The sequence below is a fragment of the Winogradskyella sp. PE311 genome, from assembly GCF_046545555.1.
Lineage (GTDB): Bacteria > Bacteroidota > Bacteroidia > Flavobacteriales > Flavobacteriaceae > Winogradskyella.
Window position 1 is genome coordinate 1,725,367 of sequence record NZ_JBHZTH010000001.1, and the last position, 57,671, is coordinate 1,783,037.

55 protein-coding genes (2 of these 55 only partly in view) are annotated in these 57,671 nt (G+C 31.9%); 38 read left to right on the top strand and 17 right to left on the bottom strand.

Features of this window, described 5'->3' with window-relative positions:
* The 5 genes from ACFWU4_RS07340 to ACFWU4_RS07360 form a co-directional block, all read left to right on the top strand.
* On the top strand, positions 1 to 684 hold the 3' portion of the coding sequence (locus ACFWU4_RS07340; RefSeq protein ID WP_411126337.1) for an NAD(P)H-dependent flavin oxidoreductase. It extends 258 nt beyond the left edge of the window; only the last 684 of its 942 coding nucleotides appear in the window; the start codon falls outside the window, past its left edge; its stop codon occupies positions 682 to 684.
* 234 nt (positions 685 to 918) lie between these two features.
* Positions 919 to 3,579 carry a glycoside hydrolase family 3 C-terminal domain-containing protein gene (locus ACFWU4_RS07345; protein WP_411126339.1) on the top strand — a complete coding sequence of 887 codons (2,661 nt, stop codon included), beginning with the start codon at positions 919 to 921 and terminating at the stop codon, positions 3,577 to 3,579.
* A gap of 167 nt (positions 3,580 to 3,746) precedes the next feature.
* Positions 3,747 to 5,129 (top strand): MATE family efflux transporter, encoded by a 1,383-nt coding sequence (locus tag ACFWU4_RS07350; RefSeq protein WP_411126341.1) that lies wholly within the window; start codon positions 3,747 to 3,749, stop codon positions 5,127 to 5,129.
* Positions 5,130 to 5,131: 2 nt separating this feature from the next.
* Positions 5,132 to 5,359, top strand: coding sequence for a hypothetical protein (locus ACFWU4_RS07355; protein WP_411126343.1), 228 nt, complete (start codon positions 5,132 to 5,134; stop codon positions 5,357 to 5,359).
* Complete coding sequence (locus ACFWU4_RS07360; protein WP_411126345.1) at positions 5,359 to 5,931, top strand: phosphatase PAP2 family protein; 573 nt, start codon at positions 5,359 to 5,361, stop codon at positions 5,929 to 5,931. Before ACFWU4_RS07355 ends, ACFWU4_RS07360 begins: the two co-directional genes overlap by 1 nt.
* On the opposite strand, the gene ACFWU4_RS07365 is transcribed toward ACFWU4_RS07360, so the two are convergent.
* The 5 genes from ACFWU4_RS07365 to ACFWU4_RS07385 are packed head-to-tail and all read right to left on the bottom strand — an operon-like array spanning position 5,918 to position 10,559.
* Positions 5,918 to 7,528 (bottom strand): ArnT family glycosyltransferase, encoded by a 1,611-nt coding sequence (locus tag ACFWU4_RS07365; RefSeq protein ID WP_411126347.1) that lies wholly within the window; start codon positions 7,526 to 7,528, stop codon positions 5,918 to 5,920. The two genes, ACFWU4_RS07360 and ACFWU4_RS07365, sit on opposite strands and share 14 nt — an antisense overlap.
* Positions 7,521 to 8,144 (bottom strand): lipid-A-disaccharide synthase N-terminal domain-containing protein, encoded by a 624-nt coding sequence (locus ACFWU4_RS07370; protein WP_411126349.1) that lies wholly within the window; start codon positions 8,142 to 8,144, stop codon positions 7,521 to 7,523. Before ACFWU4_RS07370 ends, ACFWU4_RS07365 begins: the two co-directional genes overlap by 8 nt.
* A complete protein-coding gene (locus tag ACFWU4_RS07375; RefSeq protein ID WP_411126351.1) occupies positions 8,141 to 8,857 on the bottom strand; it encodes a glycosyltransferase family 2 protein in 717 nt (238 codons plus the stop codon). The genes ACFWU4_RS07370 and ACFWU4_RS07375 overlap by 4 nt, the downstream gene beginning before the upstream one ends.
* 41 nt (positions 8,858 to 8,898) lie before the next feature.
* Complete coding sequence (gene meaB / locus ACFWU4_RS07380; RefSeq protein WP_411126353.1) at positions 8,899 to 9,978, bottom strand: methylmalonyl Co-A mutase-associated GTPase MeaB; 1,080 nt, start codon at positions 9,976 to 9,978, stop codon at positions 8,899 to 8,901.
* A 14-nt stretch (positions 9,979 to 9,992) separates the two neighbouring features.
* On the bottom strand, positions 9,993 to 10,559 hold the full coding sequence (locus ACFWU4_RS07385) for a DUF2911 domain-containing protein (protein ID WP_411126355.1): 567 nt from the start codon (positions 10,557 to 10,559) through the stop codon (positions 9,993 to 9,995).
* 254 nt (positions 10,560 to 10,813) lie between these two features.
* On the opposite strand from ACFWU4_RS07385, the gene ACFWU4_RS07390 reads away from it, so the two are divergent.
* The 6 genes from ACFWU4_RS07390 (at position 10,814) to ACFWU4_RS07415 (ending at position 16,121) form a co-directional block, all read left to right on the top strand.
* Positions 10,814 to 11,311 (top strand): RNA polymerase sigma factor, encoded by a 498-nt coding sequence (locus ACFWU4_RS07390; RefSeq protein ID WP_411126357.1) that lies wholly within the window; start codon positions 10,814 to 10,816, stop codon positions 11,309 to 11,311.
* Positions 11,295 to 11,867 carry a hypothetical protein gene (locus ACFWU4_RS07395; protein ID WP_411126359.1) on the top strand — a complete coding sequence of 191 codons (573 nt, stop codon included), beginning with the start codon at positions 11,295 to 11,297 and terminating at the stop codon, positions 11,865 to 11,867. The genes ACFWU4_RS07390 and ACFWU4_RS07395 overlap by 17 nt, the downstream gene beginning before the upstream one ends.
* Positions 11,868 to 11,946: 79 nt before the next feature.
* Positions 11,947 to 13,569, top strand: coding sequence for a hypothetical protein (locus ACFWU4_RS07400; protein ID WP_411126361.1), 1,623 nt, complete (start codon positions 11,947 to 11,949; stop codon positions 13,567 to 13,569).
* A 207-nt stretch (positions 13,570 to 13,776) separates the two neighbouring features.
* Complete coding sequence (locus ACFWU4_RS07405; protein ID WP_411126363.1) at positions 13,777 to 14,412, top strand: peroxiredoxin-like family protein; 636 nt, start codon at positions 13,777 to 13,779, stop codon at positions 14,410 to 14,412.
* 32 nt (positions 14,413 to 14,444) lie between these two features.
* Positions 14,445 to 15,128, top strand: coding sequence for a peptidoglycan DD-metalloendopeptidase family protein (locus ACFWU4_RS07410; RefSeq protein ID WP_411126365.1), 684 nt, complete (start codon positions 14,445 to 14,447; stop codon positions 15,126 to 15,128).
* 36 nt (positions 15,129 to 15,164) lie between these two features.
* Positions 15,165 to 16,121 carry a lipid A deacylase LpxR family protein gene (locus ACFWU4_RS07415; protein ID WP_411126367.1) on the top strand — a complete coding sequence of 319 codons (957 nt, stop codon included), beginning with the start codon at positions 15,165 to 15,167 and terminating at the stop codon, positions 16,119 to 16,121.
* A 16-nt stretch (positions 16,122 to 16,137) separates the two neighbouring features.
* Here the strand turns inward: ACFWU4_RS07415 and ACFWU4_RS07420 are convergent, their stop codons facing one another.
* From ACFWU4_RS07420 to ACFWU4_RS07475, 12 genes are all read right to left on the bottom strand, one after another.
* The gene (locus tag ACFWU4_RS07420; protein WP_411126368.1) at positions 16,138 to 16,950 is read right to left on the bottom strand and encodes a toxin-antitoxin system YwqK family antitoxin; all 813 of its coding nucleotides are present in this window, start codon (positions 16,948 to 16,950) and stop codon (positions 16,138 to 16,140) included.
* Between the two features lie 174 nt (positions 16,951 to 17,124).
* Positions 17,125 to 17,625, bottom strand: coding sequence for a hypothetical protein (locus ACFWU4_RS07425; protein ID WP_411126370.1), 501 nt, complete (start codon positions 17,623 to 17,625; stop codon positions 17,125 to 17,127).
* Positions 17,626 to 17,799: 174 nt separating this feature from the next.
* Positions 17,800 to 18,387, bottom strand: a complete 588-nt coding sequence (locus tag ACFWU4_RS07430; RefSeq protein WP_411126372.1) for a hypothetical protein — start codon at positions 18,385 to 18,387, stop codon at positions 17,800 to 17,802.
* Positions 18,388 to 18,421: 34 nt separating this feature from the next.
* Positions 18,422 to 18,970: a hypothetical protein gene (locus tag ACFWU4_RS07435; protein WP_411126374.1), complete on the bottom strand. Its 549-nt coding sequence runs from the start codon at positions 18,968 to 18,970 to the stop codon at positions 18,422 to 18,424.
* 80 nt (positions 18,971 to 19,050) lie between these two features.
* Entirely contained in the window at positions 19,051 to 20,118 is a 1,068-nt protein-coding gene (locus ACFWU4_RS07440) for a serine hydrolase domain-containing protein (RefSeq protein WP_411126376.1), read from the bottom strand.
* A 155-nt stretch (positions 20,119 to 20,273) separates the two neighbouring features.
* The gene (locus tag ACFWU4_RS07445) at positions 20,274 to 20,954 is read right to left on the bottom strand and encodes a hypothetical protein (protein ID WP_411126378.1); all 681 of its coding nucleotides are present in this window, start codon (positions 20,952 to 20,954) and stop codon (positions 20,274 to 20,276) included.
* Between the two features lie 193 nt (positions 20,955 to 21,147).
* A complete protein-coding gene (gene secA / locus ACFWU4_RS07450) occupies positions 21,148 to 24,501 on the bottom strand; it encodes a preprotein translocase subunit SecA (RefSeq protein ID WP_411126380.1) in 3,354 nt (1,117 codons plus the stop codon).
* A 167-nt stretch (positions 24,502 to 24,668) separates the two neighbouring features.
* Positions 24,669 to 24,890: a DUF2795 domain-containing protein gene (locus ACFWU4_RS07455; RefSeq protein ID WP_008272287.1), complete on the bottom strand. Its 222-nt coding sequence runs from the start codon at positions 24,888 to 24,890 to the stop codon at positions 24,669 to 24,671.
* A 160-nt stretch (positions 24,891 to 25,050) separates the two neighbouring features.
* Positions 25,051 to 25,626, bottom strand: coding sequence for a cob(I)yrinic acid a,c-diamide adenosyltransferase (locus tag ACFWU4_RS07460; RefSeq protein ID WP_411126382.1), 576 nt, complete (start codon positions 25,624 to 25,626; stop codon positions 25,051 to 25,053).
* 176 nt (positions 25,627 to 25,802) lie between these two features.
* A complete protein-coding gene (locus tag ACFWU4_RS07465) occupies positions 25,803 to 26,495 on the bottom strand; it encodes an ABC transporter ATP-binding protein (RefSeq protein WP_411126384.1) in 693 nt (230 codons plus the stop codon).
* Between the two features lie 90 nt (positions 26,496 to 26,585).
* On the bottom strand, positions 26,586 to 27,356 hold the full coding sequence (locus ACFWU4_RS07470) for an O-methyltransferase (RefSeq protein ID WP_411126386.1): 771 nt from the start codon (positions 27,354 to 27,356) through the stop codon (positions 26,586 to 26,588).
* Position 27,357: 1 nt separating this feature from the next.
* On the bottom strand, positions 27,358 to 29,220 hold the full coding sequence (locus ACFWU4_RS07475; protein ID WP_411126388.1) for an ABC-F family ATP-binding cassette domain-containing protein: 1,863 nt from the start codon (positions 29,218 to 29,220) through the stop codon (positions 27,358 to 27,360).
* 120 nt (positions 29,221 to 29,340) lie between these two features.
* Here ACFWU4_RS07475 and ACFWU4_RS07480 point away from each other — a divergent pair, with 120 nt between their 5' ends.
* From ACFWU4_RS07480 to ACFWU4_RS07610, 27 genes are all read left to right on the top strand, one after another.
* The gene (locus tag ACFWU4_RS07480; protein WP_411126390.1) at positions 29,341 to 30,123 is read left to right on the top strand and encodes a polysaccharide biosynthesis/export family protein; all 783 of its coding nucleotides are present in this window, start codon (positions 29,341 to 29,343) and stop codon (positions 30,121 to 30,123) included.
* A 6-nt stretch (positions 30,124 to 30,129) separates the two neighbouring features.
* Positions 30,130 to 32,607: a polysaccharide biosynthesis tyrosine autokinase gene (locus ACFWU4_RS07485; protein WP_411126392.1), complete on the top strand. Its 2,478-nt coding sequence runs from the start codon at positions 30,130 to 30,132 to the stop codon at positions 32,605 to 32,607.
* 80 nt (positions 32,608 to 32,687) lie between these two features.
* Positions 32,688 to 33,215 (top strand): sugar transferase, encoded by a 528-nt coding sequence (locus ACFWU4_RS07490; protein ID WP_411126394.1) that lies wholly within the window; start codon positions 32,688 to 32,690, stop codon positions 33,213 to 33,215.
* Complete coding sequence (locus ACFWU4_RS07495) at positions 33,212 to 34,507, top strand: nucleotide sugar dehydrogenase (protein ID WP_411126396.1); 1,296 nt, start codon at positions 33,212 to 33,214, stop codon at positions 34,505 to 34,507. Before ACFWU4_RS07490 ends, ACFWU4_RS07495 begins: the two co-directional genes overlap by 4 nt.
* Positions 34,508 to 34,543: 36 nt before the next feature.
* On the top strand, positions 34,544 to 35,521 hold the full coding sequence (locus ACFWU4_RS07500; RefSeq protein WP_411126398.1) for an SDR family oxidoreductase: 978 nt from the start codon (positions 34,544 to 34,546) through the stop codon (positions 35,519 to 35,521).
* A gap of 177 nt (positions 35,522 to 35,698) precedes the next feature.
* Complete coding sequence (locus ACFWU4_RS07505; protein WP_411126400.1) at positions 35,699 to 36,571, top strand: ABC transporter permease; 873 nt, start codon at positions 35,699 to 35,701, stop codon at positions 36,569 to 36,571.
* Positions 36,571 to 37,884 carry an ABC transporter ATP-binding protein gene (locus ACFWU4_RS07510; protein ID WP_411126402.1) on the top strand — a complete coding sequence of 438 codons (1,314 nt, stop codon included), beginning with the start codon at positions 36,571 to 36,573 and terminating at the stop codon, positions 37,882 to 37,884. The genes ACFWU4_RS07505 and ACFWU4_RS07510 overlap by 1 nt, the downstream gene beginning before the upstream one ends.
* 32 nt (positions 37,885 to 37,916) lie before the next feature.
* A complete protein-coding gene (locus ACFWU4_RS07515; RefSeq protein ID WP_411126404.1) occupies positions 37,917 to 38,492 on the top strand; it encodes a CatB-related O-acetyltransferase in 576 nt (191 codons plus the stop codon).
* A 7-nt stretch (positions 38,493 to 38,499) separates the two neighbouring features.
* Positions 38,500 to 39,198, top strand: a complete 699-nt coding sequence (locus ACFWU4_RS07520; protein ID WP_411126406.1) for a class I SAM-dependent methyltransferase — start codon at positions 38,500 to 38,502, stop codon at positions 39,196 to 39,198.
* Positions 39,199 to 39,203: 5 nt separating this feature from the next.
* Positions 39,204 to 40,160, top strand: coding sequence for a glycosyltransferase family 2 protein (locus ACFWU4_RS07525; RefSeq protein ID WP_411126408.1), 957 nt, complete (start codon positions 39,204 to 39,206; stop codon positions 40,158 to 40,160).
* 6 nt (positions 40,161 to 40,166) lie between these two features.
* Positions 40,167 to 41,396, top strand: a complete 1,230-nt coding sequence (locus ACFWU4_RS07530) for a glycosyltransferase (RefSeq protein ID WP_411126410.1) — start codon at positions 40,167 to 40,169, stop codon at positions 41,394 to 41,396.
* Between the two features lie 5 nt (positions 41,397 to 41,401).
* Positions 41,402 to 42,424: a glycosyltransferase family 2 protein gene (locus tag ACFWU4_RS07535; RefSeq protein WP_411126412.1), complete on the top strand. Its 1,023-nt coding sequence runs from the start codon at positions 41,402 to 41,404 to the stop codon at positions 42,422 to 42,424.
* Positions 42,425 to 42,427: 3 nt separating this feature from the next.
* Positions 42,428 to 43,228, top strand: a complete 801-nt coding sequence (locus tag ACFWU4_RS07540) for a hypothetical protein (RefSeq protein WP_411126414.1) — start codon at positions 42,428 to 42,430, stop codon at positions 43,226 to 43,228.
* 26 nt (positions 43,229 to 43,254) lie between these two features.
* Positions 43,255 to 43,926, top strand: a complete 672-nt coding sequence (locus ACFWU4_RS07545) for a CatB-related O-acetyltransferase (RefSeq protein ID WP_411126416.1) — start codon at positions 43,255 to 43,257, stop codon at positions 43,924 to 43,926.
* A 48-nt stretch (positions 43,927 to 43,974) separates the two neighbouring features.
* Complete coding sequence (locus tag ACFWU4_RS07550; RefSeq protein WP_411126418.1) at positions 43,975 to 44,805, top strand: glycosyltransferase family 2 protein; 831 nt, start codon at positions 43,975 to 43,977, stop codon at positions 44,803 to 44,805.
* The gene (locus ACFWU4_RS07555) at positions 44,802 to 45,959 is read left to right on the top strand and encodes a glycosyltransferase family 4 protein (protein WP_411126420.1); all 1,158 of its coding nucleotides are present in this window, start codon (positions 44,802 to 44,804) and stop codon (positions 45,957 to 45,959) included. Before ACFWU4_RS07550 ends, ACFWU4_RS07555 begins: the two co-directional genes overlap by 4 nt.
* Positions 45,960 to 46,014: 55 nt before the next feature.
* Positions 46,015 to 47,139, top strand: a complete 1,125-nt coding sequence (locus ACFWU4_RS07560; RefSeq protein WP_411126422.1) for a glycosyltransferase family 4 protein — start codon at positions 46,015 to 46,017, stop codon at positions 47,137 to 47,139.
* A gap of 5 nt (positions 47,140 to 47,144) precedes the next feature.
* Entirely contained in the window at positions 47,145 to 48,140 is a 996-nt protein-coding gene (locus tag ACFWU4_RS07565; protein WP_411126424.1) for a glycosyltransferase family 2 protein, read from the top strand.
* A complete protein-coding gene (locus tag ACFWU4_RS07570; RefSeq protein ID WP_411126426.1) occupies positions 48,140 to 48,808 on the top strand; it encodes a cytidylyltransferase domain-containing protein in 669 nt (222 codons plus the stop codon). The genes ACFWU4_RS07565 and ACFWU4_RS07570 overlap by 1 nt, the downstream gene beginning before the upstream one ends.
* Positions 48,801 to 49,850, top strand: a complete 1,050-nt coding sequence (locus ACFWU4_RS07575; protein WP_411126428.1) for an N-acetylneuraminate synthase family protein — start codon at positions 48,801 to 48,803, stop codon at positions 49,848 to 49,850. The genes ACFWU4_RS07570 and ACFWU4_RS07575 overlap by 8 nt, the downstream gene beginning before the upstream one ends.
* 17 nt (positions 49,851 to 49,867) lie before the next feature.
* Entirely contained in the window at positions 49,868 to 50,989 is a 1,122-nt protein-coding gene (neuC, locus tag ACFWU4_RS07580; protein WP_411126430.1) for a UDP-N-acetylglucosamine 2-epimerase, read from the top strand.
* A complete protein-coding gene (locus tag ACFWU4_RS07585; protein WP_411126432.1) occupies positions 50,979 to 52,367 on the top strand; it encodes a hypothetical protein in 1,389 nt (462 codons plus the stop codon). The genes neuC and ACFWU4_RS07585 overlap by 11 nt, the downstream gene beginning before the upstream one ends.
* Entirely contained in the window at positions 52,367 to 53,518 is a 1,152-nt protein-coding gene (locus tag ACFWU4_RS07590) for a glycosyltransferase family 4 protein (RefSeq protein ID WP_411126434.1), read from the top strand. The genes ACFWU4_RS07585 and ACFWU4_RS07590 overlap by 1 nt, the downstream gene beginning before the upstream one ends.
* Positions 53,519 to 53,525: 7 nt before the next feature.
* Positions 53,526 to 54,665 (top strand): glycosyltransferase, encoded by a 1,140-nt coding sequence (locus tag ACFWU4_RS07595; RefSeq protein WP_411126436.1) that lies wholly within the window; start codon positions 53,526 to 53,528, stop codon positions 54,663 to 54,665.
* The gene (locus tag ACFWU4_RS07600) at positions 54,665 to 55,744 is read left to right on the top strand and encodes a glycosyltransferase (RefSeq protein WP_411126438.1); all 1,080 of its coding nucleotides are present in this window, start codon (positions 54,665 to 54,667) and stop codon (positions 55,742 to 55,744) included. The genes ACFWU4_RS07595 and ACFWU4_RS07600 overlap by 1 nt, the downstream gene beginning before the upstream one ends.
* Before the next feature lie 10 nt (positions 55,745 to 55,754).
* Complete coding sequence (locus ACFWU4_RS07605) at positions 55,755 to 57,116, top strand: O-antigen ligase family protein (RefSeq protein WP_411126440.1); 1,362 nt, start codon at positions 55,755 to 55,757, stop codon at positions 57,114 to 57,116.
* Positions 57,064 to 57,671, top strand: the 5' portion of a protein-coding gene (locus tag ACFWU4_RS07610; RefSeq protein WP_411126442.1) for a glycosyltransferase family 4 protein. 400 nt of this gene lie beyond the right edge of the window; 608 of the gene's 1,008 nt are visible here — the first part of the coding sequence; its start codon is at positions 57,064 to 57,066; its stop codon lies beyond the right edge, outside the window. Before ACFWU4_RS07605 ends, ACFWU4_RS07610 begins: the two co-directional genes overlap by 53 nt.

Genomic DNA, 57,671 nt, shown 5'->3' on the forward strand with positions numbered 1-57,671 from the left:
GAAGGTGTAAAGATTGTTTTTACTTCTGCCGGAAATCCTAAAACTTGGACCACTTGGTTGCAAGGTAAAGGAATTACTGTTATACATGTAGTAAGTAGTGTAAAGTTTGCACTAAAAGCGCAAGATGCAGGAGTCGATGCCATTGTAGCCGAAGGATTTGAAGCAGGTGGGCATAATGGACGTGATGAAACCACAACATTAACCTTAATACCTATGGTTAAGGAGCATTTGCAAATTCCACTTATAGCAGCAGGTGGAATTTCCACAGGAAAAGCCATGTTGGCCTGTATGGTTTTAGGAGCCGATGGAGTGCAAGTGGGTAGCCGCTTTGTAGCTAGTGAAGAATCTTCTGCCCACCAAGCTTTTAAGCAAGTGGTAGTCGATGCGAAAGAAGGTGATACACAACTCACCTTAAAAGAATTAGCACCAGTAAGATTAATTAAAAATAAATTTTACAACGAGTTACAAGAACTCTATAAAACTGCACCAACACCAGAGCAACTTAAAGAATTATTAGGAAGAGCGAGAGCCAAGCGTGGTATGTTTGAAGGTGATTTAGACGATGGAGAATTAGAAATCGGACAAATTGCGGGTTTAATTCATGATGTAAAACCAGTTGCTGAGATTGTGGCTGATATGGTTAAAGAGTATGAAGATGCTAAGAAAAATATAAATTCCTTATAAATACATTTATTAACAAATGTTAATTTTATTTTAGAGCATATAATTTTAACCTGCTGAATTTTAAAATTATAAAAATTATCTTCGTTTAGGGTCTTATTTAAGTTATTGAAACAACTCTAGGTTATAATAGATAATCTCAATAGACTCCAAAAATTATTTAGCATTAAAATAGTTCTGTTTTGAGAAATTTACTCCAATTCTAAATACAATAACATAAAAGCTACATGTAAAGATATGAGGTATAAGTTAAAATATTTATTTCTATTAACAGCATTAGTATTTATCGCTTGTGAGGAAACTATACAAAAGGAAGATCTTGCAGTATACAAAGATATTTCTAAATCTTTTGAAGAACGTGCGAAACATTTAGTTTCTCTAATGACTTTAGAAGAAAAAGTAGGTCAAATGCATTACGAATCTCCAACAATAGCACATCTTGATATTCCAGAATATAACTGGTGGAACGAATGTCTACATGGCGTCGCTAGAGCAGGGAAAGCTACGGTTTTTCCTCAAGCCATTGGTATGGCTGCCATGTTTGATAGAGAACATATGGGTGTTATTGCAGATGCAATTTCTGATGAAGCTAGAGCCAAACACCATGAAGCTGTATCTAGAGGCAAACGAAATATCTATCAAGGGTTAACTTTTTGGACGCCAAATATAAATATTTTTAGAGATCCACGATGGGGACGAGGCATGGAGACCTACGGAGAAGATCCATATCTCTCGGGAGAATTAGCTGTACCTTTTATTAAAGGTTTACAAGGTGATGACCCAAAATATTTAAAACTTGTAGCTACAGCAAAACATTTTGCCGTACATAGTGGACCAGAGGAAACACGTCATCACTTCGATGTCTTACCAAGCACACAAGATTTTCTCAACACTTACAGTCCTCATTTTAAAAAAGCAATTGTAGAAGCTGACGTGTATTCTGTAATGTGTGCATATAATGCCTATGCAGGTAAACCATGTTGTGGTAATAAAGATTTAAGTGATTTAATTCGTAATGATTGGGGTTTTAAAGGATATATTGTTTCAGATTGTTGGGCAATACGCGACTTTTATGATAAAAATGTGAAAACACATCAAGTAGTAACAGATAAAAAAGAAGCTGCTGCTATGGCTGTAAAAGCAGGTACAGATTTGAATTGTGGAAATTCATATCCTGCCCTTGTAGAAGCCGTAAAACTTGGTTTAATACAAGAAAAAGAATTAGATGTGTCATTAGAACGATTGGTAGTAGCACGTCTTAAATTAGGGCTTTTTGCTCCTGAAGGAGATGTAAAATATGAAAGTATATCTTACGATGTCGTAGGGTCTGAAAAGCACCGCTTATTTGCATTGGAAGCAGCTCGCAAATCTATGGTATTGTTAAAAAATGAAAAAAACATATTGCCATTATCCAAAGATTTAAAACATGTTGCAGTTATAGGTTCTAGTGCTGATGATATGGAATTGTTATTAGCCAATTATAACGGTTATCCAGAAAAACCGGTCTCTCCTATAGAAGGTATTCGTCGTAAATTACCAAATGCTAAAGTAAATTATGCTATTGGTTGTAAACTAGCAGAAGGACTTCCTGTATTTGAAGCCATGCCAACTTCTGTATTATTCACAGATACGACTAAAAAAGAGCAAGGTTTGAAAGCGGAATACTTTGATAATATCAACTTTGAAGGTATACCAAAGCACACACAAATAGATAGTAATGTAGACAACGTATGGTGGACTAATAAACCATTTGCTGATATGAGTTACGACAATTACTCGGTGCGTTGGAGTGGTGTTGTCTCTGTTGCTAAAACAGGAAAATACGCTATTGCAGGAGAAGCGTTTAGGATGCAAATTTTTTTCAATGATGAATTATTGATTGAAAGAAATGATGTCCACAAACCTAAAAAGCATTACGAATACGTAACGTTAGAAGCAGGTAAAACATATCCTATAAAAATAGAATATCGTAACGAAGATTCTACATATAGTATAGCGCGTTTGTTGTGGGAAGCACCTAGAGTGGATTTAGAAAATGAGGCTTTAGCTATTGCTAAAGGGGCAGATGTTATCATTTTCTATGGAGGAATTAGTCCATTGCTTGAAGGTGAAGAAATGAAAGTGAAAGTTGATGGCTTTCATGGTGGTGATCGAATACATACAAAATTGCCATCTACACAAATAGCATTGCTTAAAAAATTGAAAAAATTAGGCAAACCAATCGTTTTAGTTTTGCTTAATGGTAGTGCACTTTCAATAAATTGGGAAAATGATAATATACCAGCAATTATAGAAGGTTGGTATCCAGGGCAAGAAGGAGGTACTGCTATCGCTGATGTTATCTTCGGAGATTATAATCCAGCAGGTCGCTTACCTTTAACATTCTACAAAGATATTAATGATATACCTGCTTTTGATGATTATAACATGAAAGGAAAAACCTATCGTTATTTTACAGGAACTCCGTTGTATGAATTTGGATATGGATTGAGTTATACTAATTTCGAATATTCTAATCTGAAGATTCCTTCAAAAATTAACGCAGGTGAGGATGTAAAAGTATCGGTAACTATTAAAAACACAGGTAATCTTGCAGGAGAAGAAGTGCCTCAAGTATATGTTGTTAATCCATCCGCTGATGAAAATAATCCAAACATTACCCTATCAGGGTTTGATCGTCTTATGCTTAAAGCAGGAGAGGAAAAAACAGTAAACTTTGTGATTAGAAAAGAACAATTGAGTTTAGTAAATGACGTAAATGGTACCTTAAAGCAAGTTGTGTCAGCTGGACCAGTAACCATATCTATTGGTGGTGCGCAACCAAATACTAAACGAATAGAGAATAAATCTGTGACTTCTAAAACAGTTATTGTTACTGGTGAAATCGTTTTAAATTAGAGAGAATAGGTCTTATGATTTTTAGTTTAATAGACATACGCGATAAAGTAAGAATGGAAACTAGAATTAAACCTAGGAGTTCATTATAACTTTTGGAACTCATAACTTCCTAAAAAGTTCACTCTTTTTATTCAAACTCCTCAGACTAAAACCGCTACTTTTACGTCATGGTTTTAAGCAACTATACCAAAGAATTTAAATACAACCTTAAACTCGCGTCTCCCGTGATTTTAGGTATGCTTGGGCATACTTTTGTGAGCTTTGTAGATAATGTGATGGTTGGGCAATTGGGTGCTGCAGAATTAGCCGCGGTGTCTTTGGGTAATAGCTTTATTTTTATTGCCATGTCTTTGGGTATAGGTTTTTCTACAGCCATTACACCTTTGGTTGCAGAAGCAGATACTGAGCAGAATTTTACTAAAGGTAAGTCCGTTTTTAAACATGGTTTTTTTCTCTGTACAGTTTTAGGTATTGTTTTGTTTTTAATGACCGTTGCCGCTAAGCCCTTAATGTATGTTATGGATCAACCAGAAGAGGTGGTGAAACTAGCGATGCCGTATTTAGATTTAGTGGCATTTTCTTTGGTGCCTTTAATTGTATTTCAGGCGTTTAAACAATTTAGTGATGGTTTATCTTTAACGAAGTACCCAATGTATGCGACTATTATAGCTAATGTTCTAAATGTGGCTATTAATTATGTTTTAATCTTTGGAAAGTTTGGTTTTCCAGAAATGGGTATTGTTGGTGCTGCAGTTGGTACTTTGGTATCGCGTTTCGTTATGCTGTTTTACTTATGGTGGTTATTGGCAAAAAAGGAAAAATCTAAGGCTTTTGTTACTAATATCAAATTCTTTAAACTTAGTAAGCAACCCTTAAAAAAGCTCACCAATTTAGGATTGCCAAGCGCTATGCAAATGTTCTTTGAGGTTGCCATATTTACTGCTGCCATATGGCTCAGTGGTACTTTGGGTAAAAATGCTCAAGCCGCTAACCAGATCGCTTTAAACTTATCTTCTATGACTTTTATGGTAGCAATGGGATTGAGTGTTGCGGCTATGATACGTGTTGGCAATCAAAAAGGGTTAAAAGATTTTAGAGCATTAAAGCGTATTGCAGAGTCTATCTTTTTAGTCGGTTTTATGTTTGCTGTAGTGTTTGCATTATTCTTTGTTATATTCCATACGATGCTTCCAGATTTGTATGTGGATTTAGATGACCCTACCAATGCTGTAGATACTGCTGAGGTGGTTAAAATTGCAGCAACTTTACTGTTAGCAGCTGCTGTGTTTCAGATAAGTGATAGTTTGCAAGTCATTACACTAGGTGCTTTACGTGGACTTCAAGATGTTAAGATACCAACGATCATCACTTTTATTTCGTATTGGGTAATTGGGTTTCCGGTCAGTTACTTTCTAGGCAAAGAAGAGGCTTACGGAAGTCTTGGAATATGGCTTGGATTGTTAGCAGGTTTGAGTGCTGCTGCAATTTTATTGTATATTCGGTTTAATTATCTCACAAAGCGTTTAATTTTGCAACAAGACAAAAATTAGAAATGGAATTACCAAAGTTTATATTAGGCGATAATACGGATTATCCAGATTCAATATTCATTATTCATACAGAATTTCCTAGATTTATTATTGATCTTAAGGACGACGAGGTCGAGTGGTTTGAAGAATTTGACCAACACGATGAGAAAGAATTAGAAACTGAAACAGAAAACTATATAAAATTGGCCACTGAATTTTACGATAGAGAAGTGGCGCGTTACGATGACTAATGCTAGATAGACTTTTAGAATTAGATACAGAACTTTTTTTATATCTCAATAGCTTGGGCTCAGAAACATGGGATGCCATGTGGCTTCTCATAACTGATGAGCTTACATTTGTTCCACTATATGCAATTCTTCTATTTTTAATTTATACAAAGTATGGACTTAAACCATTGTTGATAATGGTTTTGGTTATAGCAGCTATGATTACATTCACAGACCAAACTACAAATATTGTAAAGCGTTCTGTTCTGCGTTTTAGACCTTGTGCCTGTGAGGAAATTATGGATACTATAAGATACATTGCAGAACGTTGCAGCAGCAATAGAAGTTTCTTTTCAGGGCACGCTTCTAACTCTATGGCAGCAGCTGTTTTTGGTGGTTTAGTATTACGACCGTATTACAAAAACCTAATTTTCATTCTCTTATTTTGGGCGTTTATTGTAGCTTATAGTAGAATATACGTTGGTGTACATTTTCCTGTTGATATTTTATGCGGAATGCTCTTTGGCGCGCTTGCTGGTTCTGGATTCTATAAGCTTAATACCTTTCTTCTGAAAAGGTTTATCTCCGAGTAAGCAGATACAACTTATTAGTCAGTCGATTCTTATAATCATTTTTAGAGAAATTTAAATCATAAGTTTCAATATATTCAATCGTATAAATATTTGAAAGTGATGCTATAGTTTCAGGATTTACGTTATTAGCTAATAAACCAAATTTAGTTTCACTTGGCAACACATACCCTTCATCAGTTTTTATACTCGGGATTTTATTTCCATAATTATAAATCACTTCGGGCGCTACATAATCTAAATGGTATAATTTAAAATCGGATTGTTGTAATTCTGAAACTGGTTTGTAATCTGTTTGGGCTTGAATTCTAGCTAGGGGAAGGCCTAAAAAACCAATACATAACATAAAAGTAATAGTTAAATAGAAGAGGTTTTTAATATTTTGATTTTTAAGATTTTTAATGACTAAAAACCCAACTACAATTAAAATTATAGTAAGAACAATAAATCTAATTAGAACAGAGCCAGATAAGAATGGTCCAAAAAAGAAACCTAAAACCGAAAATAGAATTGCAATTGCTCCAATTAACCCAAACTGAAAATAAACAGGAAAAGTCTCTCTTTTATCCTTTAAGTTTTTAAATTCTCGAATTAAATAGTCAATATAAAATCCAATATTGAAAGCTAACGGGATTAGCACTGGCATGAGGTAACGCGATTTCTTTTCAGGAATAATTGAAAGGAGAATTACGGCGATTATTGTCCAAAAGAAACTAAATCGATAGGCCTTTAAATTTGAAACACGAGATTTCATATATGGATATAGTAAACTTACAAACGCACAAATTGTCCATAAGCCACTCTGTACAAAGAAACTCCAGTAGTAATAAAAAGGTCTCACATTATAACTGCTCCAATTTGAGGTTTCCTTGGTTGCTATTCTTGTAAACGTTTCAGGATCGGCTACGCGTACATGAAAATACCACCAGCCACCTAATACAATCCCGAAAACTAAAAGACTTATGAGTTTTAAAAAATGAAGTGTTCCTCCCTTAAATTTAAAAGCGATGCCATAAGCAATTACAAAGGGTAAGAATAAGACATATAAGGAAACAGGCCCTTTAGATAAAACAGAACCTGCTAAGAATAATACACATAATAGACTGTTTAAGATTGGTGTCTTTGCTTTCTGAAACAGTTGAAAAAGTTGAAATATTGCCATCAACATAAAGCCATGCGTATAAATATCCCAAGGCGCTTCAATAGTAATACCTATGCAATAAAATGAGGATAGCACAATAAACCCATTGATTAAACTATGTGATTGTGTAAGCTTTATTTTTTTTGACAATAGGAATGTAGATATGCCAATGCTCGCTAAAAACAATAGTGGTGGCCAGCGTAAGGCCAATACAGATTTAATACCAAATAAATAACCGAAAATAGCAGTAATCCATGTAGGTAAAGGTGGTTTTTGATAACGTGGTTCTCCATTCATTGTGGTTAAAATCCAATTATCGTCAGTAAGCATTTCTCTGGCCGATATAAAATTCCTAGCTTCCATAATCGTCACTGGTATAGCATCTATAGTGAAGCCCAACATTACAATTACAAAAAGTAAAAGACTGAGAATTGGATATTTTTCTAAATGCTTAATCATTAGAACGTCTTATTAAATAAGCATTACGGATATAAATGATAAGCCCGAATAAATGACCGACTAATAACACTGGATCTTTTCTTATTATGGCATAGGTTAAAATTAAACCAGCACCAATTAAACTTAGCACCCAAAATCCCATTGGTAAAGTTGATTCTTTATGACGTTCAGCATGAATCCATTGATATACAAAACGCAAAGTGAATATAATTTGAGCAAAAATACCAAGGATTAATAACCATAGTGGAATGGCTTCATTTTTAAACAAAAGTTCTATATCAATTTTATTATTGTTGTAATAGAAGATAACAATTAGAATAGGAGCGATAAATAGAAAATAGCGTATGAGTTTAGGGAATTTTTGCCATTGTCCTTGTAACTGAAGGTTCCTGATATAAATAAAATAGGTTAAACTTTGCCCAAGCATAATCGCAAAATCTAGTCGTAAATAACCATAAATAAAAAGAAGAAAAGAAGCAATTAAACTTAAGGTCCAGAAAGTACTTGGTGTAATAACCTTACGCTGTTTCTCTGATGTAATCCACTGAATTAAAAGTCGAGATGAAAATAAAATCTGTGCTAAAAATCCGATGCTGTAAATGATCCAATCTTTCATTTACTTGCTTTTTCAATTTCGTAATTGATATACTTTTTCTTCATCCACAGATAGGCAAAGCAATCCATTAAAGGACCCAAAAGTCTATTCCATAAACCAAATTTGGCAGTGCCTGCAATACGAGGAAAATGCTGAACAGTTATTTGTGTTACTCTGCCATTTTGCAACATAATCATAGCAGGTAAAAAGCGATGCAAACCTCTAAACATTGGGATGCGTTTTGCATAATCTGTCTTTATCACTTTTAGTGGGCAACCTGTATCGTCCATTCCATCATGAGTAAAGGCACGTCTAATACCATTTGCAATTTTAGATGACATATTCTTTACGAAAGAATCTTTTCGGTTAGACCTTACTCCTGTAACTAATTCATAGGAGCCAATATGTTCTAATAGCACATTAAAATCTTCTGGTGCTGTTTGTAAATCAGAATCTATGTAACCTACTAATTCTGAATTTACATGATCAAAGCCCGCTTTTATAGCAGCACTGAGACCTCGATTTTCTCTAAATAAAATATATTCAAAAGCACTGTTGCGTTTACAGATAGCCTCAATTAATGCCTGACTATTGTCTTTAGATCCATCATTAACAAATAAAATTGAAGTTGATACTGAAGCAATCTCTAGGTATTTAGAAAGTTCTGTTTCTACACGTTCTAAATTTTCTTCCTCATTAAAAACAGGAACAACAATTGTAAACTTATACTTCATGCGTTTGATGGCTTAGTAAGTGCAAAAGTATTGTTTTTTTATCACAACGAAAGCAAGTATTCGGCAGCTGCAAAAGGAGTTGTTTTTCCGGTTTCAACTAGTTCAATTTGAGACTTTAAAGTACTTTTAATTTTTGAAGCATTATAAAAATTAGATTTTAGACGCTCTTCAATAGTTTGTAATAACCAAAACTTATTTTGATGTGTTCTATTCTCAGAAAAATAATTGTTAGAAGTTGTTGCTTTTAAGTAATCTTGTATAAGATCCCAAACTTCAGAAATTCCTTCTCGTTTTAGAGCACTACTTAGCGCTACTTTGGGTGACCAACCTGATGCTTTTTGAGGATACAAATGCAGAGCTCTATTAAATTCAACTTTAGCCAATTTAGCGGCTTTTACGTTATCGCCATCTGCTTTATTAATGACAATAGCATCGGCCATTTCTATAATACCGCGTTTAATTCCTTGCAGTTCGTCACCAGCGCCTGCAAGTTTTAGTAGTAAAAAGAAATCAACCATACTATGTACAGCAGTTTCACTTTGTCCGACACCAACAGTTTCAATTATAATAGTATCAAATCCGGCAGCTTCACAAAGAATTATACTTTCTCTAGTTTTTCTTGCGACTCCTCCTAATGAGTCCCCAGAAGCTGATGGCCTAATAAAAGCGTTTTTATCTTTAACTAAATCCTCCATACGTGTTTTATCACCAAGAATACTTCCTTTACTTAAAGTACTACTTGGGTCTACTGCTAATACAGCAACCTTTTTACCGATAGAAGTAATGTAAGTGCCAAAAGCTTCAATAAACGTACTCTTACCAACACCAGGCACTCCAGTAATACCAATTCTAACGGATTTATTGGCGTATGGTAAACATGCTGTAATTATATCGTTTGCTTTTTTTGAGTGCTTCGGATGGGTGCTTTCGATCAGAGTAATTGCTCTACTGAGTGACGTTATATTTCCGGCAATTATTCCCGTCACTAGATCTTTTACAGAGGGCTGATTTTTACGATTTGCTTTTATCGTATTTGCAGAATTGGTACTTAATATTTCAGGCGGTGTAATACCATCTTGTTCGTGTAAAGCAGACGAATATGTTTTATCTTTTTTGGCCACTTTACACTCTGTATTTATGGATTGGTAGCATTGTATACTTTCATAGGTATTTCTACCAAAGTATTATCCCAAGCCATTGTGAGCTTAAGATTCCCCGTTTTATTATCAAACGCTATTGTAAATTGTTCTACAGTCTCATCTATTTTTTGAATATCCACTTCGGTTTCCATAACGTCGTAATTAGGATCCCACATTGGTTCCATTTTCTCATTGACTCCCCATTCATATTGCCTTGAGTTGAACATTACTTTCCAACTATCTTTCATTGGTACACTCCAAAGCGTATACTTACCTTTTTTAAGCAGCATACCATCTATCATTAAATCTTTATTGGTTTGGAAGGTTGTAGCTTCATTAGCGCCAGTTCGCCATACTTTATTAAAAGGCACTAATGCCCCAAAAATATCACGTTCGCGTTTAGCAGGTCTATTGTATTCAACCTTAATATCTAAATCATTAAGTGAAATTTTAGCAGTGTCTTTTGGGCTTAAACGTGGTGAAAAAATATTTTCTACCAATACAGAATATAAAAGTAATCCTAAAGCTATTATAGATAATAGGATAAGAAGGCGTTTTAACATAGTAATTTATTAAGCAGTTTATGTCTTGTTAATCTAATTTAAGGAGTTTAAAGATAAATCAAATCCCTAAATTTATAGAATAGAACGCTGAATTTTAAGCAAATCTTATAAAATTGAAAGTTTTTTAGGATTTTTTGCAACACTTAAAATTTTGTATCGTCTTTAAAGTGTAATCAACCAAAACCAATTAAACAATCACTGCGTTTCAAATTCATATCGTTGAAAAATGCAAACAGAATGATCGACAAGCTCAAATGCAGCTTTATAATCAGTACTGTAATGGTATGTTAATAGTAGCAATGCGGTTTATGAAAGACACAATGGAAGCTGAAGATGTTGTGCAAGAAGCCTTTATAAAGGCATTCTCAAAACTAGAGCAGTATAAAGCGGAAGTAAGTTTTGGGGCATGGTTAAAACGGATAGTTATTAATAAATGCATCGACGTTTTAAAAGCTAAGCGACAACGTTTAATTGAATTAGAAGACCATCATTTGAATGTGATAGATGCTGATTATGAGAGTGAATGGTTAGTCGATGATGGCATTACTATCGATAATGTAAAAGAAGCGATAGCACAATTACCAGAAAAATATAAATATGTGGTAATGCTTTATTTGATTGAAGGCTATGATCATAAAGAAATATCAGATATTTTAAATATTTCTGAAGTGGCATCAAGAACGCAATTATCTAGAGGAAAGCAAAAATTACAGTTAGTATTAAAAACAAGGAAAAATGGCACAAGATCTTAGAAATTTATTTGAAGAAGATGAAAAAGGACAGGATATGAAAATGTCTGATGGTCACGACGCGCGCTTTTTCGATAAGCTTGAAGAACAATTACCAATACAGAAAAAATCGCGCCAATTTAGTTTCTTAAATATTGCAGCAAGCGTAGTTGTATTGTTAGGGTTAAGTTATGGAGCATTTCAGTTTTTTAAAACACCATCTAAGGTCGTGCCAGAAACACAAGAACTTGTTGATACTACGGAGTTAAAAACCATAGGAGATTTTTCACCAGAGTTAAAAAAAGTAGAAGACTATTATTTAGCAAGTATTAATTTAGAATTATCTAAAGTACAATTAACACCTGAAAATAAGGAGTTGTTTGATGGCTACGTCCTTCGGCTGAAAGAATTAAATGAAGAATATGAGAAACTAACCATTGAACTTAATGAAAATGGACCTAATGCAGAGACTTTAGATGCTTTAATAGACAATTTAAAATTTAGATTAAATCTTGTTACACGTTTAAAAGACAAACTTCTAGAGTTTAATGATGACACTTTTACAGAATCGAGTATATAATCACAATCAAAATCAATAAATCAAAAAACGAACAGATTTTACTCAGCTCGGCTGGGTATCTCTTAAAATCAAAAAAATCATGAAGAAAACAATCAAAATCTTAATGCTTTGCCTTATAACTTCATTTGGTTATGCACAGAAAAAATTAATTAAAACATCACAGTCAATTAAAGTTAATAAAGACGTTGTAGTTGACTTAAATACGAGCTATGTTGAAATAGAAATTAGTACATGGAATAAGGATATTGTTGAAGTAGATGCCTATATAGAAAGCGATAAATTATCTCCTGAAGAATTAGAATTGGCTTTAAAAGCTTGGGGTTTAACGGTAGACGGATCTAACGATAAAGTTACGATTTCATCAAGCGGTGGTAGAGCCGTTAGCTTATTTGGTGATGGTGATTATGCAGGTATATTAAGAGATTTAGAATTTGAGTTAGCGGATTTACCCGAAATGCCAGAAATGCCTGAGATGCCAGAAATGCCTGAGATGCTAGAAATACCAGAAATGCCAGAGATGCCAGAGATGCCTGAATTTCCTGAGCTACCAGAATTACCTGATGGTATTAAAACCATAACTTTTGATTATGACAAGTACCAAAAAGAAGGTGAAAAGTACCTCTCTGAATGGAGCAAAAAGTACGAGAAAAAAGGCGGTAAAAAATTACAGAAAAGTATGGAAGAATGGGCACGAAAGTTTGGTGAGTCTAATTACCAAGAAAAAATGGCGAAATGGGGAGAAGATTACGGTAAGCGTTTTGAAGGTAAATGGGCTAAGGATATGGAAAAATGGGGAGAAAAATTCGGGAAAGAATTCGAACAAAAATATGCCAAGGATATGGAGAAATGGGGTAAGGAATTTGGAGAACAATTTGGAAAAGAATGGGAAGAGAAAATGGAAGCTTGGGGAGAACGTTTTGGTGAGTCTATGGAAAAGCGTGGTGATGCTATGGCTAAACGTCAAACGGCATTAGTAGAGCGTCAAGCCCAACTAAAAGAACGTAAGGCTGAATTAAAAGCGCGTCAATCAGAGCGCAAAGAAGAAATGGAAGAACGCAGAAACGCTATGCGCAATCAACGCGAGTCTATATTAGTAAAACGTTTGGAGTCTGGTAGAAATAGTAAAGTAAAAAAGGTGATTAAAATTAAAATCCCTAAAAAAGCCAAGCTTAAAACCAATATTAGACATGGTGAAATTAAATTATCTTCAGTTATATATAATTTAACAGGAGACATATCTCATGCATTTTTAGTAGCAGATAACATTGATGGAAGCGATACTTCCATCAATGTATCATATTCACCAGTTTTGATAAACACATGGAATTTGGGAACTTTAAATTTAAACTATGTTGATAAGGCACAGATTAAGAATGCAAATAATTTGGTTTTAAACTCTAAGTCTTCTAATATTAACATAGAAAATTTAAGTGAAACAGGCATTATCGATGGAAGTTTTGGGGATCTTACGATTTCTAATCTATTAGAGTCTTTTAAAAATTTAAACTTGGTATTAGAAAATAGTGATGCTTTAGTTAATCTGCCTAAGAACATCGATTACAACATGTATTATAAAGGCAATCGTTCTAAATTTAATAATAAAAATGAATCACAAAAGACGATTAGAAATTATCCGGAAGGTCAAAGTACTAACCGGAATATTATTGTAAATGCTAAGTATAGTAGTGTTATAATGAATTAATATTAACTTTTACAGTTAAACCAAAAACATTACTTATTAGAGAATCGATTACTTTCAGTCTCTTTAATTATATTCACATTTTTCCATTAAATAGATGTTTCTATTTTATGGGATTTTTTATTTTAATATAACTGTTACTAAATAGTGTAAATGCATCCGTAAGTTTTAGTGCTAACTAGAGACTTAAAGTATTTAAAAAAAATATTTATGAATCTCACAAAACAACTACAAGAGCACGCTAATACCAGTAAATCTAAACTACCTAAGGAGGCATTAGATACAATGCAATCTGCAATAAACGAATTAGTATCATCTTCAATATTAGATACTGCTTCTAAGACAGGAGACCAATTCCCAGATATAAGCTTACCAAATGCAACAGGCAAACAAATTAATTTTAGTGAAATATTAAAGCAAAATAGAGTAGTACTTACATTTTATAGAGGTGGTTGGTGTCCTTATTGTAATTTAGAATTAAGAGCTTTTCAAAATGTGTTATCAGAGATTGAAGCAAAAGGAGCTAAGTTAATAGCTATAAGTCCGGAGACTCCAGATAATTCATTATCAACAACTGAAAAAAATAACTTATCATTTGAAGTACTTTCAGATACTAATAATAAAGTATCAAAGGCTTTAGGCTTAGTTTTTAAATTACCGGAGTCATTGCAAGCTTTGTATACATCTTTCGGAATTGATTTAAGCCAAAGTCAAGACAATAAAGATCAAGAATTACCAATAGCCGCAACTTATATTATAGAACAAGATGGTACCATATCTTATGACTTTTTGAGTGAAGATTATAAGTTAAGAGCAAATCCTAATGAAGTTATTGCAGCACTTTAAAGGATTTTATATTTTTATTGAAATTAAAATGCATGTCTAATTTTTCTTTTAAAACGTTTTTAGAATCTCTAAATACTAAGCCTTTAATCGATGTTTCAATTGCAAATAATTCTTATGTCTCTTTAGATTTATCAATAGATAATCGAGACTTAATAACTGTAAATGTTTCATCTTCGACTGATCTTGAGAATTATATATGGAATTTTATGCGAATTAAAAATGCTAAAGTAGCCTATGGTGGTTACTTAGAGAAGCGCGGTATTTATAATCGAAGCGATTATTTTAATAAATTGAATCCCGACGAAGAGCGCAACATTCATTTAGGTTTAGATTTATGGGTCGAAGCAGGTACACCAATTTATGCACCATTAGATGCTACGGTTCATAGTTTTAATAATAATACCAATTATGGAGATTATGGACCTACATTGATTCTAAAACATAGTTTTGACGCAATAGAATTTTACACACTTTACGGTCATTTAAGTTTAGATTCGTTAAAAGGAAAACGATTAGATGAACAAATTAAAAGCGGGCAACAAATAGCTGTTTTAGCTACATCGGAAGTTAATGGAGATTATCCACCACATTTACATTTTCAGATTATAAAGGACATTAAAGACTATAAAGGTGATTATCCTGGTGTAAGTAATAATTTAGATTTAGAATTTTATAAAAGAAATTGTCCAGACCCAAATTGGCTTTTAAATTTATAGTAAAACCAATTAGTCAATATTCTCGTAAGTATATATATGAGAATAAAAACAGTGATTTTGCTTGTTCTGTTACCTCTGATTTTATGGCCTCAAAAAATAGATCAGACGGTTTCATTCAGATCAATAGGGTCAGATAGCTATTTTAGATTTCACTACGATAATGATTATTTCGCTGCTACAGACGAAAATTATACACAGGGTTATAATTTTGAATTCGTCTCACCAAGCTTGGAAAAGAATCCTGTAAATACACTGTTTTTACAACCTAAAAACATGGTTACTAAATACGGGTTGTCTATTGAGCATATTGGTTTTACACCTAACAATTATGAGCTTGAAGAAATTCAGTTTGGAGACCGTCCTTTTGCAGCAGCCATAATGCTCAAAAGTTTTGCTATTGCGTTTAATAAAGAAAAACAAACACGTTTATCTCAATCCTTAAGTTTAGGTATAATTGGTCCAGGTGCATTTGGTAAAGAAATGCAAGTTGGTATACATGAAGCTACAGGTAATAAAACACCGATAGGTTGGGATAATCAGATAAAAAATGATGTGGTACTTAATTACAGAATCGCTTTTGAAAAACAACTGTACCAATATAACAATCTCATAGCTATAAATGCGAATAGTGCATTGCAATTAGGCACCTTATTTACAAATGCTTCTATAGGTTCTAATATTACGATTGGAAAATTAAATACAGCCTTTATAACATCTAAAAGCGAACGAAAGTTTCAAGTGTATGCCTATGGACAACCACAAATTAATATTATTGGTTATGATGCGTCACTACAAGGGGGTTTGTTTAATAAAGAAAGTCCTTATACTATTTCATCAGATAGTTTAGAGCGATTTACAGCACAATTTAATTACGGATTAATTATAAAAACAAAGACGCTTTATTTTGAATATACCAGAAGTGACATTACCAGAGAATTTAAAACCGGCTCTAGTGCAAAATGGGGAGGCATTAGAATTGGATTTACGTTTTAGTAAAGATGATAACTTTTTAATTTTTTGTTTTTGAAGGCATTAAAACACCATCGCTATCATACCTTAAAATAGAACCAATACGTTTACCTTTTTCATCATAAACGATTTTAGATTTAAGACTACCATTTTTATGATAGCTCAACCAAACACCTCTCTTTTTAAAATAATCTATACCGGCATAATTGCCTGTTTGCATTAAATTTCCGTTTTTGTAAAAGGATTTATACGTGCCAATTTTGTTACCATTTGCATCATAATTTTGGTCAGATAATATTTGTCCATTATCATAATAGACAATTAAATGACCTACAAAATCACCATTAGAATTAAATTTAGAATTTAAGCGCAACTGCCCATTTTTATAATATGCTATATTTTTTATAATGACACCCTTTTTGGTATATGCTGTGTCAGATTCAAGTTGACCATTCTCAAAATAACTTACCCATTTACCAATGGTTACACTATTTTTATAAATGCCTTTAGAGCGCAGTTGCCCGTTACTATGGTAATCTTCAAACGGGCCATCCATATCATAGAATCCTGTACCAGAGTAATTACATTTTGTTTGTAGCTGTCCATTACGATAATACAGCGTAAAAGGACCTTGTGGTTTACCTTCTATATTAAACGTAATTTTAGAATCGATAGAACCATCTTTTCTATAGTAAATCCATTTCCCAACGTTTTTATTCGAATCGGTTTTAAAACCAGTAGCTTTAATACTCCCATCATCAAAATATTCGGAGTACGCATTTTGCTGTGCCGAACTATTGAAGGTTACTGTTATGCAAATAATAAGTAAAAGTCTTTTTAAATAAGAATACATCGGCAGCAATTTTAGACAGACTAATTTAAGAAGAATCTTTACGATAATCTATGCGTCCGATATAATTTGTAAAAGCAAGACTTAAAAGATGAAAATAAAAAAACCGTCTAAGTGACTAGACGGCTTATCTAACTAACTTATTTACTAAATTTCTTTTTCATAGCAATTTTAGTTTTAGTCAATAACGTTATAATTAATTAAATCAAAGCACTCTGAAGTTCCAATTATTCTATAGTAATATACAGCTCTATCATTACCTTCGATTTCGATAGAATAGGTGTTTTCGCAATGTATAGTTATGAATCTGCGTTGGGTTAATGCTTCATTTATATTGTCTTCTTGAATGTAATCAAAATAGAAACGGCCATCATCTAATAGTCCCCAAATCCCAGAAGCAACTTCTACTTCGCCATAAAGATTTTTAAATGTGTTGTCTTCTTTAAATTCTAAAAGAATATCAGAATTTTCTCTAGTATTTTGAAACCATTGATCCCTATATGTCCATTCTGTTCCTGTCCATTCATCTATAATTGATTCTAAATTTTCATTGCGATATAGTTCCCAAGTTCCAATCACTTTTGCTTCTAGAGTATTCTGTTCTATTGGTGTAACTTCATCTTTTTCGCAACTCATAAATGAGATGACTAGTAATAGAATTATTAGTGGTTTTTTCATAAGTGTTAATTTAAAGAGTTTATTATATAACAATTATGATTTAAGATATCCTGAAAATTTATTACATAAATAATAGAATAAAATGTAATAGTCTTGCAACCATGCTATTAGATTTTGGTTTTTATATATTTTTTTATTGATAAGAATAGTTAGGAGCAGAAAGAACTATTGACTTCATTTTTTTAATTTGTAATCTTGAATAATTTCAAAACCAAATAAACCGTTGGTTAACATTAAGTCAATAGATCTATATTCCGAATAATCTATTATTGTATTATAGCGCTCAGGTAATAGAAAGTTTCTTTCACTGTTATCTTTCTGTATATATACTTTTGGATTATTACGTCTAATTTTTTTATTTCCACCACTTTTATAACGTACTAATTTTTCAATTTTATATTCTTCAGTATATGATAATTTATTCTTCCCTATATAATTAATTACCAATATACTACCATTAATTATGTTTCCAAAAATAAGAGTAGCACCAAGTATCATAATTAAACTCATAGAGGCTATATATAACTGTAGTTTGGAGCCTTCAAGTTTATGATAAGTTTCATTTTTATTTAATTTAAGTTTAATAATGAAGTAAACCCCGAAAATTAAGCCACAAACAAAAATACTTCCCCAAAAAAGAGTATGATTATAAAAGGTTTTATCGATTAATAAGTAAACGGCCACATGAAATAAGCCGCCTAATGATGCCATTAGTTTATAATTAAGACGTTCTCTCTTTTTCTTGGATTTCTTTTTTGGCATTTAATTTTAGTTTAGAATTTTACAATTAAAGGATTTACTCACATTCTGCCTGTAAAAATTTATGTCGCCATTGTATCCAATATTCTTGCAAACCTTCTTTTGTAGTTTTTAAGTTACTAATATCTAATTGCTGATTTGGCAACAAGACACTTTGTAATTGAACTTTTCGTTGCGAAAGAGCAGGAGCGTGGTTCCAACCACCAACATGATCAAACGCTGTGTAAGCCTCGCATTTTTCTTTAACAGCTATAAATGGAATTGATAGCGTATAAGACACATTACCACTTCCCATACCTTCTGTGCGCATTCTAATACTTTTAAAATCTACTCTAGAGTAATCACCAGATCTATACAGTTCTTTTAATTGGTCTCCAACTTTTGCAGACATAGTATTAGAGAATTGGTGTGCTATGTCTGAGCTGTCAATAAATTCTTTGCCTACGTAGGTGCCTTTGCATTCTTTGTTTGTGCAGATTATTTGGTTGTCTTTTGCTTCTTCTTTAGGGATTTTTTTTTCATTCTGATAACAGTTTATAATACTTAAACTAAGAAAGAATAAAATTGTTATTTCTTTTATTTTCATCAATCTAAAATTACTAAAATATAGGCGTTTTTAAATACCAATTTTTGTCCTTTTTGATTTATAGATTTCAGGTTAGAAAATTATTCTAAAGCACCAAGTAACTTTTTTAAGATAAAGAAAGATCTTGAGTGCATGTAGGGCTGTCCGTATGCTGTTGAAATTAATGAAATAACTAATTTTTTTTCTGGTACAACGACCAAGTGATTTCCACCGTAACCAGATGCAAAGAGATAATCAAATTCTTTGCCGTTAACAGTGAGTTGGTTTTTATACCAAAACATACCATAAGAATTGACACTTTTCCAATCTGGGAAATCATACACTTTGTGTTCTATAAGCTTTGTAATATAATCTTCTTTTACTATTTGTTTATTAAGCCATTTGCCTTTGTTGGCAACTAAAACTCCAAGTTTAGCCAAATCTAAAGTGCTCAAATACAAGTTGCCTGCCGCACCAGTTTGGTTTGAAGCGTTAGTAAACCAATAATATTCTGTAACTCTTAAAGGTTTAAAAACGTGTTTTATAGCAAAATCCCGTAGACTCATACCAGAGGTTTCTTCTATAATAGCACCAATTAGTACAGCATTTATATCTGCGTAAATCCATTTTTCGCCTGGTCTATAAGCTAATGGCACACTTAAAATAAAATCTATCCAGTTGTCTTTTCCTATCCATTTACCAGCATTACCTTTAGTATTCCAATCGTCTGAGTCAGCATCTAAACCAGATGCCATATCGAGTAGGTGCTTTAGCTTTACTTTTTTATAATCGTCATTTAAAGAAGGATACTTTTCTTTTGAGAAAAAGGAATGCACATCTTGTTCTAAACTATCCACTAGGCCTTTTTCCATAGCAACACCTAATAGTAATGCCGTAATACTTTTACCTGCAGAGCGTATATCGTTAATTGTCTTTCTTTGTGTACTACTGTAATACCATTCCATTACAGCTTTATGATCTTTAATGACCATCATACCTCTAAAGTCCTTGTGTTTAAAATTATCCATAGCTCTAGCTAACGCACTGATGGAGTCATTATTAAAACCAGCCTCCTCTAGACTAATAGCAGGTAAATCTTTAATAGGTGGTCTTTGAGCAAACATTGATAATGATAAACATAGATAGAAGAGGGTGATAAATAGTCGCATGTGGTTGGTTTAAAAGTGTTTATATGGAACGGAAATTTTAAAATGAAATTGTTTGAATTAGAAATTATCTTAATTTAACCTCTCATAATCAATTCATTAAAAAAAAAGCCTGATGATATTCATCAGGATTTACTTTAGCTAGTTTGAATTATAAACTATTTATCATCCTCTGCCAAAGGCGAAATCATTATATGGGCTCTGTGCGTTCCAGGATTCATTATCCAAGGGTGGTTAGAAGCATAAGGAGCTGATGGTAAACCTGTAGATTCTGATGTTGCAAAAGGCATATAAACTACATAACGTAGTTTTGCTCCTTCTACTTTTAAGGTTTCTGGATTGTATAGTGTATTTTGTCCATAATAAATATGTAAGGTTGCACCTGTAGGTATTTTTAATTTACCTGATTTTACTTCAGCTTCGCGAATATCAAATATTTCTTGATGCTTTTTTCCTTCTGCTTTTAAAGCGCGCCCTCTTGCCATAAAAGGATCTAAATCTTTATGGTAACATGCTGCACTAAAACCGTCTTTCTTAGGGTCATCTGCTAGTACAATAAATTCGTTATTTCCTTCTCTAAGTGTTACAAATTCACCTGCCATATTATAGCCAATGACTTTACAGCCAGCTCTATTTGCTTCTGGTGCAGACATTAAAGCTGTTGTAATTAGAGCTTTATCTGTGTCAATAGGTTGTAATTGTATATCGCTATTATCTGACGCAAGTTCGGCTACAATTTCTGTTTCAGTAGATGTTTCAATTATCGTTTTGGTTTTGTCAGATGAATTACACGATATTAATAGTCCTGCAAAAACAAATGCTGTGATAATATGTTTCATGAATTTGAATTTATAGATTTAAAGTTACTAAAAACTAGTTACTTTATTTTTTAAAATTTGGGATCAAGAGATTTGATCTTTTCCTTCGCAATTATATATAAAAAATCCTGACTAGTTCTATCAGGAATTTTTAGATTTATTTTTCAGGTAAGTAGCTCTGAATATTTAATTTACTGTCTTTACAGGAGTTGCACTACTCAACAAGTACCCATTCTCCTTTTTGTATTAATGGAATAGCCTGCTTATATTTCACTTCTTTAGCTTCACCACTCATTACATGCTTAATAGTTACTCTGTCATTACGACCAATTTTAGGTTGTTCTCTAACAATAGTTTCTACAACTTGTTGATGACGAGAAGCTCCTTCGCCTGCTGCTCTGTTTTGCGCAGCACGCTCATCCATATTAGGAATTTCGTCTTTTTGAGTTTGTAACTTCTCTTGTTTACGACGTTTTGCTTCTTGTATATTATTTGTTGTTTCCTGTGGAATTTCACCCTTAAATAAGAAGGATATTACATCTTTATTAACTTGGTCAATCATTGCTTTAAAAAGCTCAAAAGACTCAAACTTATAAATTAATAAAGGATCTTTTTGCTCGTGCACAGCTAACTGCACAGACTGCTTTAATTCGTCCATTTTACGCAAATGTACTTTCCAAGCATCATCTACGATGGCAAGAGTAATGTTCTTTTCAAAATCATTAATCAGTTGTGTGCCTTTAGTTTCGTACGCTTTTTCTAAGTCGGTAACAACTTGAAGATTCTTTACTCCATCCGTAAATGGCACAACGATACGCTTAAATTTATCGCGTTGTGTGTTGTATACATTTTCAATAACAGGGAATGCTAAATCTGCAGCACGTTGCATTTTTTCCCGATAGTTTTTAAAAGCTGCTTTATAAATGACTCCTGCAATTTCTTGCTCTCCCATTTTTCCGAATTCAGCTTCAGAAATAGGCGAAGACATTGAGAAATAACGAATAAGTTCAAACTCAAAGTTTTTATAATCGTTAGCATCTTTGTTATTTATTGCAATACCTTCAGAGGTATCGAATATCATGTTTGCTAAATCTACACGAAGACGTTCTCCTTGTAAGGCATTACGACGACGTTTATAAACGACTTCACGTTGTGCGTTCATTACATCATCATACTCTAATAAACGTTTACGAACACCAAATTGATTTTCTTCTACTTTTTTCTGTGCTCGCTCAATCGATTTAGAAATCATTCCGTGTTGAATCACTTCTCCTTCTTTTAAGCCCATTTTGTCCATCATCTTTGCAATACGCTCAGAACCAAATAAACGCATCAGGTTATCTTCTAAAGACACATAGAATTGTGAACTTCCTGGATCACCTTGTCGACCTGCTCTACCACGTAATTGTCTATCGACACGACGCGAATCGTGGCGCTCTGTGCCAACGATGGCTAAACCACCTGCAGCCTTAACTCCATCACTTAGTTTAATATCTGTTCCTCGACCTGCCATGTTAGTAGCAATCGTAACCTGCCCAGCATTACCAGCTTGTGCTACAATATCTGCTTCTTTTTTATGTTGTTTTGCATTTAATACATTGTGGTCTATTTTGCGAATACTCAACATTTTTCCTAATAGCTCAGAAATCTCTACATTAGTTGTACCAATTAAAACAGGTCTTCCCGCTTCAGAGAGCGCTGTTACTTCGTCAATTACAGCATTGTATTTTTCGCGCTTTGTTTTATAAACTAGATCATCTCTATCATCTCTGGCTATTGGTCTGTTGGTTGGTATCTCGACGACATCTAATTTGTAGATTTCCCAGAATTCACCTGCTTCCGTAACTGCTGTACCTGTCATACCAGACAGTTTACGATACATCCTAAAGTAATTTTGTAATGTAACTGTTGCAAAAGTTTGCGTAGCAGCCTCAATCTTTACATTTTCTTTAGCTTCAATAGCTTGGTGTAGTCCATCTGAATAACGACGACCATCCATAATACGACCCGTTTGCTCATCTACAATCATAACTTTGTTGTCCATAACAACATATTGATTGTCTTTTTCGAATAAGGCGTAAGCTTTTAATAATTGGTTAAGCGTATGAATACGCTCTGATTTAATATTAAAATCTCTAAATAAAATCTCTTTAAGTTCTGCTTCTTCTTCAGAAGACAAACCCTTTGCTTCAATTTTAGCGATTTCCATACCCATTTCTGGCATTACAAAAAAGTCTGGATTATCCTTACCCGATAAGAATTCTACTCCTTTATCAGATAATTCCACTTGATTGTTTTTTTCGTCAATAACATAATAAAGTTCTGCATCTACTTTAGGCATTTCTCTATTGTTATCTTGCATGTAGAAGTTTTCGGTTTTCTGAAGTAGTTGCTTTATACCTTCTTCTGATAAGAACTTAATTAAAGCTTTATTCTTTGGAATACCTCTGTAAGCTCTTAATAATTGAAAACCACCTTCTTTAGTGTCTCCCGCGGCAATTAGTTTTTTAGCTTCAGCTAAAACACCAACTAAATACTTACGCTGCACATCTTCAATTTGTTGTACCTTAGGTTTTAAAGCATCAAACTCGTGCTCATCACCTTTAGGTACAGGACCAGAAATAATTAATGGTGTACGTGCATCATCGACAAGTACAGAATCAATCTCATCTACAATTGCATAATGGTGAGGACGTTGTACTAAATCATCTGGCGAATGCGCCATATTATCTCTTAAGTAATCGAAACCAAATTCGTTATTTGTTCCGTATGTAATATCTGCGTTGTAAGCTTTGCGACGTGCATCTGAGTTTGGTGTATGATAATCTATACAATCGATGCTCATACCATGGAATTCGAAAATTGGAGCCATCCATGCGCTATCTCTTTTAGCTAAGTAGTCATTTACGGTTACTAAGTGTACTCCTTTACCTGCTAATGCATTTAAATATACAGGTAATGTTGCTACTAAAGTTTTACCTTCACCAGTTTGCATCTCAGCAATTTTACCTTGGTGCATCGCGATACCACCTATTAATTGCACATCATAATGAATCATGTCCCAAGTAATTGGCTTACCAGCAGCATCCCAAGAATTTGCCCAAACGGCTTGGTCACCGTTTAAGGTTACATAATCTTTAGCTCCAGATACTTCTCTATCAAACGCGCTAGCCGTTACCGGAATCTCGGTATTATGCACAAAACGTTTTGCCGTTTCTTTAACCACAGCAAAAGCTTCAGGTAAAATTGTGTTTAATACATCTTCTGTAACTGTATAGATTTCATCTTCAATCTTATCAGCCTCTACATAGATATCTTCGCGCTCGTCTATATCTTCTGTATTCTCAGCTTTAGCTAAAAGTTCATTCTTTCTTTCAAGAAGTGGCTTTCTAGCTTCTGCTATTATACTTTTAAATTCTGTAGTTTTAGCTCTAAGTTCATCGTGAGATAATGCTTCAAGCGCCTGCTCAAATGTTTTTATTTGATCTACAATTGGTGTTATAGCGCTGACATCTTGTTTAGATTTATCTCCAACAAAAACTTTCAGTACTTTATCTAATATGCCCATGTTTTATGTTTTGATAAGGTTATTTAGTATTAACCTGTATTTTAATTTTAGTAATAAATCCTAGGTTTTAAGGTCTAGGTTGTGTTTCGAATTGCAAGTATTCGAAAATAAAAAAAGTCTCTCAGTTACGATAACACAAGAGACTTTATTTATGATTATATTATATGTTAATATTCATCCTCATTCCAGAGGTAATCTTCATCAGTTGGATAATCTGGCCAAATTTCTTCAATAGAATCGTAAGAATCTCCTTCGTCTTCTATTGCTTGTAAGTTTTCAACAACTTCTAAGGGAGCTCCTGTTCTAATTGCGTAGTCAATAAGCTCGTCTTTTGTTGCTGGCCAAGGTGCATCACTTAAATAAGATGCTAATTCTAATGTCCAATACATTTGCTTTGTGTAATTTAATTTTTGCAAAAATAATTTTTTAGTTGAAAAATTCAAGAAAAAATTAAATTAATTATTCATTAATATAAAGAACGTGTACTCTTCTAACCAAATTAGATCTAAATATTGCATTACTAAGATCTAATCGCAAAGAGAAAAATAATTACGATTCTTTTTTAGGAATCCACTTTATCTCTTCTGCTTGTAAATCTAATGACAACTTCCGTGCCAATACAAAAAGGTAGTCAGAAAGGCGATTAATGTACATCAAAGTTTCGGGTTGAAACGGTTCTAAGTCATTAAGATGCGATGCTAAGCGCTCTGCTCTGCGGCAAACAGTACGTGCAATATGACAGAATGACACTGTTGTATGACCTCCAGGTAATACAAAGTGCGTCATTGGTGGTAAGCTTTCTTCCATAAGATCCATTCCTTTTTCTAAACGTTCAATATCTTCGTTTGATATTTTAGGAATATTTAATCGGTCTTTTCCATTTTTTAACGTGGCTTTTTCTGGGTCCGTAGCCAAAATTGCACCAACAGTAAACAAACGATCCTGAATATCCATTAATGTGTTTTTGTATAATTGGTCAATATCTTGATCTCTTATTAAGCCAATATGTGAGTTAAGTTCGTCGATGGTACCATAACTTTCTATTCTTATGTGATGTTTCGGTACTCTTGTGCCTCCGAAAAGTGCAGTTGTACCTTTATCTCCTGTTTTTGTATATACTTTCATGCTAACAAAGTTAATGAATATGGCTTGAAGTTTGAAGTATGAAGCTTGAAGTTTCTTGCTTAGGAACATAGTCCTAAAGCAAAATATCAACTATTTATAGGCTGTAGTAAATATAATCTTTTCCCCTCTGGGGAATCTGCACCAATTACTGGATGGCTAATAATAAATCCAGGGGCTTATTGTTCGTTAAAAGTATCACTCTCAATAACACCATCGCGTAAACGAATAACACGTTTAGCGTGTGCAGCGATTTCTTCTTCGTGAGTTACCATAATTACTGTATTTCCTGCAGCATGAATTTCGTCAAAAAGAGCCATTATTTCGGTTCCTGTTTTAGAGTCTAGATTACCAGTCGGCTCATCTGCTAAAATAATTGAAGGTTTGTTAACTAAAGCTCTACCTACTGCGACACGTTGTCTCTGCCCACCTGAAAGTTGATTTGGTTTATGATCCATACGATCCGCTAAACCAACATCAGTTAATACTTCTGATGCTCTATCGCTACGTTGCTTTTTTGAAGCACCTGCATAGATCATAGGTAAAGCTACATTTTCTAATGCAGTTGTTCTCGGCAATAAATTAAATGTTTGAAAGACAAAGCCAATTTCTTTATTTCTTATTTCAGCAAGTTCATCATCAGTCATTTGGCTTACATCATTACCATTTAAATTATACGAGCCAGCTGTAGGTGTATCTAAACATCCTAATAAATTCATGAGTGTAGATTTACCAGATCCAGATGGGCCCATTATGGCAACATATTCTCCTGTTTTAATATCTAAATCAATACCTTTTAAAACATGAACAATTTCTTGTCCTAATTTAAAATCTCTAATAATGTTTCTAATTTCAATGACGTTGCCGCTCATAATTAAATAGTCTTGGTTGTATAAATCCTCTGCAATATAAAAGAATTTAAAAGTCAGTTCACCAAATAAGACGTTAAAATTAGAAGGTTGTTACACTCTAATTTTAAAATGTTCTTTGGCTTGTTCTTTTCTAAAAAAAACAAATCCTAAATGAAAACAATCTACAGTTACAGTTACAGCTATATGATTCTTTATATAATGCCATGCTTCTGTCATGCCTTTAGACCAATACATGTCATCAAAAATAAAAACTGTTTCATTATTAGCTTTAGTTAATAGAGATTCGAAATATTGTATTGTAGCTGCTTTATTATGATGGCCATCAAAAAAAATAACATCAAAACTTTCATCTTTTAATCTTGGGATAATGGTTGTAAAATCACCTGTTAAAAAAGTCGTGTTATGTATATTTAGAGTTTTAAACTGTTTTTTAGTGAAGTTAGAAGTGTTTGGACAGCCTTCTATAGTAGTTACCTTAGATTCATTATTTGAAAGTGCTAAAGCATACGCTCCCATGCCTAAAGAAGTACCTAGTTCTAATATTGCCTTTGAGTTGAAGTATCTTGCTGTTTTATAAATAAGTTGAGATTCCTTTTTAGAGCTACTAGATGTGTTAATCATTTTTTTTACACTACGTTTTGTAGCGTGTAAAACTTTAGAGCCTTCCCCTAAATCATTAACTTGTAAAGTTTTATTTGAGTGTTTTAAATTATTGCGATAAACTTTTAATTTTTCGTAAGCCTTGTATTTTCCTTTGTCATAAAGACATTTTGTAACAAAATCATATATAAATGGTGAATGCACTCCATGTTGATTGGTAGCGTGAAATAAGAATTTTATATAAGAAATAAGTTGGTACATTTTATCCTTCTATTTTTTCTGACAGCTCAAACCAACGCATTTCTTTTTCTTCGATAGTATTAATAATCACCTGTAGTTTATTAGATAGTTTATTTATCTCGTCTTGCGATAGTTCTGGGTTATTAAATTTAGTCTCTAGAGCTGTTTTATCAAATTCTAATGATCTTATTTTAGATTCTAAGTTTTTATATTCCTTTTGCTCGTTATACGAAAGTTTATTGGCTTCATTTTGCTTTACAGCCTTTGTGTTATCATCTTTTACGGTAGTTACAATTTGTTTAGGTAGGCTTGCGTCATAAGCTCTAAAATCTGAATAATTACCAGGAAAATCATCTACAACACCTTCTCCTCTAAACACAAATAAGTGATCTACAATCTTGTCCATAAAGTAGCGGTCGTGAGATACGACTAGTAAAACTCCTGGGAAATCCATTAAAAAATCTTCAAGAACGTTTAGTGTAACAATATCTAAATCATTCGTTGGCTCATCTAAGATTAAAACATTTGGATTTTGAATTAATACAGTACACAAGTACAATCGTTTTTGTTCTCCACCACTTAGTTTTTCAACAAAGTCCCATTGCTTTTTACGATCAAATAGAAAGCGTTCTAAAAGTTGTTGCGCACTAATTTGCCTTCCTTTGGCTAAAGGAATATAATCACCAAACTCTTTAATTACATCGATAACTTTTTGGTTGGGTTTTACTGTTATACCGCCTTGTGTGTAGTAACCTATTTTAACAGTTTCACCAATAATAATTTTACCGCCATCGGGTTGTAGACTTTGGGTTAGTAGGTTTAAAAATGTGGATTTTCCTGTGCCATTTTTTCCAATAATACCAATGCGTTCTCCTTTTTTAAATGTGTAGTCAAATCCGTTTAAAATGGCTTTATCTTTAAATGCTTTAGTTACACTATGAAACTCAATTATTTTACTACCAAGACGCTCCATATTAATTTCTAGCTGCACCTGATGGTCATTACGTCGCTTATGGGCTTTAGATTTTATTTCAGAAAAATCATCTATTCTACTTTTAGATTTTGTAGTACGCGCTTTAGGTTGCCGACGCATCCATTCTAGCTCTTTTTTAAAGAGTTGTTTAGCTTTTCCTACCTCAGTAGCTTCATTTTCTATTCTGGCTTCTTTTTTTTCTAAATAGTAAGAATAATTTCCTTTATAAGTGTAAAGTTGCCCTTGATCTAATTCTATTATTTCGTTACAAACACGTTCTAAAAAATAACGGTCGTGCGTTACCATAAAAAGAGTTTGTTGTGTTTTTGAAAAATAATCTTCTAACCACTCAATCATTTCTAAGTCGAGATGATTTGTTGGTTCATCTAAAATTAGTATATCTGGTTTACTTAATAAGGCTTGCGCAAGTGCTAAACGTTTTTTCTGACCACCAGAAAGCGTCTTAACCTTAATAGACAAATCATCTAGTTTTAATTGTGATAAAGTTTGTTGATATTGTGTTTCAAATTCCCACGCATTATTTCTATCCATAGCTTCGAAGGCCAATTGATAAGCCTCTGTATCTTCAGGATTTTTTAATGCATTTTCGTAAGCTTCAATAATCTTAAGTATAGGAATTTCTGAGGCAAAAATAGTTTCTTCGATACTTAACTGAACATCTAAATCTGGCTCTTGATCTAAAAATGCTAATCTTAAACCTTTTCTAATTACAATTTGCCCATTATCTGGAGAATCTTTTCCTGACAAAATATTTAGAATTGAAGTCTTTCCACTTCCATTCTTAGCTACAAAAGCTATTTTTTGGTCTTTATGGATGCTAAATGATAAATCTTTGAAGAGGATTAATTCTCCATAAGACTTTGAAATATTTTCTACGTTAAGATAATTCACAGTTAAATTTTTACAAAGAACGAAATAAACCAAAAAGAAACCTAATAGTTTTGTTATTGCTATTGATACATTATATTTGTCTGTAAACACCTAATTTTATTTATGAGAAGCATCAGGCTTTTGATTATTATCTTCAGTTGTGTAATAGTCTCTTCTTGTATTCCGCACAAAGACACCATTTATTTACAGAATAAAGAAAATTCTGTTAACGATACAATTTCTAACAATTTAACAGAGGTACAGAAACCCTATAGAATTCAGATTGATGATATTTTAAATATAAGAATTAAGGTTTTGGATCAAGACAATGTTCAAATTTTTAATCCAATTGGTGAAGGGAATCTTAATGCAAGTAGTGCCGAACGTGCTTATTTTGATGGATTTACCGTAGATATTCATGGTAATGTGAGAATTCCTGTTTTGGGTGATATGAATGTTTTAGGGTTTACAGCTTCAGAAATAGAAGAAAAGATAAAAGCAAAATTATTAGATGAACAATTTAAAGAAACATCTAATATTTTCATAACTGTGAAATTAGCAGGTTTGCGATATACTGCAAATGGTGAGGTTGCTTCCCCTGGTACAGTAACCCTTTTTAGGGAACGTGTAAATATTTTTGAAGCCATAGCGAATGTTGGTGAAATTCCAGTTACTGGCGATAAAAAAGATGTGATGGTTATACGACAATATCCTCAAGGTCAGAAAATCCACCATTTAGATTTAACAGATATAAATGTTATGAAATCTCCGTACTATTTTATTCAACCTAATGATATTATTTATGTAAAGCCTCTTAAACAAAAATCGATTGGTACAGGAGAAACAGCAGTGTCGAGTCTTACAACAATTGCTACTGTAATCTCTTTAATTACATCTGGAATATTGATTTTTTCAAGACGATAGTGTATTATGAATTATAATGATTTAGACGAAACAGAAATTAATGAAGTGCAACGCATTAGTTTTGATTTTAAAGGCTTACTGTTTAAAATACTTGGGTTATGGCCAATTATTGTAATTTCTATCCTTGCAGCTTTATCTGTCGCTTATTATATTAACGTTAGAAAGCAAAATATTTACAGGTTAGATTCATTAATTACCATAAATAACGATCAAAATCCATTCTTTACCGCAAATACTAGTATATCATTTAATTGGGGCGGAGTGTCAGGTAAAGTAGGTAGTATAATTACTGAAGTAAAAACAAGGTCTCATAATGAGTTAGTTATTGATTCTTTAGAATATTATAAAGAATACTTAAAGCAAGGTGAATATCACTTAGAAGATATATACACCAAGGCTCCTTTTGAAATTAATCTCGATAAGTCTAGGCCTCAAATGCTAGGAAGGCCAATTCAAATTAAAATTATTGACGAATCAAAGTACGAGCTGTCCTATGAATTTGAATCTGAAAGTGTCGGTAGTCAAATTTATAAAACTAAAGAGAAAACAACAGTAAGAGTTAAAGTAGGTAAATTTTCTCAAACTTACAGGTTTGGGGAAATTGTTAACCTTCCGTTTTTTAATGGAATAGTTATCTTAAAATCTGGCGCTACAGTTCCGAGTACAGATGATTTTTATGTAAGGTTTTTAAATTTTGACTCTGTTGTAAATACTTATAAAAATGGTATTGTTATAGTGCCATCATCTAGAGATGCATCTTCTGTTTTACGTTTGTCTTTAGTAGGATTAAACAAGTCTAAAATTGTTGATTTTCTTAATGCAACTTCTGCTATTTTGAGAAAAACAGAACTTAATCGTAAGAATCTTTATGCTACAAACACAATAAAGTTTATTGATAGTAGTCTTAGAGTTGTTAACGATTCTTTGAAGAATGTTACGAACGAAATGAATAATTTCATAAAGACTAACAAGGTTTATGACGTTAAAGAAGAAATTACTCAATACTCAGAGCAACTAAAAGAATATGATCAAGAAAAACTAATTGAAGAATCGAAATTAAATTATTTAAATAGTCTAGAAGATTATTTAAGAACTAAAACAGATTATTCTCAAATTGCTGCTCCGACTTCTGTTGGAATCGAAGAAGCTAATATTCTAAGTGGAGTAACAAAAATTATAGCTCTATCCATAGAGCGAAGAAATTTAGAGTATTCAACAAAGGAAGGCTCTATATTATTTGATGAGTTAGATAGAAGAATAGATACTGAAAAAAGTGTTTTACTAGAGTCAATATCCGTGACTAAAGGCAGTATATCTAGGCAATTAAACACTTTAAACAGGAAAATATCTGAATTAGAATCTAAATTAATTGGGCTGCCAAAGGATCAACAAGAGTATTTAAAGATTCAACGAAAACTCGATTTAAGTAGTGAAGCCTTTGAAATATACAAGGCAAAGCGAGGAGAGGCGGCAATAGTTAAAGCCGCTAATGTATCTGATATTACAGTCATAGATGAAGCTAAAGACATTGGTGATGGTCCAATAGGTCCAAAAACATCACTCAATTATATGATGGCTTTGTTAGTGGGATTTTTCGCTCCAGTTTTTTTAATATTTATTTTCTATTTATCTGATAATAAAATTCACAGTGCTGATGAGGTGACAAAAATGTCTAAAATTCCGATTCTAGGCTTAATAGGTAAATATAGTTACGAGAATAATTTGGTGGCATATGAAAAACCCAAATCAGCCGTTGCAGAGTCATTTAGAGCTGTACGTTCTAGTCTTCAGTTTATATTTAAAAACAGTGTGTCAACTACAAGAGCTAATACTTTATTAGTTACTTCCTCTGTAAGTGGGGAAGGTAAAACATATGCATCAATTAATATCGCAACTGTCTATGCCATGTCTGGTAAAAAAACCATATTATTAGGGCTAGATCTTCGAAAACCAAAAATCTTTGGTGATTTTAAAATTGCCAATGAGGAAGGTATTGTTAACTATCTTATTGGTGATAGTACTTTAGATGAGATAAAAACTAGTACACATATAGAAAATCTCGATTTAATTATATCGGGTCCTATTCCACCTAATCCTTCAGAATTATTAATGGGTCAGAGGCTAAAGGAACTTATAGCAACACTAAAGGATGAGTATGATATGATTATATTAGATACTCCACCATTAGGCTTGGTTGCAGATGCGTTAGAATTAGTAGAATATGCAGATGCTTCCATTTTTATGGTAAGATTAGATTATACAAAAAAAGGAATGTTGCAATTGGTAGACTCCAAATATAAACGAGGCGAACTTAAAAATATCAGTTATTTACTAAATTTCTATAGATATAAAAACAGTCACAATTATAGTTACGGCTATGGCTATGGTTATGGATACGGTTATGGCGTTTATGGGAACGCTTATCATGAAAGAGACACCTATTCTCGTTGGGAAAAAATAAAACGCTTCTTTAAGCGCAAATAACACTTTACTGCTTAACTGTGATAACTAAAACTCAACTCAGAATCAAACGTATTTTTGATCTCATTTTAGTATTTATAATTTTGCCTATATTATCTTTACCCATTTTAATTTTAGTTGTTATTTCTACAGCCGATACTAATAAGTTTGGTGTATTTTCTCAGATACGTGTGGGACAGCATGCAAGATTATTTAAAATTTATAAAATCAGAACCTTAAGAGAAGGTTTACATAAATTAGGTAGTCTAGATAAAAGTGCAACTAGATTTGGTAAATTCTTGAGAAGAACAAAATTAGATGAGCTGCCACAGCTATACAATGTTTTAATTGGTGATATGAGTTTTGTTGGTCCAAGACCTGATCTACAGGGCTTTGCAGATGAATTAAAAGGAGATGATAGAGTTATTTTAATTGTAAAACCTGGAATAACTGGTGCAGCAACATTAAAATACAAGCATGAAGAGCGTGTATTAGAACGAGAAAAAGACCCAGAACACTACAATAGAACGATTATTTGGGTAGATAAAGTAGAAATAAATAAAAAGTATGTACGGAATTACAGTTTTTCTTTAGATTTGAACCTCATTTTACAATCTACTTTAAACAAATGAAACATTTAGAAGATAAAATTGCTGTTATTGGATTAGGTTATGTCGGCTTGCCCCTAGCTGTAGAATTTGCAAAACAATTTTTTGTTGTTGGTTTTGATATCAACAAGCAGCGAATTAATGAGTTAAACTCTGGTTTAGATAAAACCTTAGAAGTTGATAATGAAAATCTAAAATCTGTGTTGACTACAGATTTAAACGCTAGCAAAGGATTATATATTACAGATGATATACAAGCCTTATCAGTTTGTAACGTATACATTATTACAGTACCAACTCCGACTGATGCTTTGAATAAGCCAGTTTTTACACCTCTAATAAAAGCGAGTGAAAGTGTAGGTAAAGTATTAAAAACTGATGACATAGTTATTTACGAATCGACAGTATACCCTGGTGCAACCGAAGATATTTGTATCCCTGTTTTAGAAAAAAATTCAGGTTTAACATATAATAAAGATTTTTATGCTGGTTATTCTCCAGAAAGAATTAATCCAGGCGATAAGCATCATACTGTAACTAAAATTTTAAAAGTAACTTCAGGTTCTACACCAGAGATTGCTGTTAGAATCGATAATTTATATAAAAGTGTTATTACTGCAGGTACTCATATGGCGCCATCAATAAAAGTTGCTGAGGCTGCCAAGGTTATTGAGAATTCTCAAAGAGATATCAATATTGCCTTTGTTAATGAGTTATCTAAGATTTTTAGACTATTAGATATTGATACCAAATCAGTTCTAGAAGCAGCAGGAACTAAGTGGAACTTTTTGAAATTTTCTCCCGGTTTAGTTGGTGGCCATTGTATTGGTGTTGATCCTTATTATTTGGCTCAAAAGGCTATCGAGTCTGGATATAATCCTGAAATTATCTTAGCAGGTCGTAAAATGAATGACAGTATGGGTGCTTATGTAGCAACTGAGACTGTAAAGATGATGATTAAAAAAGGAGCAACTATTAAAGGTTCAAATGCGTTAGTATTAGGAATAACTTTTAAGGAAAATTGTCCAGATATTAGAAACTCTAGAGTTATAGATATTATTAGAGAGTTCCAGTCATATCATGTCAATGTAGATGTTTATGATCCTTGGGCTTCAAAAGAAGAGGTGAAACATGAGTATGACTTAGATTTAAAATCGTCAATGACAGATTTAAAATCTGATTACGATGCTATAATTTTAGCCGTATCTCATAACGAATTTATAGAGTTATCATTAGGCAATCTCAAATCTGAAAAATGCGTAGTATTCGATGTAAAATCGCTTTTACCAAATGATTCTGTAGATGCTCGTCTGTAACTATTAATTATATACCCAACCCAAATCAACCAATTTATGTATTCAAAACCACATCATACAAAAGACCTTTCTGAGTTAAATTTTTTAATTACCGGAGGAGGAGGTTTTATAGGTTCTAATCTTGTAGAGTACCTCTTAAAATATAATGCTAAGAAGGTACGAGTATTAGATAATTTTTCTAATGGCCACCGTGAAAATTTGACTGAGTTTAAGAATAACCCATCTTTTGAATTAATAGAAGGTGATATAAGAGATCTTGAGACTTGTAAAAAGGCAATGGAAGGAATTGATTACGTATCCCATCAAGCAGCTCTTGGTTCAGTGCCTCGATCTATTAATGATCCGGCAACAACTAATGAAGTCAATATTTCTGGCTTTTTAAATATGATGATTGCTTTAAAAGATAGCCCAACGGTAAAACGTATGGTTTATGCAGCATCTAGTTCTACGTATGGTGATAGTAAAAGTTTGCCAAAAGTAGAAGATAAAATTGGTAAGCCCTTATCGCCTTATGCAGTTACAAAATTTGTTAACGAACTCTATGCGGATGTGTTTGGAACCACTTACGACACTGATGTAATTGGCTTACGATATTTTAATGTATTTGGACCTAAGCAAAGTCCAAGCGGTGCTTACGCTGCTGTAATTCCTTTATTTATGCAAGCGCTAAAGGATAATGAGGCGTCTAAAATTAATGGAGACGGTGAACAAACAAGAGACTTTACATTTATAGATAATGTTGTGCAAGCTAATGTTAAAGGATTTTTTGCCTCAAAAGATGCTAAAAACGAAGTTTTTAATGTAGCATGTGGAGAGCGTATTACCATAAACTATTTATGGGAATCATTGAGAATTGCTGCTAAATCGCAATTAAAAGCAATTTATGGACCGCCGAGACAAGGAGATGTTAGAGATTCTTTAGCCAATATATCTAAGGCAGAAACTTTATTAGGTTATAAACCACGATATACTGTTAGAGAAGGTTTGAAAATAACTTGGGATTATTTTAGTTAAAGTATAATCTTCGTACACAATATAATAAAACCACTTCTCTGAAGTGGTTTTTTACGTTTTTTTTGGCGTTATATATTAAATTCAAATAATTGTTAAAATCAATTTAATAAAAAGCATGTGGTATGCCTTATATTCCAATAATTCATTTATTATATTCGCCTTAGCAAACTAGAAAAATTGAAAACAGCTGAAGATAAGTGGCTTTATGTAATATCTGCGAAAAAGAAATTAATAGACTTTAATTTTTCAGAGATATGGCGTTATAGAGATTTGCTCTTTTTATTTGTAAAGAGGGATATTATAACGCTTTATAAGCAAACTATACTTGGGCCTTTGTGGTATTTAATACAGCCTTTATTTACGTCTTTAATTTTCACCTTAATATTTAATAACCTAGCCAATATACCTGTTACTAGTGGTGTTCCAAATTTTTTATTCAATCTTGCAGGTATTACCTCTTGGAACTACTTTAAAGAATGTTTAGTGGGTACAAGTGATACCTTTAAAAAAAACGAAAATATTTTTGGTAAAGTTTATTTTCCGCGTGTAATAATGCCAATGTCTGTAGTGGTTTCTAACCTGTTAAAGTTTGGTATTCAACTATTGGTTTTAACAAGTTTCTATATATATTACGTTTGGTTTGCTGATCCTAATTACGATATTTCACTACAAACAAATATGATTTTCTTTCCTGTTTTAGTAGTGATAATGGCATTATTAGGATTAGGGTTAGGAATGATAATTTCGTCTATGACAACTAAATATAGGGACCTTTCGTTTTTGGTACAGTTCGGTGTGCAGTTGCTTATGTATGGTTCTGCAGTAATGTATCCAATGTCTTATTTTAAGAAGGAAGTACCAGATTATTATTGGTTAATAGAGTACAATCCAATTGCTATAATTATAGAGTCGTTTAGAACAATGGTTTTTGGTGTTGGTGATTTAGATATAAATAAGATAATTTATGCTATTGCTTTTAGCGTTATAACATTCTTAATAGGTCTCGTTATTTTTAATAAAACTGAAAAAAACTTTATTGATACGATTTAATGAATTCTGAAGTAATTTTAAACGTAGAAAAAGTAGGTAAGCAATATCGTTTGGGCTTAGTAGGCACAGGTACTATTAGTCATGATCTTAATAGGTGGTGGAGTAGATTAAGAGGTAAAGAAGATCCTTATTTAAAAGTAGGTGAGGCTAATGATAGGAGTGACAAAGGCAGGTCCTCATATGTTTGGGCATTAAAGGATATTTCTTTTAATGTTAAACGAGGCGAGGTGTTAGGAATCATTGGAAAAAATGGCGCTGGTAAATCTACATTGTTAAAGATTTTATCCCGCGTAACTTCGCCAACTGTTGGTAGTATAAAAACGAAGGGAAGAATAGCTTCACTTTTAGAAGTTGGAACTGGATTTCATCCAGAGATGACTGGAAGAGAAAACATCTATTTAAATGGTGCAATTCTTGGAATGACTAAAGCAGAAATAGCTATGAAGATCGATGAGATAGTTGATTTTTCTGGTTGTTTACGGTATATAGACACACCTGTTAAGCGTTATAGTTCTGGTATGAAAGTACGTCTGGCTTTTGCAGTTGCCGCTCACTTAGAACCTGATATCTTAATAGTCGATGAGGTATTAGCCGTAGGTGACGCCGAGTTTCAGAAAAAGGCTATTGGTAAAATGAAAGATATTTCTAATAGCGATGGACGTACGGTTTTATTTGTGAGTCATGATATGAATGCCATATTAAAGCTAACAACTAAAGTCGTTTTGTTAGAGCATGGTACAGTAAAAAATATAGGTAGTCCAAAAGAAATTATTGATGAGTATATAATTGGAGAAACCCAAGCAAAATCTTCAAGAATTTGGGCACAAGGGCAAGAATTAGGTAATAGTTATGCTAAATTGAAATCTATATCAGTTACTAATTCTCAAAATGAATTTAATTTTAATTTTGATCTAACAGAAAAGATTAAGATAAATATTGAATATTTAGATACAAATACTGATTATACAAATACAGCAATAATTCATATTATTGATGAAAAGGACGTAGTTTTATTTGCATCTAATGAATTCGATAATCCAGATTGGAAATCGTTTCACAAAAATAATGAAAGTGTAATTAAAGCGTCTTGCACTATTCCTGGAAGTTTTTTAGCAGAAGGTCGTTACAGAATATTAGTTGCGATAGGTAACTACAATCCAAATATGATACATGTAAAGATTGACAATGCTTTGACCTTTAGAGTCATTGATAAGCCTGATTATGAAAAAGATAGAATTCAGGTTGGTGGTAAATGGCCAGGCCTAATAAGACCAATTTTGCAGTGGGATATTGAAAATAGTACCAGTTTATGAAAGGGCGTTTTAAAAAGATAATAAATAAGCTCTTGAAAAAGAATCAATCAGGGGCAAAAGCTAAGGTAAGTCGTTTTATGAATGAAAATAAAGCTTACCAAAAGTATAGTATTGGTGAGATGACTTATGGATTTCCCCGTGTTTATGACTACAATGACAACACCAATTTAAAGGTCGGTAAATACAGCTCTTTTGCCGATAATATTCAAATATTTTTGGGAGGAGAACATCATAGCGATTATGTGTCTACTTATCCTTTTACTACATTTTTGGAAAATGATTTAGATATAAGCGATAAAAAATCGAAAGGAAGTGTTAACATAGGAAACGATGTTTGGGTTGCAAATAATGTTATAATATTATCAGGGGTCACTATTGGTAATGGAGCAATTATTGGAGCTGGAAGTGTAGTTACAAAAGATGTTAAAGATTATGAAATTGTAGCTGGTAATCCCTCTAAGCATATTAGATATAGGTTTTCTGATGAACATATTAATGCACTAAAAAAAATTGCATGGTGGAATTGGACGAAACAAAAAATCTCAGAAAATTATCAATTAATAATGTCTAATAACATTGAGTTATTTATAAAAAATCATACGAAATAAGAGTTTTATGACTAGAGTACAATTGATACAAAAGATTATAGATTCAAAGAATTTTGAGCGCTATCTAGAAATTGGTACATATAAAGGTGAGTCATTTTTTCCTGTTGTATGTAATAAAAAAGTTGCTATAGATCCGCAATTTAATATTCCTTTAAAAAGAAAATTGAAATGGATATATAAAGATTATCATAATATCTTTAATACCTATATCGAGTTAACTAGTGACGATTTTTTTAAACTAAAGGCGAACTTTGTCAAAAGATATAAACCGCAAATTGTATTTGTAGATGGTCTACATACCTTTAAGGCAAGTTTATTAGATGTTTTAAATTCTCTAGAGTATCTATCTGAAAATGGAGTTATTGTTATGCACGATTGCTTACCTCCAAATAAAGCCGCGTCTACTTTTGCTAATTCCTTTAAGGAAGCTATTGATATGAAATTAGAAGGTTGGACTGGTGAGTGGACTGGTGATGTTTGGAAAACAGTAGTTTACCTAAAAGAAAAGTATGACGATAATATTAACCTTTGTGTTTTAGATACAGATTATGGATTAGGTTATATTACAGTTAATGAACCCATTATTGATTTTAAGATTGATGAAGATATTTTTAATAGAGTGAACGAATTAACTTATAACGACTTAATTAATAATACAAGTTTAATTAATTTAAAAAGTATTAAATACGTTGATGATATAGTATAATTTTAATGATGTTGTCTTCAAAATCAAATAGTGTTAAGGGAAATATTTTCACGGTAATAGTTACTTATAACGGTATGCACTGGATAAAGGAATGTTTAGATTCTGTATATTTAAACAGTACGGTGATTTTAGTAGATAATTGCTCTTCAGATAACACAATAAGTTTTATTACAAAAAACTACGAAGATGTTTTGGTTTTAAAACAAGATGAAAATCTTGGCTTTGGCAAAGCTAATAACTTAGGTATTAGTCATGCTCTTAGTAATGGTGCTGATTATATTTTGTTGTTAAATCAGGATGCGAAAATGATAGAAGGTTCAATAGATAAGCTATTTAATTTTGCAAAAGTAAATTCTGATTATGGGATATTGAGTCCTGTTCATTGTGACTGGTCGGGTAATTATTTAGAGTCTTCTTTTTCATCATATGTCAGTTATGTTCATAACAAAGAATTTTATTCAGATTTTGTATTAAACAGGAGCATTAAGCCAGTTTATGATTTGCCTTTTGTAGCTGCCGCTTGTTGGTTTATACCAAAAAAAGTGTTTGAAACTATTGGTGGTTTTGATCCTATATTTTTTCACCTTGGAGAAGACGTTAATTATGCACAAAGACTTTCTTATTACGGTTATAAAATTGGTGTACTGCCCGATATAAAGGTACATCACGATACAAAGGATAGAAAGTCAATCAAAATTGAGCCGTATTCAAAAGACTATTATTATAAGATCAACTATCGTAATAAGGTAAAGTATGCTGACATAAACCTTGATAATTGGAAAACTAAGTTAAATTATAATAAACGACAGGTTTTAAAAACTGTTATTTTATCATTAGCCTCTTTTAAGTTTAAAAATGCCAAAGGCGCTTACAAGGAATATGTTAGTTATAACAGTTTATCCAAAGAATGTGATATGAGTAGGATGATAAATAAAGAACCTGGTAGTCATTATTTAAGTTAAAATAAGATGCCTAAAACTATAGTTCACGTTCTCGATACATTTCCTTCAAAGTCTGAAACATTTATTATAAATCATATTATAGAGTGTGAACGTAAAGGATTTAAGTCAATCATTTTAGCTAACAAATTAAAGCCTCTTAATGAAGGGTCACAAGAAGATCTAATTACAGAATATGGTTTAAATATTGGTGCAAAAAGTTATAATCAAAAACTACCTAAAAATAAAATTTTAAGAATTTTTAAGGCATTAATACTATTACTTCAAAATTTAAGCAACTATAAAGTCTTTTTTAGAACATTAAACGATAAAAAATTTGGGCTGAAGTCTAAAACCTTAAAAATGTGGTTTCAAGCTGCAGTTTTTATTGAGTATAAGAATTGTTCTATACTTCATGCCCATTTCGGTGTTAACGGTAAACTATTGGCCGATATGAGAGCTATTGGTGCTTTAAAAGGTAGAATAGTAACCTCCTTTTATGGTTATGACACTTTCTCTACTTTGGCAAATAGAGTTGTTTTAAAAGACTATTATGAATCTGTTTTTTTTGCTTCAGATAAATTAATAACGAGCTCTAATTACTTATATGCTAACTTAGAAAAATTTGATGTTCCAAAGCAAAAATTAATAGTTAACCCTGTTGGTGTTGATTTGAATCGATTTGGTTATAAGAAACGTGATTATAAAAATATTCTAAATATTATAACTGTAGGTCGGTTAATAGAACTGAAGGGACAACATTTTGGTATTGAAGCAATACATATATTATTAAAAAAAGGATATAATATTAATTACACTATCGTTGGAGATGGCGAAGAAGAAAAAAGTTTAAAAGAAAAAATAATAAAACTAGAATTACAAGATAACATTAAAATTGTTGCAGGTGGTACACAGACTAAAGTTTGTAAATTATTGCAAAATAATCATGTTTTTTTAATGACTTCTATAACGGATAAAACTGGCCGAGCTGAAGGACAGGGATTGGTGATTGCCGAAGCTCAGGCAACAGGATTACCAATTGTGGCTTTTGATTCTGGTGGAGTTAAGGATACTTTTATACACAATAAAACTGGTTTTTTAGCAGAAGAAAAGAATACCCAACAAATTGCTGAATTTTTAGAGAAATTTATACTTAACTCAGAATTAATAAATCAAATGGGTTACGATGCTATGTGTTTTGTAAAGGAGCATTTTAATAGCGAAAAGCAAAGTGAAAAATTAATAGAACTCTATAATTAAAGGTAATGAGCAAAGGACTAGTTTCTGTAATTATACCGACTTTTAATCGTGCTGCTATTATTAGGGAGACGTTAGATAGTCTAATTGCTCAAACCTATGAGAGATGGGAATGTTTAATTATCGATGATGGTAGTACTGACGATTTAGAGTTACTCGTGGCAAAATACACTCAAAGAGATAACCGATTTAGGTTTTATAAAAGGCCTAAAGAGAAGCAAAAAGGTGCAAATGCATGTCGTAACTATGGTTTTGAGAAATCTAATGGCGAGTTTGTTAATTGGTTTGACAGTGATGATATAATGCATCCAGATTTTTTAAAACTAAGAATTAAAACATTAGTCAAAGATGCTACTTTAGATTTTTGTTGCTGTGTTTATTCAACCTTTACTGATCATTCTGATAGAGCCAATCTAGGTAACAAGGCAATTCATCCTTTAATTTATCAGTCTCATAATTATATCGAAGATTATTTGCTAAATGGCTTATCTTTTATAACCGACTCAGTAGTATGGAAAAGGAAATTTTTAGATGATAAAACTCTTTTTGATGAGGGCATGTTTAGAGCACAAGAGTGGGATTTTCATTTTAGAATGCTTACTCATAATCCGAAATATATCTATTTAAAAGATGTTTTATTTTATTTAAGACGTGGAAATGAAAGCATAACTAAAAATGCTAAAAAATCTATAAAAGCGCAGAAGTCCATATTTAAATTTTTTAATAATGCCTTTAATTTTGTTGCAGCGAGTGATCTTAATAATAAAGAAAAATTAAAGCAATATATTTTTTACCGACAAGCAGCCAATTACTATGCGTTGAGCCTTTTAATTACTGACTGGACATCAAGGTTGAAGGTAATATTTAATTATGGCCTTTATGTATTTAAATATAGTTTTACATCTAAAACTAATCTGATATTAAAATTACGTTTATTTTTAGGGGTATTTATATTATTGTTTTTCAAAAAGGGATATCGTTTTTTTTACTACCCTCAGTTTGATTTTAGGTCTTACACAAAAAAAGCATGAGTCATGATAACTAAAATAAAAAGACGAATTAAAAGAGTTATTAAAAACCCAAATAAGCTTTATCAAAGTAATGTTGAGTTAAAAAGAACTTTGTCTGGTTATAAACAAGCCGTTGTTTTAGGTTCATCTTCGTCTATTAATAAATTAAATGTTTCTTTATTTTCTGATGATTTAGTCATTTCTGTTGGAAATTTTTTTGAGCATCCAAATATTGATAATATAAAACCTAAGATTCATGTTTTTGCAGCATCACACGCTCCAATTACCAGAGAAGTTTTAGAATCATGGTGGCAAAGGTGTGATAAGATTCTGCCAAAAGAAACACCACTATTAATTGAGAAGAGAGACAAGTTGGTAGCCGAGTCAGTTTTTACAGATAGAAAAATTTATTATTATTCCTATGGAGGCAACGTTCCTGTAGATTTTACAAAACCTATTATGTCGCCATGGAGTGTAACCATCGTGGCATTGCAGTTGGCTATTTATTGTGAAGTTCCTAAAACAGGAATATTGGGAGTTAATCACGATTGGCAATGCCTGCAACCTTACACGCATTTTTATGACCATAATAAACCGTCACTAGAGTACTACTTGCATAGAGCAGGTATTGAGATTTCTTACGAAAAACAAAAGCAACCATTTCCCAAAGAGCGTCTTTATAGGGAATACGAGTTATATCAGCAGTACGAATTGTTAAAAAGAGAATCGGAACGACTAGGTTTAAAAATATATAATTATGATCCTTTCTCTCATTTCGATGTGTTTTCATTTGAGAAAAAGAATGATATGATAAAGTCTAATTAATTTTTACAAACTAATTAATCAAAACAATGTTTTTTAGAAAAATTATCAAAAGAGTTCTTGGGTTTTGTGTACCAGAGTTAAAACCTATATTATCTCATAAAGTTGAACTTAAAAGTTTAGAGAACGAAGCTTTAAGAAGTGAAATTGATGAATTTTCTAAAATATATGCACCATTTAGAATTATTGAGACCAAAATAGGAAAAGGAACTTATTTGTCTTCCAATTCTAAAATTTCTAAAACAGAAATAGGTAAATTTTGCTCAATTGGTCCTAATTTTCTTTGCGGATGGGGTTTACATCCAACAAATGGAATATCTACTAGTCCTTATTTTTATAGTACATCAAAGCAGAACGGGTCAACTATTTCTAAAGAAAACCTTTTTGAGGAAAGAAAGAACATTTATATAGGTAATGATACTTTTATTGGAGCCAATGTAACGATATTAGATGGTGTTAAAATTGGCAATGGTGTTGTTATTGGTGCTGGTTCCATTGTTTCAAAGGATATTCCTGATTTTGCTATAGCTTATGGAAGTCCAATTGAAATTAAAAAATATAGATTTACAGAGCGTCAGCGTAAGGACTTAAAGAAAATAGAGTGGTGGAATTTTAGTGATATAGACCTTAAAAATGTTAACACCTATTTTTACAATATTGACGCCTTTATAGAAAAATATAAAGGTCAGGACCCCTTATAATAGATTCAGAATTTGATAATTTTTTAGACACACATGCAAACTTTTTTATTGTCCATTATTACTATTAATTATAACGATTCAGTTGGTTTAATGAAGACTATGGAGAGTGTTCAGTTGCAATCTTATCGTGATTTTGAGCATGTTATAATTGATGGTGATTCAAACGATAATAGTCTAGAGGTCATTAAATCTTTTAATTACGATAATCTTAACTATATCAGTGAGCCTGATTCTGGTATTTATAATGCTATGAACAAGGGTATTGCAAAAGCTAAGGGAAAGTTTTTATTGTTTTTGAATAGTGGTGATATTTTAGAAAATAATAATGTTATATCTAATGTTATACCATATTTAAGCAAGGACTATTCTGTATTGGCAGGTGATATAATTTTTAATGAAGACGAAGGCATGCGTTTACGAGAGCACCCAGAGCAATTGTATTTCTCATATCTTGTAGGTAATGCAATATCCCATCCATCTACATTTATAAAAAATTCACTTTTTAATACATATGGTAATTATAATGAAAATCTTAAGATTGTATCTGATTGGGCTTTCTTTTTAAAAGTTTTAGGTCTTAATAATGAAACCTATTTTAGGTTACCCTTAACAATTTCCATTTTTGATACCAAAGGTGTTTCATCAAGAGAAGAAAACTTTAGTGAGGTATATAAGGAACGTCATTTAGTCTTAGAATCTTATTTTCCAAGGATATTTAATAATGAGAATGATACTTATGTTTTTAATAAGTTTATAAGTAAAAACAAGCGATTTAAATATTTGAAAGTTATTGATTCTTCTCCATTTTTTAGAAAATTAGCAACACTTCAATTAGGTATAAGTGCAAGATTAATACGTTTTTTTAGCTCAAAAGAATGAGGAAGAGATTGTTAATCATTGGACCTTTAAGCGATATTGGAGGTAGGGAATTAGAAACGGGTTTTATTGCTGAAACGCTTTCAGATGATTATGATGTTAAAATACTATCAACAGGAAATCTAACATCTAATTCTCAAATTTTTGATTTTGTTTCTGCCAAAGAAGTTATAACACTAAATGAAAAAATTGCTAAAGAAAGTATTTGGTTTAAAACTCTAGCCTTTTTTAGTTATATAAAGGCATGTAGAAAAGAGCCTTTTATTAATTATGTAAGTAACAATCTCGCAAAAAAAACAGGCTATAGAAAATTTGCTATAACACAAATTATTAATGAATTAGATAAAGTTGATATTGTGGTTTTATGTGCTCAGATAAGTAGTAATTACGTTAAGGAGATCGCAGAGTACGCTTATTCTAAACATAAGAAAATTGTTTTAAGAACGTCCACCACAATAAACGAAAATGAGGTTTTAGTTAGAGCTTGGTTAAGCTACATTGATTTGTTTATACATCACTCTTCATCTAATGCTAAGCGATTATCTACACTCAATAATCATAACTATCAGTTAATAGATCAATGTACATTTAGGGAGTCAGAAATGCTTAATATTGAACCAGCAAAAATATTTAAATCGCTGTTGTATATAGGTAGACTTGCTCCAGAAAAAGGGATAAATGAATTGATTGATGTTTTTACAAGACAGCACCATAATTTAAAATTAACCATTATTGGTGATGGCGAATTAAGAGATGTTATTGAAAAGAAGATTTTAGGCTATGACAATATTCAATTATTAGGATATTTAGATCAAGTTAAAATAGTTGAACAAATAAGTTTAGTAGATACTATAATAATACCATCATATGAAGAATCTGGGCCATTGGTAGCTTTAGAAGCAATGGCTTCTGCTCGCTTAATTATTTCTACTAAAGTTGGGGCAATGGAAGATAGATTAAAAGACGGATTAAATCAATTTTGGTTTAATATAAATGACGAAGCTTCATTTAGGCAAATTATAGATAGAATAATAAAAATGGAAACAGATACCATTTTAAAAATCACTAAGCAAAATAGAGCGATCTATATGAGAAATTATCAGCAGAAAGAAATTAGAAGTCAGTATAAAAAGGCTATTTTTAACCTGATTAATTAAGCATTAAATTCTTAGTTTTGTTTACTTAATCTTAAGAAGTCTATCAAAATAATTAATGAAAGTAGAAGTAATTTTAATATCAGAGTTACCCTTGCCATTCTCTAAAATTGCAAGTTGGACCAATATGTATAATCATTTATTAAATAAAGATAAGCACCAATTTGATTACATAATATGTCCAGAAGTTAAAACTGAAGCTAAGAATGTTTCATATGCATTCTTAAGAAAAGTCTCTATGGTAGACCGTGTAAAGAATAAATTACCATCTAAAAGTATACATGTAAATTATTTAGAAGCACTAGAAAAAATAATAAAACCTAATAGAAAATATATACTGCAAATTGTCGACAATAGCGGTGTTGTGGTACCAATCCATAATTACATAAGTGAAAAGTATAAAAGAGAGGATTTTTATATTCAATATTATTTTCAAGGTTTCGCACCAATAGTATCGCGTAAAAGAGGTAAACAGTTCTTGTATGCTATTAATGAGTTTTTCTTTTTAACACATGCATCTTATAAGGAATATTTAAATTTCTATGATGACTGCCCTTTTAAAGTAAGGGTTATGAATAATGCCATAGATTTAAATAAATTTAAAAGAATTACAGAACAGCAAAAAAACCAATTTAGAAATGAAATAGGTTTATTAGAAGGAGATTTTGTTTTTATGTGGTGTTCACAAGATCGACCTAAAAAAGGGCTACATGTTGTTTTAGATGCTTTTGCTAAAGTTTATAAAACCAATAAAAACGCCAAACTAATTATTGTTGGAGTTAATAGAGAAATAAATCAAGAAGGGGTTATTGTAATAGGGCGCGTTGAAAATCATCTTTTACCTAAATATTATCAAATGTCTGATGTATATCTATTTCCTTCCTTGTGGAAAGAAGGATTTGGTATTGTTTTGGCAGAAGCTATGCATTGTGGTTGTTATATTATTGCTTCAGATCAAGGAGGTATAAAGGAAGTCGTAGGTAATGGATTATATGGCACGCTTATAGAGTATCCAAATATTGTTAAGTATTGGGTAGATGCCATGCATATAGCTATACAAACCTGCAAAGAGGACGGAAACCCTTATATAGAGAATCTACCTAAAGGGCTTTACAGTCTAGAAAACTGGTGTTCTGATATAAATAATGTTATTATTGAGGCTAAAAATTGGCTTAAAAAATAGGACAGATGCGCGTAGGAATGAACCCTCAGAAACAATCTAAGAAGATAAAATTGCAATGTCAGCACAGGCTAATTATTGTTGTTTTTATACCGTCACTAGAAGGCTACTATACAAATGTCTTAGAAGTTTTTAAATTATGCTTAGATTCTGCTATAACAACAACAAATTCTAATTGTGCTATTACAGTGGTCAATAATGCATCTTGTAATGAGGTTTCTGAGTATTTAGAAGATAAATTAAATAGTGCTGTTGTAGACACAGTAATTCATCATCATAAAAATATCGGTAAAATCGATGCACTTATTGGTGCTGCGAGGGCTAGTAGAGAGCCAATTATTACAATTGCTGATGTCGATATATTATTTAAACAAGGTTGGCAAAACGAAACCGAAAACATATTTGCTCATATAAAAAATGTAGCCTCAGTATCACCAATACCTTGTAGAAATTTCAAAAATTATGAAACGTCATCAACATTAAATAAAATCTTGGTTGGTAATGTAAAGTTTCAATATCAGCCCATTCCAGAAAATTTTGATGCTCATAATAAATTCTTAGATAGTTTTCATTGGAAGTTAGAAACAGATGAACAGATTAAATGGCCAGTTATAGAGTATGATGGTGTTAAAGCTTTAGTTGGAAGTGGACATCAGATTTTGAGTATGCGACGTGAATTATTTTTTTCAACAGTGCCAGAAGAACCTTCATTAATTTTAGTTGGTAATAATTCAGAATTTTTATACTGTGACCAGCCAATTAATTATTCGGGTGGTATGCGTTTAGCAACTTATAATAATTATGCGTTTCATATGGGGAATACTGTTGAGAAATGGATGAGAGATGTTCAAAAAAACAATATATCTAATTCAGAAATTAGTAATGAAGGTTTTATGATTACAAACGTACCTGTTTTTATTCCAAAGGTTCCAAATAAGGCTTGGTATAGATTAAAGAAGCGAATTGTTCATAGATTATTCAACATGTTACATCCACAAAACTAATGGGTAAGACTATAGCTATAATACCAGCACGAGGAGGATCTAAGCGATTACCAAATAAAAATATTAAGATTTTTAATGGCATACCTCTCATAGCGCATTCCATAAATTATGCATTATCAAATTCTCATATTATAGACGACGTTTACGTATCAACCGATAGTGATATTATAAAAAAAATAGCAAATAATTATGGCGCAAAGGTTATTAATAGACCAGATAAATTGAGTGGTGACTCAGAACCTACAGTTACGGCTCTAAAACATGCCTTATCTTTTTTAGATAAAACTGTTGAGACAATAGTTTTATTGCAAGCTACGAATCCACTAAGACCAGAAAATTTACTATGTGAGGCTTTTAAAGCTTACAATACTAGTGATACAGATAGCTTATTTACCGTTAGTAGAGATCATAAAAAATTAGGGAAGATTAGTAATAATAAGTTTATTCCTTTCAATTATAATATAGGGCAAAGAAGCCAAGATTTAGAGCCCTTATATTTTGAAAACGGCCTTATATATATTACATCAGTGTCGTTAATAAAAAAGGATGTTATATTTAATGAAATGTCACATCCCTTTATAGTAAATCATAAATTTGCAGGAATTGATATCGATACTCAAGAAGATTTTGATTATGCAGAATACATTTTAAAAAATTATAATGAGTAGTAATCCTTACATAGAAATATCTGGAAGAAAAATTGGTAGAGATTTTCCGCCCATAGTAATTGCAGAAATAGGTATTAATCACGAAGGCTCCATTGAAGTAGCTAAAGAAATGGTAGATGCGGCGCATAGAGCAGGTGCGGAAATAGTAAAACACCAAACGCATATTGTTGAAGACGAAATGAGTAAAGCTGCCAAAGAAGTAATACCTGGTAATGCAGATATATCTATCTATGATATAATGGAGCGTTGTGCTTTGGATGAAGCTGATGAGTTAGAACTAAAAACTTATGTAGAAAGTAAGGGTATGATCTTTATTTCTACTCCATTTTCTAGGGCAGCCTCAGAGCGTTTAGAGCGCTTTAATGTGCCAGCCTATAAGATTGGTTCAGGTGAGTGTAATAATTACCCTTTATTAGACCATATTGCTAAGTTTGGAAAACCTGTTATTATGAGTACTGGTATGAATACTATTGAAAGTGTTCGTAAAGCAGTAGCAGTATTTAAATCACACAACACACCAGTCGCACTTTTACATACTACAAATTTGTATCCAACACCAACACATTTAGTACGTTATGGCGCTATGATGGAATTGCATCAAGCCTTTCCCGACCAAGTCTTTGGGCTTAGTGACCATACATTAAATAATAATGCATGCTTAGGTTCAGTAGCTTTAGGTGCATCTATTTTAGAACGCCATTTTACAGATCATATGAGTCGTAAAGGGCCCGATATTGTTTGTAGTATGGACGAAAATTCTTGTGCAGAACTTATTAAATCAAGTCAAGAAATTTGGACGATGCGAGGCGGTACAAAAGAACCAGCGAAAGAAGAAAAAGTAACCATAGACTTTGCCTTTGCAACCGTATGTACTATTAAGCCGATTAAAGTAGGTGATAAACTTACAAAAGATAATATTTGGGTAAAGCGACCTGGTACTGGTAAAATTTTAGCAGAATATTTTAATGATGTTCTAGGTAAAACCAGTGTCCGAGATATAGAAGAAGGAGAACACTTAGATTATAAAGATTTCGAAAAATAGGAGCTTAAAAACTGAATATGCGTAAAATAGTTTTTCTTACAGGTACACGAGCAGATTTTGGTAAAATAAAAGCGCTGATTCAAAGTATAGAAAATCATCGAGATTTTGAGCCTCATATCTTCGTTACAGGCATGCACCTTATGCACGAATATGGTTATACTTTAATAGAAGTTGAACGTTGTGGTTTTGATACTATTGAAACATTTAATAACCACACGGATGAGGCTACGATGGATTTAACCTTAGCTAAAACTATTAATGGTTTTTCTGAATATATAAAGAGGATTAATCCAGATTTAATTGTAGTACATGGCGATAGAGTAGAAGCCTTAGCTGGTGCAATTGTAGGTAGCTTAAATAACATCTTGGTTGCACATATAGAAGGAGGAGAATTATCTGGTACTATAGACGAATTGATAAGGCATTCGGTATCTAAATTATGTCATATCCATTATACTTCCAATGATGATGCTAAAAAACGCTTAATCCAAATGGGAGAATTAGAAAACACAATTTATACAATTGGTTCTCCAGATGTCGATATTATGTTTTCAGATAATCTACCAGAATTACAAGAGGTAAAGAGATATTATCAAATTAATTTCGAAAATTATGGCTTGGCTATGTATCATCCTGTAACTACCGAAATTGATTCTATCTATGACAAAGCATTAAAGTTTGTTGACGGATTAATTGAAAGTGAAAAGAATTATGTAGTCATATATCCGAATAATGATTTAGGTAGTAAGCATATTCTAAAAGCTTATGAGAAGCTTAAAGATCACCCAAGATTTAAAGTTTATCCATCAGTAAGATTTGAGTATTTTTTGACCTTACTTAAGAATGCGAGCTTTATGATTGGTAATAGTAGTGCAGGTGTAAGAGAGGCTCCATATTATGGTGTGCCAACCATAAATATAGGAAATAGACAAATGAACAGGGCGAGTTCTTCAGAAATAGTAAATATCAAGAGTGAAAAACTAGCAATTATCCAAGCAGTTAATAGCGCTAGAAAAATTAATTTAGATAAAAGTGATTCCTTTGGAAAAGGTAACAGCGCTAAATTATTTATTGATAGTTTAGAGTCTAATAATATCTGGAATATAAATCATCAGAAACAATTTAAGGATGCCTTTTAAAAAGCACATTTTGTTTTTAGTACCAGATGGTGTAGGGATTAAAAATTACCTCTATTCTAATATTATTTCTCATTTAAAAAAGGACACTAAAATTACAATATGGTCTCCATTGCCAAAAGATGCTTTTGATCATGTAAGAAAACTTCACAATATTGATTTTCACTTTGAGAATATTAATTTACAACCAGAAAATTTAAAAACTCGTTTATATCGAGAGGCAGCGTCTTACGCGCGATTAAAATATAATGCTACATTACAAAAAAATGCAACTATATTAACAAATTGGAGACGTCCAACATACAGTTTTAAAGTAAAACTATTATACCGTCTGGCAGAAGTTTTAGGTCATTCTATTTCCAAGAATTATAAAAATATATTAAGAACAGAAGAGAAAAGTAGAGAGAGTATTTCCAAAAACTTAATAGGTAAATACGTTTCTGATTTAGAAAATTTACAACTCACTTCAATTTTTATAACTCATCAACGTGTGGCAGGTTTAATGCCTATATGCATAGCCGCTAAACAATTAGGAATTAAGTCAACAACTGCTATTTTTTCTTGGGACAATTTGCCGAAGGCACGATTATGTGTAAAAACAGACAATTATTTAGTATGGTCTAAATGGATGAAAGAGGAAATGGAAACCTATTACCCAGAAATTCTAAAAGACCAAATAAAACTAGTTGGTACTCCACAGTTTGAATTTTATTTAGATAAAAAGCGCGTGTCATCTCGTGAGGAATTTGCAACTAAATATAATTTAGATATAAATAAAATATGGATTTGTTTTAGTGGTGATGATTATATAACATCTCCACACGATGAGCTATTTTTTAAAGATGTTGTAGAAGCATTATATCCATTAAAAGATAGTGTTCAAATTATTTTTAGAAGATGTCCTGTTGATTTTTCTTCAAGATATAATACTACTTTAGATACGTATAAAGATTTTGTTAAACCTATAGACCCTAAATGGAATGCTGAATCTAAAACAGGTTGGGTTGGTTATTTTCCTATGTATGACGATATTAATTTACAGGTTAATTTAGTAGCGCATTGTACTTTAGTAATTAATTTGGGTAGTACTATGGCGCATGATTTTACAACACATGGCAAGCCTTGTTTATATCTTAATTATAACCCTTCTCAAGATTCTAGTTGGAGTACTGATATTATTTATAAATTTCAACACTTTAGAAGTATGACGGGTTTAGATGCTGTAGGTTGGATTAACAAGAAAGAAGATATATACACTCTTGTATCTAAGACAATAGAAGAGCCAGAAACTATAGGAAAAGATAAATTAAACTGGATGAAAAAAGTAGTAATGCATCCTTTAGATCAAAGTTCAATTAACATAGCCAAAGCTATACAATAATGCATATTTGCTTTATAACAAATGAATATCCAAAACAAGGCTTTTCTCATGGAGGCATTGGTACGTTTGTAGCAACATTTGCTAAAAATTTAGTAGAGGGAGGACATAAAGTATCTGTTATAGGCATAAATAATTATACAAATCAAAATGAAGAAGAAACACATTGCGGTATTACAGTTTATAGACTAAAACCTAGGAAAGTAAAAGGATTAACTTGGTTCTTTAATAGCAAAACAATAACTAATAAAATAAATGAAATTGATGCAAATACTCCAATTGATATTGTTGAAACTACAGAATTAGGATTAGCATTTCTTTCTAAACTAAAATCGATAAAGTATATAATTAGATTACATGGTGGACATCATTTTTTTGCTGAGTCAGAAAAGAGAGGTATTAATAAATGGAAAGGCTTTCAAGAAAAGCGTTCATTTAAAAAATCTGATGGGTTTATAGCCGTTTCAAAATATGTAAAATCGCATACAGCTAAATACTTAAGTTATTATAACAAGCCTATTAAGATTATAAAAAATGCTATTGATTTAGAGATTTTTAGTCCAATTACTTCTATTAGAGTTAAAGAAAGCACACTACTATTTGCAGGTACAGTATGCGAAAAAAAAGGGATTACTCAACTGATTAAAGCGATGCCAAAAGTTTTAAAACATAATCCTGATATAGAGCTTTATATCTATGGCAGAGATTGGTTTTTTAAAGACGGACGGTCTTATATAGAATTCCTTAAAAAAGATATTATTCCTAATTTGAATATAAATGAAAATAGAATTCATTTTATGGGAACATTACCTTTGAGTGAATTAGCAAAAAAGTATGCGTCCGCAGAATGCTGCGTATTCCCTTCATTAATGGAAACACAGGGTTTAGTTGCTCCCGAAGCTATGGCAATGAATAAGTTAGTGATTTTTTCAGAATGTGGACCAGGACCAGAAACAATAATCCATAATAAAACAGGACTGCTATGCGATCCTTACGATGTTAATGATATCTCAGATAAAATAATTTGGGCGTTAAGTTATAAAGAGGAATCTAAAACAATTGCTAACTCAGGTAGAGCATTTGTTTTAAAAGAATTTAACCCGAAAAGAATAACTAAATTGAATATTGATTATTACAAGTCTGTACTAAATTGATTGAGTTTTGGCAATAAGGAAAAAAACATTAGCAATTTTTACGCTTGTAGAACATAAGCAAGTAGACAACCATTTTTATGGTTATGGACCTTATATTAGAGAGATGAATATTTGGGTTAAGAATTTTGATAATATATTAATTGTTGCACCCTTTACAGAATCTGAAGAATTAAATGCTATCGATTTACCTTATGAGCATCCAAATATAAACTTAGTTAAAGTAACTAGTTTTAATATTAAATCGTTTGTAAATGTTTTGAGCCTGCTTATAAAATTGCCAGTTATTATGATTAAGATATTTCGTGTAATGCAAAAATCTGATCATTTGCATTTTAGGTGTCCTAGCAATATTGCTGCATTAGCAGCTATTGCACAAGTGTTTTTTCCGAGCAAGTCTAAAACTGTTAAATATGCTGGTAATTGGAGTCCCGATAGCAGACAGCCTTTTGGGTACAGATTTCAAAAATGGCTTTTAAGTAATTCATTCTTTACAAAGAATAATAAAATTTTAGTTTATGGTAAATGGGATAATCAATCTAAATATGTCGTTCCATTTTATACGGCTACTTTTAGCGAATTAGATAAAATAGATTTTAGTAAACGCGAGTATTCAAAAAAGCTTAAGTTTATATTCTTAGGTGCTTTAGTTAAAGGTAAACGACCATTTCTTGTTATTAAAATCATAGAAGAATTAATTGAAAAAGGAATAAACCTAGAGTTGCATATGTTTGGTGATGGAATACTTGAAGTAGAATTGAAAAACTACATTAGTAATAATTCACTAAAAGATCATATAGTTTTGCACGGTAATAAAAGTATGGATATTGTAAAAGCGTATATCAAAGACTCACATTTTTCAATATTACCTTCAAAAAGTGAAGGCTGGCCAAAAGCACTTGCCGAGGGTATGTTTTATGGTGTTATACCAATATCAACTAACGTCTCGTGCATTTCTTGGATGTTAGATAATGGAAATAGAGGTATTTTAATAGAACCAAACCAGAGTAGAGCTGCAAAGGTTATAATAGATGAATTAGAGAAGGGTAATACTTATTTAAATGCAATGTCTCAGCAAGCGCAAAAATGGTCCGAAGGGTTCACAATAGAGCGTTTTCAAGGAGATATTAAAACTATTTTAGAAAGTTAGTGATAACAGTAATTCAAATTATAGATACTTTAGAAGCGGGAGGTGCAGAACGTTTGTCAGTAAATTATGCTAATGGACTTTGTAAGCTCGGTGTTGCATCACATCTTTGTGCAACTCGTTTTGAAGGTGTGCTAAAAGATACTATCAGTGATGAGGTAGATTATTTGTTTTTAAATCGAAAATCTACTTTAGACATTAGTGCAGTTTTTAGACTTAAGAATTATATAAGACGTAATGAAATTAATATTATTCATGCACACTCGTCTTCTTTTTTTTTGGCGACCTTAGTTAAAATTATTATACCTAAAGTAAAAATAATTTGGCATGACCATTATGGTAATAGCGAAAATAGTCAGAATAGGCCTAAAAAAGTTTTACGCTTTTGTTCTAGGTTATTTTCATACATTTTTAGTGTTAACTCTAAATTAAAAGAATGGTCAAAAATGAATCTTTTGTGTAACAATGTAGAGTGTATTAAGAATTTCCCTGTTTTAAAAGAACAACATTCAAACCTCACTAAGCTAAAAGGTATAGATGGAAAACGCATACTATGCCTTGCTAACCTTCGCGAACAAAAGAATCATTCCATGCTTTTGGAGGCTTTTAGTATTGTAAAAGTAAAGTATAAAGATTGGTCCTTGCATTGTGTGGGAAAAGATTTTAACGATGATTATTCTAATAGTTTTTTCAAAAAAATTGAAGAATTAAATCTTAAAGATGGGGTTCATTTTTATGATAGTAAGTCAGATATTTTAAATATCATGAAACAATGTGAGATTGGTGTACTTTCATCAAAGTCTGAAGGTTTACCCTTAGCCTTGTTAGAATATGGTATGGCTAAGTTACCTGTAGTGGTAACAAATGTTGGTAGTTGTGGTTTATTAATTAACGATGCTGATAATGGATATTTGATTGAAAACGGAGATGTAAATGCATTTGCAAAGTCAATCTTAGAATTTATTGGTAATGAAGATTATAGATTATCTTGCGCTAATAATTTCAGTAAAAAAGTTTCTGAGTTATATTCACAAGAAAGTATACTTTCAGATGTTGTAGGTATCTATAAAACAATTTTATAATCTTAGAATTTTGAATCTTAACTATCCTTCTAAAATTATTTTGCATATCGTAATTGGGATACTCTTGTATTTTGTAGCGTTCTTTTCTAAAATATTCTTTTTTGGAGTGATTATTTATTTTTTGGTTAATATTTTTTCATCATCTAAAGAGAAAAAGACGGTCGAAGTATTAAAAGCTTGTGCTTATATTGTTGGTGCTGAGGTATTATTTAGAATGACAAAGGCAGGTGTTTTTTATGAATCATCTAAATATTTGGTTATTTTTTTTATGCTTATTGGTATGTATTATAGAGGTCTCTCTAATAGATCTTATCCGTATTTGTTATTTCTATTTCTATTAATCCCATCTATTCTTGTAGCTTCAATGAACATAGGTTTAGATTCTAATTTAAGAACAAATATTGCTTTTGTTTTAAGTGGTCCGGTATGTTTAGGGATTGCTGCGTTGTATAGTTTCGATAAGAAAATAAGTTTAAAAGATTTAATTAATGTTTTACTGTTTTTAGGACTTCCCTTAGTTAGTTTAATTACATATTTATTTTTGTACACAGTAAGTTTAGAGGATATTTTTAGAGGAACTCAATCTAATTTTGCAGCTTCAGGCGGTTTTGGGCCAAACCAAGTTGCGACTGTTTTAGGTTTAGGAATGTTTGTTTTCTGTGTTAACTTCTTTCTTAACTCTAAAGAGACATTAGTAAAAGCAATTAATATTATTCTGTTTGGTATTATAAGTTTTAGAGGAATTATAACATTTAGTCGTGGAGGTGTAATTACAGCTATACTGATGATATTTTCTTTTTTAATTATAATCTATTATAAATCTAGTATTAGAAATAAGCGTATTATAGGTTCTTCATTTTTAGCCGTAATTTTAGCTTCGGCAGTAATTTGGGTTGTAAGTTCAAATCAAACAAGTGGTTTAATTGATAAACGCTATTCTAACCAAGATGCAAGCGGAAAATTAAAAGAAGATGTTTCTGCTGGTAGAGTAGATCTTTTCTTAGGGGAATTAGAAGGTTTTATAAGCGAACCATTTTTTGGTGTAGGTGCGAGTGGTATGAAAGAAAGGCGTTTACAAAGTTTAGGATATGTAGTAGCGACACATAATGAACTAAGTAGAATGCTATCTGAGCATGGTATGTTAGGTATAATAATGCTTTTAATTTTAATAATTGTGCCATTGACCTATAGAGTAAATAACAAGAGGAATTATTTTTTTTATGCCTTTTTAGTTTTTTGGTTTGCCACAATAAATCACTCTGCTATGAGAATTGCCGCGCCAGGTTTTATTTATGCTTTGGCGCTTTTAAATGTAACTTATGAAAAACGTCCTGTACATAGGCAACGCATTATCCAGCAAAGGAAAGACTAGAACAACTATAGATACGCTTGGTGGTAATTTAAAAGAGATTTGTTCTATAAAAATAGCCTCGAGTAAATCTAATAAAGTTCTTCGCTTATTAGATATGATTCTATTAGTGTTAAGAAATAGTTCTAAAACAGATTATGTTTTAATTGATACTTATAGTACTTCAAACTTCTATTTTGCTTTAATTATTAGTCAATTATGTAGAATTCTTAGAATACCATATATACCTATTTTACACGGTGGAAATCTTGAAAACAGATTAATACATAACCCAACATTGAGTGCTTTAATATTTAAAAATGCTTATAAATTAGTTGCTCCATCAAATTTTTTGGTTTCAATTATTTTGTCACACGGATTTAAGGCTGTCGAATTTATTCCTAATAGTATAGATATAGAAGATTATAAATTCTTAGATCATAAAATGGATGACCTAAGATTGCTTTGGGTCCGATCCTTTTCGGCAATATATAATCCAGCTTTAGCAGTTTTAGTACTAGAAAAATTGTGTAAAGATGGGTATAATGCGTCTTTAACTATGGTTGGTCCGGAGGTAGA

Excerpts from the sequence above, each read along its gene's own strand:
- ACFWU4_RS07420 (WP_411126368.1), bottom strand. The coding sequence starts at position 16,950 with ATGTATTCTTATTTAAAAAGACTTTTACTTATTATTTGCATAACAGTA.
- ACFWU4_RS07350 (WP_411126341.1), top strand. The coding sequence starts at position 3,747 with ATGGTTTTAAGCAACTATACCAAAGAATTTAAATACAACCTTAAACTC.
- ACFWU4_RS07485 (WP_411126392.1), top strand. The coding sequence starts at position 30,130 with ATGAATTATAATGATTTAGACGAAACAGAAATTAATGAAGTGCAACGC.
- ACFWU4_RS07495 (WP_411126396.1), top strand. The coding sequence starts at position 33,212 with ATGAAACATTTAGAAGATAAAATTGCTGTTATTGGATTAGGTTATGTC.
- ACFWU4_RS07520 (WP_411126406.1), top strand. The coding sequence starts at position 38,500 with ATGACTAGAGTACAATTGATACAAAAGATTATAGATTCAAAGAATTTT.
- ACFWU4_RS07510 (WP_411126402.1), top strand. The coding sequence starts at position 36,571 with ATGAATTCTGAAGTAATTTTAAACGTAGAAAAAGTAGGTAAGCAATAT.
- ACFWU4_RS07425 (WP_411126370.1), bottom strand. The coding sequence starts at position 17,625 with ATGAAAAAACCACTAATAATTCTATTACTAGTCATCTCATTTATGAGT.
- ACFWU4_RS07385 (WP_411126355.1), bottom strand. The coding sequence starts at position 10,559 with ATGTTAAAACGCCTTCTTATCCTATTATCTATAATAGCTTTAGGATTA.
- ACFWU4_RS07445 (WP_411126378.1), bottom strand. The coding sequence starts at position 20,954 with ATGAAACATATTATCACAGCATTTGTTTTTGCAGGACTATTAATATCG.
- ACFWU4_RS07405 (WP_411126363.1), top strand. The coding sequence starts at position 13,777 with ATGAATCTCACAAAACAACTACAAGAGCACGCTAATACCAGTAAATCT.
- ACFWU4_RS07555 (WP_411126420.1), top strand. The coding sequence starts at position 44,802 with ATGAGGAAGAGATTGTTAATCATTGGACCTTTAAGCGATATTGGAGGT.
- ACFWU4_RS07410 (WP_411126365.1), top strand. The coding sequence starts at position 14,445 with ATGTCTAATTTTTCTTTTAAAACGTTTTTAGAATCTCTAAATACTAAG.
- ACFWU4_RS07565 (WP_411126424.1), top strand. The coding sequence starts at position 47,145 with ATGCGCGTAGGAATGAACCCTCAGAAACAATCTAAGAAGATAAAATTG.
- ACFWU4_RS07535 (WP_411126412.1), top strand. The coding sequence starts at position 41,402 with ATGAGCAAAGGACTAGTTTCTGTAATTATACCGACTTTTAATCGTGCT.
- ACFWU4_RS07395 (WP_411126359.1), top strand. The coding sequence starts at position 11,295 with ATGGCACAAGATCTTAGAAATTTATTTGAAGAAGATGAAAAAGGACAG.
- ACFWU4_RS07525 (WP_411126408.1), top strand. The coding sequence starts at position 39,204 with ATGATGTTGTCTTCAAAATCAAATAGTGTTAAGGGAAATATTTTCACG.
- neuC (WP_411126430.1), top strand. The coding sequence starts at position 49,868 with ATGCGTAAAATAGTTTTTCTTACAGGTACACGAGCAGATTTTGGTAAA.
- ACFWU4_RS07575 (WP_411126428.1), top strand. The coding sequence starts at position 48,801 with ATGAGTAGTAATCCTTACATAGAAATATCTGGAAGAAAAATTGGTAGA.
- ACFWU4_RS07570 (WP_411126426.1), top strand. The coding sequence starts at position 48,140 with ATGGGTAAGACTATAGCTATAATACCAGCACGAGGAGGATCTAAGCGA.
- ACFWU4_RS07430 (WP_411126372.1), bottom strand. The coding sequence starts at position 18,387 with ATGCCAAAAAAGAAATCCAAGAAAAAGAGAGAACGTCTTAATTATAAA.
- ACFWU4_RS07365 (WP_411126347.1), bottom strand. The coding sequence starts at position 7,528 with ATGATTAAGCATTTAGAAAAATATCCAATTCTCAGTCTTTTACTTTTT.
- ACFWU4_RS07470 (WP_411126386.1), bottom strand. The coding sequence starts at position 27,356 with ATGTACCAACTTATTTCTTATATAAAATTCTTATTTCACGCTACCAAT.
- ACFWU4_RS07590 (WP_411126434.1), top strand. The coding sequence starts at position 52,367 with ATGCATATTTGCTTTATAACAAATGAATATCCAAAACAAGGCTTTTCT.
- ACFWU4_RS07545 (WP_411126416.1), top strand. The coding sequence starts at position 43,255 with ATGTTTTTTAGAAAAATTATCAAAAGAGTTCTTGGGTTTTGTGTACCA.
- ACFWU4_RS07370 (WP_411126349.1), bottom strand. The coding sequence starts at position 8,144 with ATGAAAGATTGGATCATTTACAGCATCGGATTTTTAGCACAGATTTTA.
- ACFWU4_RS07465 (WP_411126384.1), bottom strand. The coding sequence starts at position 26,495 with ATGAGCGGCAACGTCATTGAAATTAGAAACATTATTAGAGATTTTAAA.
- ACFWU4_RS07585 (WP_411126432.1), top strand. The coding sequence starts at position 50,979 with ATGCCTTTTAAAAAGCACATTTTGTTTTTAGTACCAGATGGTGTAGGG.
- secA (WP_411126380.1), bottom strand. The coding sequence starts at position 24,501 with ATGGGCATATTAGATAAAGTACTGAAAGTTTTTGTTGGAGATAAATCT.
- ACFWU4_RS07455 (WP_008272287.1), bottom strand. The coding sequence starts at position 24,890 with ATGTATTGGACATTAGAATTAGCATCTTATTTAAGTGATGCACCTTGG.
- ACFWU4_RS07500 (WP_411126398.1), top strand. The coding sequence starts at position 34,544 with ATGTATTCAAAACCACATCATACAAAAGACCTTTCTGAGTTAAATTTT.
- ACFWU4_RS07375 (WP_411126351.1), bottom strand. The coding sequence starts at position 8,857 with ATGAAGTATAAGTTTACAATTGTTGTTCCTGTTTTTAATGAGGAAGAA.
- ACFWU4_RS07440 (WP_411126376.1), bottom strand. The coding sequence starts at position 20,118 with ATGCGACTATTTATCACCCTCTTCTATCTATGTTTATCATTATCAATG.
- ACFWU4_RS07390 (WP_411126357.1), top strand. The coding sequence starts at position 10,814 with ATGCAGCTTTATAATCAGTACTGTAATGGTATGTTAATAGTAGCAATG.
- ACFWU4_RS07540 (WP_411126414.1), top strand. The coding sequence starts at position 42,428 with ATGATAACTAAAATAAAAAGACGAATTAAAAGAGTTATTAAAAACCCA.
- ACFWU4_RS07400 (WP_411126361.1), top strand. The coding sequence starts at position 11,947 with ATGAAGAAAACAATCAAAATCTTAATGCTTTGCCTTATAACTTCATTT.
- ACFWU4_RS07530 (WP_411126410.1), top strand. The coding sequence starts at position 40,167 with ATGCCTAAAACTATAGTTCACGTTCTCGATACATTTCCTTCAAAGTCT.
- ACFWU4_RS07435 (WP_411126374.1), bottom strand. The coding sequence starts at position 18,970 with ATGAAAATAAAAGAAATAACAATTTTATTCTTTCTTAGTTTAAGTATT.
- ACFWU4_RS07415 (WP_411126367.1), top strand. The coding sequence starts at position 15,165 with ATGAGAATAAAAACAGTGATTTTGCTTGTTCTGTTACCTCTGATTTTA.
- ACFWU4_RS07355 (WP_411126343.1), top strand. The coding sequence starts at position 5,132 with ATGGAATTACCAAAGTTTATATTAGGCGATAATACGGATTATCCAGAT.
- ACFWU4_RS07460 (WP_411126382.1), bottom strand. The coding sequence starts at position 25,626 with ATGAAAGTATATACAAAAACAGGAGATAAAGGTACAACTGCACTTTTC.
- ACFWU4_RS07560 (WP_411126422.1), top strand. The coding sequence starts at position 46,015 with ATGAAAGTAGAAGTAATTTTAATATCAGAGTTACCCTTGCCATTCTCT.
- ACFWU4_RS07345 (WP_411126339.1), top strand. The coding sequence starts at position 919 with ATGAGGTATAAGTTAAAATATTTATTTCTATTAACAGCATTAGTATTT.
- ACFWU4_RS07360 (WP_411126345.1), top strand. The coding sequence starts at position 5,359 with ATGCTAGATAGACTTTTAGAATTAGATACAGAACTTTTTTTATATCTC.